This window comes from Anaerotignum sp. (assembly GCF_051877975.1).
Classification (GTDB): domain Bacteria; phylum Bacillota; class Clostridia; order Lachnospirales; family Anaerotignaceae; genus Anaerotignum_A.
Map to the genome: position 1 here is coordinate 1 of NZ_JBJEJK010000038.1, position 56,190 is coordinate 56,190.

The following is a 56,190-nucleotide window of genomic DNA, read 5'->3' on the forward strand; positions in this document are numbered from 1 at the left end:
TAGACCATGTCTATTTTTATGAAATTGAATTTGCGAAACTAATTATACGTTATCCCTTGATCTATTGATGATTGGGCATTCAATCGATTCTTGCTTAAAAAGGACCATGGACTGGAATTTTTGGAAAATCAAAAAACTTTTCCATTGCGTCATGATCCGATGGACTGTTTTACGGCTCATATTCTGAAAAATCTCCTTTGGAAAGGCCTGGTATAACATGTAAGATACCATTATTAGAACAAGACAGTCAAAAATTTTTGCCCTGATAACTTTATATTTATCGGTTCGGCTTAATTTTTTTAATGCACATGGGAAAATTGCATAAAAAGCGTCGAAACGTGATGAATATTATGTGAAATTATGATATTATGAAAAGAAAGTGCAGATATGGGGGGATAGTGATGTATCAAGCACATAGAAACGAGGACACAGGGCAAATTCAATCCGTAAAGGAGCATTGTGAGAATACGGCGGCCTTAGCGGCTGGTATTGCGGCGAAAGAATGCAAGGAAGTGGTTTATGCCATGGGCTTGCTCCACGATGTGGGAAAATATCAGCCTTCCTTCCAGAAAAGGATCTGCGGGGAAAACATCCGGGTGGAGCATTCCACCTGCGGGGCGTTGGCTGCCCGAAAGCATTATACCAATGCTGCCGCATGGATGATGGCCTATTGTATCTCTGGCCACCATACGGGGATCCCTGATGGCATGGCGGGGGGAGATACTGCGGATCTGCCAACCTTGGCAGGCAGGATGAAGCGCAGTTTTGAGGATTTTAGTGCATATGAAAGGGAGCTGGAGCTGCCAAAGCTGGCGGAGAAAGAATTTCAGCAGTTTTTATTGCGGGACTGCAGGAAGAAGGAGCAGGTATACGATAAATTTGCTTTTTTCACCCGCTATTGCTTTTCCTGCCTGGTAGATGCCGATTCTTTGGATACAGCTATTTTTATGGGCGGCAGCAAGAACCGTTCCCTGAAAGCAGATTTTGCTGCCTGTCTGGAAAAGCTGGAAAAAAGATTCGACAGCTTTGTATGTCAAACAGAGCTGCAGAAAGCAAGGGGCCGCTTGCAGGCACAGGCCTTTCAAAATGCGGAAAAGGATGGAGAAATCTACCTGATGCATATGCCCACAGGCAGCGGGAAAACCTTGTGCAGCATGAAGGTGGCGCTGCAAAGAGTGCTGCGGGAAAACAGCGGCAAAAAGCGCATCATCTATATCATTCCCTACAACAGCATCATCGAGCAGACGGCGGAGGTATTCCAGGATTTATTTGGAAAGGATATGGAGATTTTGCGGCATCAGTCTACCTTTTCCTATGACGATGCAGATATGGATGAGGACGAAAGAAAAACCGCCAAGCTGGCCTGTGAAAACTGGGATGCACAGGTCATCATCACCACAGCGGTACAGTTTTTTGAATCCATCTATTCCAACCGCCGCAGCAGGCTGCGGAAGCTGCACAATATGGCAGACAGCATTTTGATTTTTGATGAAGCCCATCTGATGCCCGAGGGATTTTTGCAGCCCTGCTTGGAGGCCATCGTCTATCTGACCAGATATCTGAACAGCGAAGCCATTTTTCTGACAGCCACCATGCCCGATTTTAAAGAGCTGCTGCAAAGATATACCCTGCCTGACAGCACTATAGTAGACCTGATAACAGATACCTCCGCTTTCGGAAAATTTGCAAAATGCAGCTTTGCAGATATCGGTTTTCTTTCGGAGGAGGCTTTGCTGCAAAGGGCTATGGAAGCACCTTCGGCCCTGATTGTGGTGAACGAGAAAAAGACTGCCCGAGAGCTATACGAAAAATGCAGCGGAAGGAAATATCATCTTTCCACCTATATGACGGCTTTCGACAGAAAAGAGGTCATTGCCGAAATCCGAGGGCAGCTTGCGGCCTTGGAGGAGGCATATCCTGATTTGCAGCAGGTGCCGGAGGAAAAACGGATTACAGTCATTTCCACCTCCCTCATTGAAGCGGGTGTCGATTTGGATTTTTCCGCAGTGTATCGGGAACTGGCGGGGCTGGACAGCATTTTGCAGGCCGGGGGCAGGTGCAACCGGGAAGGCAAGCGATCCGATGCTATGGTAAGCATTTTCCGGCTAAAAGAAAAGGAGGACAAGCCCCTGAAACCCAAGGAGCAGTTTGCCCGGGAAAGCATCATGGCCTTTCCCGATATTTCCTCTTTGGAAAGCATCGATTCCTATTATCGGAAGGTCTTTTCCGAAAAGAATGAGGAATTTACAAAATATGCCATGGAAAAATACTGCCGGGGCATCGAGAGCATTGATTTTCAGACCTATGCCGCAGCATTTGCCCTCATTGAACAGAAAAATATCTCTGTGGTGGCTCTGCGGGATGAGGAAAGCAGAGCATTGATCGAAGATTGCAGGAGGGGCTTCCCCAACAGCAGAAGGCTGCAGAAATATACCTTCTCTATCCGTCAAAAGGAATTGGAAGAACTGCAAAAGCAGCACGTTGTGGAAAATTATGATGGAATCTGGTGCCTGACCAGTGAAGATTATTATGACAAACAGCTGGGTGTCCTGTTTTCTGGACAGGACTACATTATATAATAAACATAAGGGGAAAGAAAACAGTTGAAAGAAAAGTCCTGCTTTTGGAAACAGGGCAAAAGGAACGCAATGGAAAGGAGTGAACCACATGGGCTACGGATTTAAGGTAATCATCGAGGGGGATTATGCCTGCTTTACCAACCCGGCCTTGAAGGTGGAGCGGGTCAGCTATGATGTGCCGACGCCGGGGGCATTAGAAGGGCTGCTGAAAAGTATTTATTGGAAGCCAGCTATCAAATATGTTATCGACCGCATTGTGGTGTTCCATAAAATCGACTTCGCCAATATCCGTCGGAACGAGGTAAAGGAAAAGGTGAAATATTCCGCCGTCAAAAGCCAGATGAGCGGAAAAGGCGGCGATCCCTGCATCTATACGGCGGAAAGCAGAAGCCAGCGGGCCGCCATGGTGCTGAAAAATGTGAAGTATGGGGTGGAATTTCACTTTGAATTGACGGGGCTAAAGGCTGATGAGGAAACGGACGGGGAGAAAAAGCATTACAACATCATCAAGCGCAGACTGGAAAAGGGGCAGCAATTCAGAACGCCCTGCCTGGGGTGCAGTGAATTTCCCGTGAAGCGGCTGGAATTGGTGGAGGATTTCGATCTGAGCCAGATTGAAAAAGAAATTGTGGAAATGGGAGACGTGGATCTGGGCTTTATGAGCTATGGCGTCCAATTTGCCGATGGCGGCAAGCCCCTCAACGGGGACTGGGAAAATCCTCTTTTCTCCGATAAAGCCACCACCCTGTATTACAGACCCCACATGGTAGAGGGCATCATCGATGTGGAAAAGCACAGGAGGGAGATAAAATGCTGATCAAAGCACTCTGTGACTATTATGATATTTTGGCGAGAGAGGGAAAGGTGCTGGCGGAAGGCTATTCCAATGTGAAGGTGCATTATAAGGTGGCCTTGACAGAGGACGGTAAAATAAGTGAAATCATCGACCATCAGAAGAAGGAAATCGTTCCGGGGGCAAAGGGGAAAACAAAGGAAAAAACAGTACCAAGGGATGAAATCATGCCCCAGCGAACGGAAAAGCCGGGGATCGATGCAAATATCATCGAACATCGCCCCTTATATCTATTTGGCCTGAATTATGAAAAGGATGGGCTTACGCCGGAGGATAAGACTAACAAGGCAAAAAAATCCCATGAAGCCTTTGTGGAGAAAAATCTGGCATTTCTGGAGGGGATAGACACTCCCTTGGTCAACGCCTTTCGGGCCTTTCTCCAAAACTGGAAGCCGGAGGAGGAAAGGGAAAACCCGAAGCTTTTGGGGCTGGGAAAGGCATACAGCAGTGCCGGTTATGCTTTCTGCCTGTGGAATGATTCTGAGACACTCCTGCATGAGGAGCCTCTTGTAAAGGAAAGATGGGAGAATCTGTTCCAAAGCAAAGGACAGGAGGATGGCGGGCTGACGGGCCAATGTGCCATTACCGGCGAGGAGGCGGAAATTGCCAGAATCCACGGAAAGATCAAAGGGGTTTATGGGGGCCTGGCAACGGGTTCTGTGTTGATCGGCTTCAATAATCCTTCGGAAAATTCCTATGGAAACGAGCAATCCTACAACAGCAGCATTTCCCAGAAGGCCATGCAAAAATATACAGAAGCCCTGAATAAGCTTTTGGCAGATAAAAAACATAGGGTACTGCTGGATGATGTGACGGTGGTATTTTGGGCCATGGATGGCAAGGAAACCTGCGAGGATTTGTTGTCTGCTCTGCTGTTTGATTCTTCCGAAAAGCTGGATGCGGAAAAAACGGAGAAATTTTTGGAAAATTTAACAAAGGAAGCAGCGGAGGGGGCTATCACAGCGGAACGCCTTGCCGCCATCGATGAAATCGACCCGGATGTGGAGTTTTATATGGTGGGCTTGAAGCCCAATTCTTCCCGACTGGCGGTGAAATTCCTTTATCGGCAGAAATTTGGCGATATCCTGCTCCATGTTGCCATGCATCAGAAGGATTTGCAGATGGGCGAAGGACTGCGTCCCATTCCCCTTTGGGGCATCAAAAGGGAACTGATTTCGCCCAAAAGCAAAAATGAATCGGCAGACCCGGCGCTGCTTTCCAAGCTGTTGGAGGCTATCCTATACGGCAGTCCCTATCCCTTTGCCCTTTTGGAAACAGTGGTCAGAAGGGGAAAAATCGACAAGGACATGGACCGCAACCGGGTGCGGGCAGGCATCTTAAAGGCATATATCAATCGGGAATGCAGAAAGAACGGGAAAAAGGAGGAATTACAGGTGGCATTGGACAGAGAAAACAGAAACGAGGCGTATTTGTGCGGCAGGCTCTTTGCAATACTGGAACGGCTGCAGCAGGATGCTTCCGGCAACAGCCTGAACAGAACCATTAAAGATGCGTATTTTGCTTCGGCGGCGGCTATGCCGGCGGTGGTATTTCCTAAGCTGCTGAAGCTGGCGGAAAATCACTTCGGGAAGGCGGCCCATGGGGGCTTTTACAGAAAACAGATCGGTGAAGTGGTAGAATTGATGCCCTGTGAATTTCCCAACACCCTTCCCTTGGTAGAGCAGGGAAAATTCATGCTGGGCTATTATCAGCAGCACCAGAGCTATTTTGCAAAAAAGGACGAACAGACAGAGGAGGCGCAGCAATATGGCGATTGAAAACAGATATGATTTTGTAATGCTTTTTGATGTAGAAAATGGGAACCCCAACGGAGATCCCGACGCAGGCAACTCCCCCAGAATGGATGCGGAAACAGGCCATGGCTATATTACCGATGTCTGCCTGAAACGGAAAATCCGCAATTATGTGGAGCTGTGCAAGGAAGGGGAAGAGGGCTATAACATCCTGATTAAACCGGACAAGGCATTGAACACGAAATTTGCGGAAGCCTATGAAAAGGAAGGCTTGAAGCTGAAGGAAAAAGGAAAAAATACAGAGGATGTGGAGAAAGCCAGAGCATTTATGTGTGAAAATTATTTTGATGTGCGTGCCTTTGGTGCGGTAATGGCAACGGGGGATAATCCCTGCGGTATCGTCAGAGGCCCTGTGCAGATCAATTTTGCAAGAAGCCTTTCCCCCATCAATATTCAGGATGTGACCATTACCCGTCAGGCCCGCACCACAGAGGACAGAGCAGAAACCGGCAGTACAGAAATGGGGAAAAAGAGCGTGATCCCTTATGCTCTGTACCGCGGAGAAGGGTATATCTCCGCGGCATTGGCCCAGAAGGTAACAGGCTTGAGCGAGGAAGATGTGGAGCTGCTCTGGACAGCTATTGTGAATATGTTTGAAAATGACCATAGTGCGGCTCGGGGCAAGATGTGCATGAGAAAGCTGTATGTATTCAAGCATGACAGCCTGCTGGGCAACAGCCCCTCCCATGTGCTGTTCGATAAGATTCAGGTATCCTTGAAGGACGAAACCATGCCCCCTAGAAAATTCACCGATTATGAAATTACGGTGGACAGCGAAATGCCCGATGGTGTCACGCTGATCTCCAAGATATGATAGAACCCACATTGAACATCCGCTCCATACAGCATTATCTCTATTGCCCCCACCGCTGGGGGCTTTTGGAGATTGACCGGGCATGGGCGGAAAATGTATTTGTGACCAAGGCAAACCTGCTCCATAGCCGCGTCCACGACCCGGAACGTTCCTATACGGCCAAGGGGAAAAAGGTGTATACCTCTGTCCCTGTGTATTGCGATGGGGAGGAATACGGTCTGTTTGGCGTGGTGGATTGCTTGGAGGTGCAGCAGGAGAAGCTTGCCATTGTGGAATATAAGCCCACTATGCCCAAGGAGGGCCTGTTTCGCTATGACGACCTGATGCAGGTGTTCGCCCAGAAGCTTTGCGTGGATTCTGTGTTCCACTGCGACTGTGACACTTATTTATATTATGCCGATAAGAAGAAACGGGTGGAGCTGCCCCTGCGGGAAAAGGCGCCGGAATATGACGCCCATTTGAAGGAATTGCTGGGGGAAATGCGGAGTTATCTGGAGCGGGGCATAATCCCTCCGAAGAAAAAGGGACAGAAATGCAGCGGCTGTTCCATGAAGGACTTGTGCATGCCTTCCATAAAAAAGAGCAAAAGAATCCGAAGTATCATAAAGGAGCTGGATGAGCCATGAGGAAGCTTTTGAATACCATCTACATCACCAATGAGCTGGCGTATCTTTGCTTGGATGGAGAAAATCTTGTCTGCAAAATAGAGAACGAAACGAAATTTCGGATTCCTTTCGACAATGTAGAAAATATCGTTTGCTTCAATTATCTGGGCTGTTCGCCGGCGCTGATGGGCAAATGTGTCAGCAAATCTATCCCCATTAATTTTATTTCTCCCCAGGGGCGGTTTTTGGCGAAGGTCTGCGGGGAAACCAAGGGGAATGTATTCCTGCGGGTGGCGCAGATCGATCGCTTTCGGGAGAATGGGGTTTTTCTGACGCAGAATACTATGGCGGCAAAATTCAGCAACACCAAGCAGCTCATCAAGAGAACCCTTCACGATAACCCTTCCCTGCGGGAGGATATAGAGCTGCAGGCCGCATTGGATGCCCTGACAGAGGGCATAGAACGGGTGTATCAGGCAGAAACGGTGGAGGAAATCATCGGTATTGAGGGGAATTGCGCCAAGGTGTATTTTTCTGTTTTTGAGAAATTGCTGACGAATCCCAAAACGCCTTTTACGTTTACCTATCGGACAAAACGTCCGCCCCTGGATCCAGTCAATGCAGTGCTGTCCTTCGTGTATACTCTGTATGTTTCCGAATTTGCCTCTGCGTTGGAAACAGTAGGGCTGGACAGCTATATTGGCTTCTGCCATACCCTGCGCAGCGGGCGCAGTTCCCTTGCCTGTGATCTGGTGGAGGAGACCCGATGTATTGCGGAACGGTTTACCCTGACCCTGTGCAATCTTCAGATTTTGCAGGAGGGGGATTTTGAAAAGCAGATTTCCGGAGCAGTGTATTTGAATGATGAGGGGCGGAAAAAGGTCATCACAAAATGGCAGGAGAAAAAACGGACAGATCTGATGCATCCCTTCTTGAAGCAGAAGATTCCCATGGGGCTGCTGCCCTATGTGCAGAGCAATCTGCTTGCTAAATATGTAAGAGGAGATTTGGAGGAATATCCATGTTTTTTGTTGAAGTAGGTGAAGGATATGATGGTGTTGATCAGTTATGATGTTTCCACGGTGGACGAAGGGGGAAAAACAAGGCTGCGAAAGGTGGCGAAGGAATGCCAGAACCATGCACAGCGAGTGCAGAATTCTGTTTTTGAAGCCAATCTGGATTACTCCGCTTTTTTAAAACTAAAGGATCGGCTGGTTAAGTTGATTGACGTGGAGAAGGACAGTCTGCGGTTTTATTACCTTGGGAATCACTGGGAAAGACGGGTGGAGCATATTGGCGCAAAAGAAACCTATAACCCGGAAGGTGTCATCATCATCTGATGCAGCTTGGCGAAGGTGGGGTGACTGTGGAAAGTGCCAGAGGTTCGCCGGGAAAAGTAGAAAAAATTTGTATTTTTGGGGTAAAAATTAAGATGAAATAGAAAGTCCGCTTCTTTATGTGGGGCGTGGGGCGCAGAAAAATACAAGATGCTGCAGTCGCGCCTCGCAAGAGGCGTGTGAGTAGAAATGCACTTGGCTGGAGCGTGCCTGAGCTGGCAAGGTCGCGCCTCGCAAGAGGCGTGTGAGTAGAAATTTGCAGATGGGGCAGGTGAGTAGATGGAAAGAGAGTCGCGCCTCGCAAGAGGCGTGTGAGTAGAAATATAGGAAATGACCCTCGCACGCTTGGAAAAATTCGTCGCGCCTCGCAAGAGGCGTGTGAGTAGAAATTTGCCGTAGCACAATTTTAAGAAAGGAAAAAACCAGTCGCGCCTCGCAAGAGGCGTGTGAGTAGAAATAGAATCAAAAAAGAAATCGTGGCAGGCAGCGGCAGGTCGCGCCTCGCAAGAGGCGTGTGAGTAGAAATATACTTACCCTTGACGGCTCTTTCGGCGTCAATGTCGCGCCTCGCAAGAGGCGTGTGAGTAGAAATCGCCGAACCCCTGAAGTTTGTTCAGGATTCGGGGGTCGCGCCTCGCAAGAGGCGTGTGAGTAGAAATGAGGTGGACGGTCAGACGGTAAGGGTAATCGCCGGTCGCGCCTCGCAAGAGGCGTGTGAGTAGAAATGACCCACCATGCACAATGAGATTCAAGGCAGTAGTCGCGCCTCGCAAGAGGCGTGTGAGTAGAAATCCTGGTCGTGGTTCCGAAGTATATCCATGACCCTGTCGCGCCTCGCAAGAGGCGTGTGAGTAGAAATCAATAATAACTGCTGCCATGAGATGCGATCTGGGTCGCGCCTCGCAAGAGGCGTGTGAGTAGAAATCAACATCTCCCCATAATTCCTCGAAGGCAACCAAGTCGCGCCTCGCAAGAGGCGTGTGAGTAGAAATCACAGCAGGCGCAAAATACACGGCCGGGCTTGGCCGTCGCGCCTCGCAAGAGGCGTGTGAGTAGAAATCATTTAACTAAACTTAATGGCAATCCATTTGTAGTCGCGCCTCGCAAGAGGCGTGTGAGTAGAAATGCGGAATATCTGCATCATTTTGTCATATCTGATTGTCGCGCCTCGCAAGAGGCGTGTGAGTAGAAATAAGAGCGGCGCCGGCTGGATCTCGCTGGACTACGCGTCGCGCCTCGCAAGAGGCGTGTGAGTAGAAATGCTCGTCGTACAGTATAGCACGAAAGAAGCGCCGTCGCGCCTCGCAAGAGGCGTGTGAGTAGAAATATTTCCAGCCGCAGCAGCGGCGTGGATGCTGTTGGTCGCGCCTCGCAAGAGGCGTGTGAGTAGAAATCATCATGGGGTAGGTCGCCCACATGAACAAAATGGTCGCGCCTCGCAAGAGGCGTGTGAGTAGAAATCTGTGGGACTACTACAACCTGCAAGACCTGAAGAAGTCGCGCCTCGCAAGAGGCGTGTGAGTAGAAATACCTGTTCAGGAAGCGAGCGGGAACGGACACAGCCGTCGCGCCTCGCAAGAGGCGTGTGAGTAGAAATATTAGTATCCGACTGCTGTTACACCATATTCGGCGTCGCGCCTCGCAAGAGGCGTGTGAGTAGAAATCCGAAAATTCCTGTTGCACGCTATATTCCGTTGCGGTCGCGCCTCGCAAGAGGCGTGTGAGTAGAAATTTGTGTTTCCTGCAAAATCAGCTCTGCCTGCCGTGTCGCGCCTCGCAAGAGGCGTGTGAGTAGAAATTTCCGGCACAGCTGCGGACGCCTTGGCGGCGTTGGTCGCGCCTCGCAAGAGGCGTGTGAGTAGAAATGAAATTGGGAAAAAATATAACCTATCTGTCACTGTCGCGCCTCGCAAGAGGCGTGTGAGTAGAAATATCCTCCTGCGTGAGGAAATTGCTGTCATTCGTGTCGCGCCTCGCAAGAGGCGTGTGAGTAGAAATGGCGTCAAGCGACTCGAGGGCGACACGGCCAACGTCGCGCCTCGCAAGAGGCGTGTGAGTAGAAATTCTATCATCAATGCTGCACCGGAAGATATTGCAGTCGCGCCTCGCAAGAGGCGTGTGAGTAGAAATTTTACGAAAAATGCCTTGCAATGCGGAATGTAGGTCGCGCCTCGCAAGAGGCGTGTGAGTAGAAATTTCTGTCTGGAAGGCTTCCGCCTGTTCTTCGACGTCGCGCCTCGCAAGAGGCGTGTGAGTAGAAATTGCGCTCGGCTTCTTCCTTGGCCCTGCGCTCGGCGTCGCGCCTCGCAAGAGGCGTGTGAGTAGAAATGGTGTAGCAGGCGAGGAACTGGCCCTTGCGGTTGTCGCGCCTCGCAAGAGGCGTGTGAGTAGAAATCTGACGGGTCAGGGTGGCGGGATCCTGCTTTTTGGTCGCGCCTCGCAAGAGGCGTGTGAGTAGAAATGGCGCGGTAGAGGATATTGCGGGAGAAGTCCGGCGTCGCGCCTCGCAAGAGGCGTGTGAGTAGAAATGACCTGCAAGCCCGGCAAGGCTAAGATCACGGCCGTCGCGCCTCGCAAGAGGCGTGTGAGTAGAAATAAATTTATCAGCTTGTCCCCGATGCCGCCGCAGCGTCGCGCCTCGCAAGAGGCGTGTGAGTAGAAATCAGAATGTCAAAACCGAAGCTGCACTGGTCAACAGTCGCGCCTCGCAAGAGGCGTGTGAGTAGAAATGAGAACGGCACGTCCTACCTGACGAGCTGCCTCGGTCGCGCCTCGCAAGAGGCGTGTGAGTAGAAATGCCCGTGTCTATGTCCGCAAATACCTCGGCGAGGTCGCGCCTCGCAAGAGGCGTGTGAGTAGAAATGCCCGCGATGGACGGGCCGTTCGTGAAGCCGCCGGTCGCGCCTCGCAAGAGGCGTGTGAGTAGAAATGCTGAGTGCCGTCCATGTTCATTTGGCCGGGGAGTCGCGCCTCGCAAGAGGCGTGTGAGTAGAAATATTTCCAGCCGCAGCAGCGGCGTGGATGCTGTTGTGTCGCGCCTCGCAAGAGGCGTGTGAGTAGAAATGGTTGCGCCTGATGCGCCGCCGGTGCCGGAGGAGTCGCGCCTCGCAAGAGGCGTGTGAGTAGAAATGTTGTTGACGATGGTGTCGGCCACGTCAGGGGAGCGTCGCGCCTCGCAAGAGGCGTGTGAGTAGAAATCTACCAAGGCACACAGGAGCGCTGGTGCCACCGGTCGCGCCTCGCAAGAGGCGTGTGAGTAGAAATTATAAAATCCATCTGGCAATTTAAACATAGACATGTCGCGCCTCGCAAGAGGCGTGTGAGTAGAAATTCATCGGGTTAAATGCGCTCCCACCGCTCGGACGTCGCGCCTCGCAAGAGGCGTGTGAGTAGAAATGATAAATGCCCCAACGGTTTCCGATAAAAGATTTGTCGCGCCTCGCAAGAGGCGTGTGAGTAGAAATTGCAGGGGACGGCTATGCAGTATGCAGACCTACAGTCGCGCCTCGCAAGAGGCGTGTGAGTAGAAATCATCCAGTCTGGCAAGCCTTTTCGGTTCATCAGCGTCGCGCCTCGCAAGAGGCGTGTGAGTAGAAATCGGTATCGTGGAATTGCTTCCCATGATGGCAGATGTCGCGCCTCGCAAGAGGCGTGTGAGTAGAAATTCGTCAGGTTCGGCGTATAGCTCTGGCCGATCAGGTCGCGCCTCGCAAGAGGCGTGTGAGTAGAAATCCACGCATTTTTGATACCCTGAAGAATGCCAGATGTCGCGCCTCGCAAGAGGCGTGTGAGTAGAAATTGGCAGGACGAATAAAGAGGTCTCCTTTCTGCCGTCGCGCCTCGCAAGAGGCGTGTGAGTAGAAATCTACGCCGACGGGCAGACAACCCTTCCGCATTTAGTCGCGCCTCGCAAGAGGCGTGTGAGTAGAAATAGAAAAAAGACAGCAAAAAAACAGTCTTAAACATGTCGCGCCTCGCAAGAGGCGTGTGAGTAGAAATCTACGCCGACGGGCAGACAACCCTTCCGCATTTAGTCGCGCCTCGCAAGAGGCGTGTGAGTAGAAATTCTCCGCTCTCATTGATATAGCCGTTCAAAACAGGTCGCGCCTCGCAAGAGGCGTGTGAGTAGAAATCCAGTACGGGGAAAGTGCAAGCTGGCTATTATATGTCGCGCCTCGCAAGAGGCGTGTGAGTAGAAATTTGTTTCCGGTATTTTCGTTCCCATGGGAAACGGTCGCGCCTCGCAAGAGGCGTGTGAGTAGAAATTGGCATGTTATCAGAAAGATATACGGGTTTGCCGTCGCGCCTCGCAAGAGGCGTGTGAGTAGAAATTTCTATCAAATTGGTGGAAGAAACCAGGAAAACAGTCGCGCCTCGCAAGAGGCGTGTGAGTAGAAATTTGCGGCATCTGGTTACATACCAAAAGAACCATAGTCGCGCCTCGCAAGAGGCGTGTGAGTAGAAATGCCACAGCACTGGCAGAGACACCAACGCATTTGGCGTCGCGCCTCGCAAGAGGCGTGTGAGTAGAAATGCTTTACGCCGTGACGGCTGGCGGCACCATCGGGTCGCGCCTCGCAAGAGGCGTGTGAGTAGAAATTACACTGCCCGGCAGTGCATCATATTCCTTCTGGTCGCGCCTCGCAAGAGGCGTGTGAGTAGAAATTGAAATTTCAAATCCATAGGAATGCCGCCCAAGTTGTCGCGCCTCGCAAGAGGCGTGTGAGTAGAAATACAGAGGACAGGCAGATACTTGTATTTCTTATAAGTCGCGCCTCGCAAGAGGCGTGTGAGTAGAAATTAAATTCGGCATTGATTACAGTTTCTTTATCTTGTCGCGCCTCGCAAGAGGCGTGTGAGTAGAAATCCGTTTTTTGCATTGCGGACATCCAGCAGACCAGTCGCGCCTCGCAAGAGGCGTGTGAGTAGAAATTTGGGTTGTTGTTGATTTCCTTTATCTTGATTAAGTCGCGCCTCGCAAGAGGCGTGTGAGTAGAAATAGCCGTGATGAAATGCGTTTCCAAGCAGCGGCCGGTCGCGCCTCGCAAGAGGCGTGTGAGTAGAAATCAATACCATCCAGCATATCTTCTGTTTTCCAGCCGTCGCGCCTCGCAAGAGGCGTGTGAGTAGAAATCGCAATCTTTTCCAGTTCCGCCAGCAGGGCGGGAGTCGCGCCTCGCAAGAGGCGTGTGAGTAGAAATTTTCCATCAGGACAACTCTATCTTTCATCGGAAGTCGCGCCTCGCAAGAGGCGTGTGAGTAGAAATGGATCTCTCTCAATTCTTCATCGATGACAACATCGTCGCGCCTCGCAAGAGGCGTGTGAGTAGAAATGAACCAAAACGATACACTTTGATGTATCCACAGGTCGCGCCTCGCAAGAGGCGTGTGAGTAGAAATTTTTCAGTTCGTCAATAGAATTGATATTGTTAAAAGTCGCGCCTCGCAAGAGGCGTGTGAGTAGAAATCCGATTCCAGAGATTCATATACATTTTTCAGTTGTCGCGCCTCGCAAGAGGCGTGTGAGTAGAAATTTTATTCATATTATCAATTCCTTTGTGCAAATTGTCGCGCCTCGCAAGAGGCGTGTGAGTAGAAATAGGTGAAATGGAAGAAGTTCTTATTTGCAAATTTGTCGCGCCTCGCAAGAGGCGTGTGAGTAGAAATCTAAAAAGAAGCTGTGGTACTGGCGGAGCGAAAAGTCGCGCCTCGCAAGAGGCGTGTGAGTAGAAATGAAATCGGGTGTTTTGTTTGATTACAGTTTTCGTGTCGCGCCTCGCAAGAGGCGTGTGAGTAGAAATGGCGTAGCGGAAGGCATTGAAGCAGAAACACCATGTCGCGCCTCGCAAGAGGCGTGTGAGTAGAAATAGCCGTGATGAAATGCGTTTCCAAGCAGCGGCCGTCGCGCCTCGCAAGAGGCGTGTGAGTAGAAATTACAGCGAATCATTTCTGTATCTGCCCGGATATTTGTCGCGCCTCGCAAGAGGCGTGTGAGTAGAAATTTTCATCTTCTCGGAAGCCTCTACGGAATAGTCTTGTCGCGCCTCGCAAGAGGCGTGTGAGTAGAAATTCCTTCCAGACTTTTCGACCTGATCTGCTTCAGTGTCGCGCCTCGCAAGAGGCGTGTGAGTAGAAATGTCTGGAATTCAGATGCAATGCTCCGCATCTGTTGTCGCGCCTCGCAAGAGGCGTGTGAGTAGAAATTGTCATGCCCAGAATATCTGTCAGGAATGCTTCTGTCGCGCCTCGCAAGAGGCGTGTGAGTAGAAATGTCCGCATCTATCGGATATTGAAAATCAGGGGTGTCGCGCCTCGCAAGAGGCGTGTGAGTAGAAATTCTGGCCTGCCGGATCATGTTCTGGAATGCAGGACGTCGCGCCTCGCAAGAGGCGTGTGAGTAGAAATCCGTGCAGTATTCCTGGAATTCAACTTCTCTTTCGTCGCGCCTCGCAAGAGGCGTGTGAGTAGAAATTTTGATTTGCAGTTGACCTATGTTCTCGCCTTTCGTCGCGCCTCGCAAGAGGCGTGTGAGTAGAAATCTCTGCCATGGACACCATAAGTGTCTCTGTGCAAGTCGCGCCTCGCAAGAGGCGTGTGAGTAGAAATATAGTGGTAATCCGACAGCATGGTTGCCCACAGGTCGCGCCTCGCAAGAGGCGTGTGAGTAGAAATTGAAATGCGCCTCCGGATGCTGCGGATACATAAGTCGCGCCTCGCAAGAGGCGTGTGAGTAGAAATTGTAATATTCAGCCCGTTTTCGTCCTTCATAGGCTGTCGCGCCTCGCAAGAGGCGTGTGAGTAGAAATGAAATCGGGTGTTTTGTTTGATTACAGTTTTCGGTCGCGCCTCGCAAGAGGCGTGTGAGTAGAAATCCCCGTCAGGTCTGCCGCTGTAATGGCCATAATGGTCGCGCCTCGCAAGAGGCGTGTGAGTAGAAATCAATGGTAGGAGTAGCACCATCCACAGCAATTAGTCGCGCCTCGCAAGAGGCGTGTGAGTAGAAATCACGAAATTTACATCATCTTTCAGGATGCAGTTGTCGCGCCTCGCAAGAGGCGTGTGAGTAGAAATATCGATGGGATAGAATCCATCCGGTGCAGATCCGGTCGCGCCTCGCAAGAGGCGTGTGAGTAGAAATTGCACTATCATCTGTACGGTCGTAGCAGTCCTTGTCGCGCCTCGCAAGAGGCGTGTGAGTAGAAATTGCCACAGAGACAAAGGAGATGCTGGAACAGCAGTCGCGCCTCGCAAGAGGCGTGTGAGTAGAAATCGTAGTGGTGGCGTTTTACTTCGGCACACAGTACGTCGCGCCTCGCAAGAGGCGTGTGAGTAGAAATGGCCGTGAATTGTTTACTGAATGACTACAAAATAGTCGCGCCTCGCAAGAGGCGTGTGAGTAGAAATCATTTCTGCGGTGGTGCGGTTAATCTGACTTTCCGTCGCGCCTCGCAAGAGGCGTGTGAGTAGAAATAACAATTTCATACCTGTGCTGTGAAAGCTCATGGGGCGCACCTTTCCATAGGGGGATCGGAAAATCCCCCTATAACCTTTTGGTGTTATGTTTTGAGAGGGACGAAAAAAATACAAGGAAGCTGTTATTCTTAAAAAATCAGGCGGCAGTCATAAAAGAAAGGGTGTTTTCCTCCCTGCCTAAAATACGGTGCATTTTCTGGAAAGTATGAGAAAGTCAAATATGGATAGCAGAATGGACAGTGAATTTACCGGGATCATAGCGGCATTGACTCAGGGGAAAAGAGCCAATCTCTCTGTCTAAGGGGAAATTCGGCAAGGGAATCTATTTAAAAAAAGCCGGGAGCTGAATTCTGTTCTAAGGCTATGATAATTTCATAAAGATGCCTTTTTAGTAGGCTGCGCTTAAGAAAACATTGATTTTATAATTTGTTGATTTCTTAAGCGGAACTGCTAGCCACATTCCTTAGAAGAAAACGAACATTGAAAAAGCATAAAAGGGATAAATCCTTATATTTTAAGGATGCATCTCTTTTTAATGCGTTCCTCTAAGGACGTGCCATTTTGAACTTCTTTTATCATGTATAATGAAATTCCCTTTTTTAGCAGATTTTTATAATAGTGTCACTTCCCCCCCGTTGATCTCCACAATTTCTTCTTCTTTCATTTTTTTGATTTCCCGCATCATGGCGCTGCGGTCAACGCAGAGATAGTTTGCCAATTTCAAAAGAGACATGGGCAGCCGAAAGGTCAGCTTGCCCTGTTTGGTGCTCTGGATACGGAAATAGCACATAAGCTTGCCGCGAATGGAACGATGGCTGAGGATATCCACTTTTTCTGTCAGATGCACCACCTGTTCGGCCATCAGGCGCATCAGGTTTTCCACTACTTGGGTATGATGCTGGCAGGCTTTGGAACAGCGTTTGGTGAGATGCTGTTTTTCAATGAAGAGAACGGTACAGTCTTTTTCGCAAATGACGATAAAGGCATCCTCTTGATTAGAGAAAGCAAAAGAAACCCCGAAAACGCCGGTGTTTTCCAGATATTCCAGCATATCCAGAGAACCGTCTATACTGATACGGTTGACAGAGACAGTGCCTTCCAGCAGCAGGCCGATAAAATCCCCTGTGGCATCGCAGGTGGTGATGATATCCTTTTCCTTATAGTTTTTTTTCTGGATATCGAAGCAGGACATCATCTGTTCAATACTGTCGGCACAAACATTTTCAAACAGTGGATTTTTTGATATATTTTCCATAAAAACCTCCTATTTGTTGCAATTGCAACAAATTTTTTCTGAAAAGTATGATATCATAAAACCATACAAAAGAAAAGTAAAAAACGAAGAAAACTTGGAGAATAAGCAAGGTTTTTTTAGATAAAATAAGTATGAATGAGTATTGAGAGAGTATTTATATAAGAGAGAAAAAAGGAGGAAGAACCATGAAAGCACCTAGATTTTTTAAATGCAATCACTGTAAAAATATCATTGTTATGGTAGAGGATAAAGGCGTGCCTATCCTGTGCTGCGGCGAAAAAATGCAGGAGATGAAAGCCAATACATCTGACGGGGCATCTGAAAAACATGTACCCGTTGTAGAGGTTAAGGGCAGAGAAGTGAAGGTTGTTGTTGGGGATGTAACACACCCTATGCTGGAAGAACACCATATCGCTTGGATCTATCTGCATACAAATCAGGGCGGTCAGCTGAAATATCTTGACCACACAGGTGCACCGGAAGCAGTTTTTGCACTGGCAGAGGGCGAAGAAGCCATTGCAGCTTACGAATACTGCAATCTGCATGGCCTGTGGAAAAAAGAAATCTAAACAAAAGCATGATAAAAGAAAGAAGATATCTGAAGCGAGGGTGTGGTAATGAGCCACATCCTTTTTTGTTATACAAAAAACAGAGCCTCTGGATGAGAGAGGCTCTGCTGAAATACACAGAAATTATTCGATTTTTTCAAAATCGGCAACGCCATGTTTACACAGCGGGCAGATAAAATCATCGGGCAGGTCTTCGCTTTCGTGGACATATCCGCAGATTTTACATACCCAACCCTTTTTGCCGTCTGTATCCGGTTTGGGTTTCACGTTTTTCTGATAATATGTGTAGGTCATGGTATCCAAATCGGAAAGCACACGAGATTCGGTCACGGAGCAAATGAAGATACCGTGGCTGCCCAAATCAAGGTACTGTTCCACCTTCAGGGAGAAGAAGGCGTTGATATAGCGATGCAGGAAAGCCAGCCCGTTATCGGAACGCAGAGGCGGCATTTTTGCAAACTTATCTACTTCAGCCCCGGTCTGGAAACCGAAGTTTTCAAAAACAGAGAAGGGGGCGTCCACAGACAGACAGTTGACATTCATAATGCCAGTCTTTTTGATGACATCATGGGAGTAATTCTTTTTATTGATGCCCACAGCAATACGATTGGGGTTATCGGTAAGCTGCGTAACAGCATTTACGATACAGCCGTTGTCACGGTTGCCATCGTTGGATGTAACCACATACAGACCATAGCCGATTTTGAACAGAGCCGCCAAATCGCTCTTATTGGCTGTTTCTTCCTGCTGTGCCAGATAGTCGAAGCACAATTCATCGGAAAGTTTTTCAATCTGTTCTCTGCTATCATCGCTCAGAGCAGAAAGGAGACTGACGGTAGTGTCTGTAAAGATAAGGTCTTTGCTCTTGGAAAGCATTTCCTTCATCACTTTTGCGGCCAAAGGAGCCCAGCTGCCGTTTTCCATGAAGGCAACGGTACGCTTCTGGAAGTTACGTTCTGTCAGCCCATGGATGAAATGTTCCATGAAGGGGAAGATACCGGCGTTATAGGTAGTAGTTGCCAGAACCAATTTATTGTAGCGGAAAGCATTTTCTACTGCTTTTGCCATATCTTCGCGGGCAAGATCGCAGGTGATTACTTTTGGACAGCCTTTTTGAGAAAGTTTTTCTGCCAGCAGCTCTACAGCAGCCTTTGTATGTCCATAAACGGAGGTATACGCGATGAAAACCCCTTCGCTTTCTGCTTCATAGGAGGACCAAGACTGATACAGGTCGATATAATGTCCCAAATTTTCATTCAAAATGGGCCCATGCAGAGGACAAATAGTAGCAATATCCAACAAAGCGGCCTTTTTCAAAACCTTCTGTACCTGTGTACCATATTTTCCGACGATACCGAAATAATAGCGGCGTGCTTCGTCTTCCCATTCTTCTTCCGCATCCAGAGCGCCAAATTTGCCGAAGGCATCTGCGGAGAAGAGAACCTTGTCCGTACTGTCATAGGTCATCAGAACTTCGGGCCAGTGCACCATGGGAGCAGACACGAAGGTCAGTTCATGATTGCCCAGAGATAAGGTATCCCCATCGGCAACGACAACCTGATGTTCAGTAAAATCTGTGCCGAAAAATTGCTGCATCATCATAAAAGCTTTGGCGGAAGCTACGATCTTCGCATCAGGATATTTTTTCACAAATGTATCGATATTTGCGGAGTGATCGGGCTCCATATGCTGCACAATCAGATAATCAGGCTTGCGATCACCCAAAACAGCCAGCAGATTATTCAGCCATGTTTTCCCAAAGCGGGCGTCTACCGTGTCCATAACGGCAATTTTTTTGTCAAGGATTACATAAGAATTATATGCCATTCCGTTTTCAACCACATACTGGCTTTCGAATAAATCAATTCTATGGTCATTTACACCAATGTAGCGAATGTCTTTTGAAATTTCCACAAATGATTCCTCCTCTTGTCTCTACTTTTGTTTTTGAACTGGTAATATAAATCGTAATACAATTAGAGAATCTCAGATTCAGCTGCTATGCTGCCAGCACAACAACAACAAGATTGATAAAAACTATTCATTTACTATCCATTTAAAATAAAGTATATCAGTTCTTATTTTTTGTGTCAAGAATTCCGCGGATATCGCCTGAAAATACATTGGAATCCATGGAAGGATTAGGAGAATAATACTTGACTTTTTTTTGTGTGTTGTGTATGATGGAAACAAATGTGGAAGACTTTATTTATGTAATTATTTTATAGACGAAATTTGTAAAGACTTTCAGAAACTTACGATAGCAGATATTATTTAACTCGCATTTGAAGGGGGAACAATGATGGATTACATTGCAATGATTCAGAATAGAAAGTCTGTTCGGGCTTTCCGTACGAAAAAAGTGCCTGCTTCTATTCAGGGAGAAATTAAGGCATATTACGAAAACTGCCCTAAGCTTTTGCCTGAAGTAAAAACACAGTTACTCGTTCTTGATGAGTCTGCGCAGAAGACTTTGGAAGGTACTGCCGGTTATGAAAAGTTTATGATCGGTGCGCCCAACTATCTGGTGCTTTTATCCGAAGAAAATGAAAATGCCGAAATCAATGGTGGTTATATTATGGAAGATCTGATCCTGAAGCTGACAGAGCTGGACATGAGCACATGCTGGATCACATTTGCTGATGCTGCTGAAGTAAAAGAAGCTCTGAAACTGGATACAGCTATGAAGGTTGTTGCGATTTGTGCATTTGGCTATGGCGAAAAGACATCTAAGCTGCTGCGTCTGAATATCAAGAATATGTCTAATGTAGATATCACAGCAAAACGTGGCTATTATTCTCCCAAGAAGGGGATTTATGATATGGTTTCCCTGAACAAATGGGGCAATATTGAAGGTCTGGATGAAATGATGGGCTTCTATGAAGATATGCTGTGGCAGTCTTTCTATGCTGCAACACTTTCTCCCAGCTATCTGAACCGTCAGCCTTATGGTTTTGTTTTGGATAACAATCAGGTTACACTGGTAAGTGAACCCGATTCTTATACAGATAAAGTAAGTGCAGACTTGGGAATTGGTATCGTTATGAGACATTTTGATGCCGCTGCAGGTCAGTGCATGGGGCATGGCAAATGGGCTTTGACACAGGGCGACAATGCGCTGGAACTGCCTGCAGGCCATACCGCTGTTGCAGTATATAAGCTGTAAGCAAGCGTTGAAAAGGTAAAAGAATAAAAATTTGAAAAGAGGTCAAGATATATGGTTTATGTTTGTCCTTGCGGTTATGAGTATAATCCAGCTGTAGGCGATCCTGCCAATGGTATCGCTCCCGGCACAAAATGGGAAGATATCCCTGCTGATTGGGTTTGCCCCGATTGCGGTCTGGGCAAAGATGCTTTTGATGCGAAATAAGAAATAAATAAAAAAGGACAAAGCTGTTTTTGTGGCTTTGTCTTTTTTTGTGGAAAGAACGGAAAAAACTCCCCTGTGAAAACAGGGGAGTTTGTGTTTATCTATTAGTAATTTTTTGCTACCAGCTGGAAGTAGGACTGAGGATGTTCGCAAACGGGGCACATACGGGGCGCCTGTTTGCCTACATGGATATGACCGCAGTTTGCGCACTGCCATACCATATCGCCATCTCTGGAGAATACCAGACCGCCTTCTACATTGGCCAGCAGTTTGCGATAGCGTTCTTCGTGTTCTTTTTCAATTTTGCCCACTGCTTCAAACAGATAAGCGATGTGGTCGAAACCTTCTTCTTTTGCTTCTTTTGCAAAAGTAGCATACATATCTGTCCATTCGTAGTTTTCGCCTTCTGCTGCATCCAGCAGGTTTTCTGCTGTTGTGCCGATTTCGCCGCCGTGGAGCAGTTTGAACCAAATTTTTGCATGTTCTTTTTCATTCTGAGCTGTTTCCAGGAACAGTGCCGCAATCTGTTCAAAGCCATCTTTTTTTGCTTTGCTTGCATAGTATGTGTATTTATTTCTTGCTTCAGATTCGCCAGCGAATGCTGTCATCAGGTTTTTTTCTGTTTTTGTGCCTTTGATTTCGTATGCTTTCATAGTGATCCTCCTTTTTATACTCTTTATCCTCTCTTTTTTTCTAAATAAGAATTATTATTATTTAGTATTTTTTATTCATTATATCTGTAAATTTTTCACTTGTCAAGGGAAAAATTGGATTCCTAATGATTTTTTTTATCATAAAGGCAGAGCTTTCTAGAGGAAAGCTCGTCTTTTCATCGTGCGCTTAAGCACGAATAAAAATGGCTCTCTTGAAATGTACAAGAGAGCCGTTGGATAATACAATACTACTCATAAATATACCTGTGCTAATCATCCCAACATCAGGGAGTTCCCAAAGATCTCTACGATCTGGAAATCTATACCGTCTCAACTGGCAAGGGAGAATAAGAAGTTTATCTATCGGGTTGTCAAAGAGGGCGCGAGAGCCCGTGAATATGAGGATGCTTTGCAGTGGTTGGTGGACGCAAGACTGGTGCATAAAATCTACCGCAGCAGCGCTCCAGGCCTGCCGGTGGCTGCCTACGATGATATGTCTGCATTTAAGATTTATCTGGTAGATGTGGGTTTGCTTCGCCGCCTGAATGCCCAGAGAAGTGTATTTCCCAGTCCTACCGCTCTGATGAAGGCTCTGTATCTGGCAACTTTTGAGGCATCAAAAAATGGACTGCGACTCTTCGAAATTGGGGTCGTGTCTATGGAGAATTGAGCATCATGTACGACGGCAGACTGCCCGAATAACAGAAAACAGGCATGTCAGAAGTCCTGAAAAATCAGGATTTTCTTGACATGCCTGCATTTAGTTACTATAGTGTCTGTAAGGCCGGATAGTTGGAAATACTTCTGTTCAGCCTTTAAATCCTATCATAGAAAGCCTATTTACAGAAAAATTTTCACACCGTCATATCACCAAGATATCTGCCTGGCTCTTTGCCTCTCTCGTATTATCTTTTCCAGTCTTTCTGACGAGGTCTGTATAAACGCTTACTCCCTGTTTCGATTCTTATATGCGATTTTTACCGAATTAACGATCTCAATGGCGAAGTGCAGCTTGTGACCGTCTGCCACACCTGCAGGTGCTTTCCCCGGGCAGAAAAAGGAAGACTTTACATCGAATCCATTCGGCGTCGGTCTGAACATGTGATAGGCGCCCACATGGATCGGCGTTCCATCCCTCTTTAATACCATCTCCCCTGCAACCTTCACAGGATAGCATTCATCCGGTTCAATGGGAAACTCCTCCGGATGCTCAGTAGCGATCCCGGTTACATAAACCGGCTCTCCGAACATGCCGAAGGCTTCCATTCCCCTTTGTCCGGTTTTGATATCTCCAATTACGATATAATGCTCCGGGAATGCTTCTCTCGCCTGCCGCTGATTGGTCGCTCCGCCGATGATCGCCATCGTCTCCTGAATCGTCGCTCCTTGTACGGATACTTCCGTTACACCTACATGTACTTGGGCTGGATCATAATCAACGTTGTATTCCTTCCACCGACGCTCCGCATCCAGTTCCGGCCCTTCGAACAGCTTCAGCATTTCCTCTTCGCTCATGGAATCCCGCAGATCCAGGCAGATCCGTTCCGCATCTTCCGGCTCCAGCCAGTTCAGATCCTCATGAGAAAGTTCTCGATCCCCGTCTTTGATCACCGCCCCCAGCGCCTTCATCTCGTGAAGCACGTGAAGCGTCCGCTGATATTGATACCGTTCCAATTGCTGTAAGGTATAGTTTTCTCCGTCAATGGTGACTTTTATTTTCAATTCGTCCATTTCGCACCTCCAGTTAAACCATTTCCTTATTCCGACACTTTGTTGTATAATTAAAGTACTACAAGACCCACGCATCATCAACAGACAATCAGGGCAATTCTGTCGATTTAAGAGAGGTAATGTTTTATGTCATCGGAATACAAAAACAAAAGAAAAACGCATACAAATAAATACATTACGGAGGCCTTCTGGCAGCTCTATGCGCAGAAAGCCATTGCGCAGATAACCGTGCGCGAACTGACGCAGCGTGCCGGAGTCAACCGCAGCACCTTCTACAGTCACTATCTCGATATGTACGATCTTCTCGCAAAAGCTGAGGATGCCCTTTTGGAAGAACTGGGTCAGCTGCTGGATTATCAAAATCAGGAACAAGATCCGGATTCTCCTCTGGAGACCATCATTGATTATTATAGGCGTAACATAGATAAATTATCAATGCTTTTGGGCCCCACAGGTGATCCAGCCTTTGCATCTAAAGTTATGGAGCGATTCATCCCCGTCATCATGGATCATCTCGGCATCGACCTGAACAATGAAGAGGCTTACTGTCTGCTCTCGTTTCTTGTCAGCGGTGTTCTTACCTACCTGGCCGGATGGTATCACCGGGAGAAATTGTTTCCTCCCCTCGAGAACATACACAGCGTTCGCAGAGCTCTCATTGGAGGATTCGAATCAGCCCTCTCTGAGCACAGCGCAGATACAGAGCGGCTCTTCAGATTCATACATTTCGATGTATGAGTGTCCATATGAAATTCTGTTACTTTTTTCTTTGTAACCAAAAGAGCCAGACCCTGTAGCTTTAAAGAATGGCACAGAGAAAACAATCTAGTTCATCTAATACGACCGACTGATACCGTTGTGTTTGAAAAAGGTAACAAAGTAAGAGCAGAAAACCGGGCAATCAAACGAGATATCATAAAAAGTTCAAAAGCCTACAGCCTCCTTTATCACCTCGTTTGCACAAACAGTTTACCTAGAGTAAAAGGATTATGAGGTCGTACGCAACTATCCTAAAGAAAAAACAATCAAGAGAGTATCTAGCGAGGATGAATGACTTTAATTTGCCGTGATCTGATACATCGAAATTTTTCTAAGAGGAAGGAAGAAAAATTTTTACTATAAGTAGGAAGCTAAAATTGAACAATTCAAATTTAATATGGATAGTTTATAGGCAAAAGCCGCTCTATGATTTAAAGTATCTTGACAAATATATCTGTATGAAGATATAATTTAAACGAACGTTTAAAGAGGTGATTTTATGAAGCATGATTCATCTGTACAGGAGCGAATTTTAGATGCAGCCATTCCCTTATTTGCCATGAAGGGTTATGCGGGGGTCTCTATCCGTATGCTGGCGGAAGCGGCGAATGTAAATATTGCCATGATTTCCTATTACTTTGGCGGCAAGGAAGGTCTATATTCTCATATTTTGTCTACATTATTTGATGATGTGAAAAAAATGATTGCTCATGTTGATGCAGAACCCAAATCGGGTAAGGAAAAAATCTGGGCACTGGCGGAACGCCTGATCGAAATAGACAGGAAAAGTACCTATCTGATCCGCATCGTGCAGAGTGAGATTGTCAATCCCACCAACGAGGATGACCAGACAATGAAGGAATACATTAGTCATCTGAATGGCTTTCTGCGCAAATGGATTCAGGAAGGGAAAAGGGACGGCGATATCCGCGAAGATGTGGATGAAACTATTGCGGCTATCAATATCGTCAGCATGATCGATTTCTACAGCCTGATGCGTCCCTTCAGTGATGCATTCCTGCAAACGGACGGGAAGGGCTATCTGGAAAATACCCTGAAAAATTACTTCAGGGGCATTGGAAAAGAATAAGGAACGGCCCCGGAGGTTTTCGAAAACTCCGGAGGCTTTTCTTTTTACTATATATGAAACAAACGTTTGATTAAATAATGGGAGGGAAAGTTATGAATTTTGAACCGCTGAAAAAGAGACAAAAAATGGTTCAGGATGCAGTGAAACAAAATGTAGATTCTGCCATGCATCAGGGTAAGGAAGGGAAGAGCCGTTTGATCGGTACCGTCGTTGTCTGCCTGGTACTGGTGATTGGCGGCGGTAAACTGATTGCGAAGAAGATCGTGGATATGAATCAACCTGAAATTTTGCCGCCATTGGTGCAGTCTATGGTCATTGGAGAAAATGGCGGTGTATCTGACAGCATTTATCCCGGCGAGGTCTGCTCTCAGTATGAAAACCAACTGGCATTTCAGGTGGCAGGCAAGGTGGAAAAATGTTATGTGGAAGTCGGCGATGAGGTAACTTTGAAAATGTCAGAAGCCATATCAAGACCATTCAGAATGGCCCTCCCAGTGCATATCCTGTGATGCTGCGCATCTCCGGGGATGACATCGATCAGGTGAAAGCCATTGCCGATGACGTCCGCCAGGTCGTTCTGCAGAATCCTGATACATATAACGTAAACTTTGACTGGTATGAAAAAACGAAGACCATGAAAATTGATATCGACCAGAATAAAGCCCGTATCCTGGGTGTGACCAGTCAGCAGATCTCCGGTATTCTGGCTTCCCAGATCTCCGGGCAGACGGTTTCTCAGTTCCGCGAGGATGATAAAAGCATCGATATCGTGCTGAAAGCGGAAAACTACGGGAATACAGAACTTTCCAATATCGAAGGGCTGCAGATTCCTCTGGCGAATGGGGAATATGTCCCTCTGGAACAGATAGCGACCATCCATTATGAAGCGGAAGAAGGTATGATCGGTCGCAGAAATCTGAAACCTACCATTACCGTACAGGCAGAAGTGGTGGATGGTGCCAGTGGTGATGATGTGGCGAAGGATATCTATGCAGAGCTGGAAGAAATGCGGGAAGGCCTTCCCTTTGGCTACAGCATCGACATCGGTGGCTCTCTGGAACGCAGCAACAAGGGTATGGCAGAAGTTATGGAAGTTATGCCAGTGGTGGTACTCATTATTCTGGTGCTGCTGATGCTGCAGATGCAGAATGTAAAGAAACTGGCGATTGCCATTATGACGGCACCCCTTTGCATCATCGGGGTAAACGCGGGCTTGTTGCTCTTTGGATGCTCCTTTGGTTTTGTTGCGAAACTGGGTACACTGGCGCTGTTTGGCATCGTTATCCGTAATAGTGTCGTTATCATTGAGCAGATCGATGAACATATCAAAGCAGGCGAATCCATGCGGGATGCCATCATTGATTCTGCTGTGGAACGTTTCCGTCCTATTCTGGCAACGGCGGCAACGACGATCCTTGGCCTTCTGCCCCTGATCCTCAATGCGTTCTGGGGGCCTATGGCGGTAGCCATGAGCGGCGGCCTGCTGGTGGCAACAGTTCTAACTTTACTGGTTCTGCCTTCTATTTATGCAGTAGTATTTCATATTGAGGAAGAGCCTGCCTAGGTATAAGAGGGGGATCCTTGTGAATGACCTTTTACACATCAACATAGAAGCAGTTGCAACTTCTTTTTTGCAGAAGTATCCCAATCATACGGTTTTTCTTTTCTGTGAATCGGAAGATCTTTCAGAAACGGTTCTTGCCCTGGCAAAGGAATGGAAAAACCTGATGCTCGTCATTCATTATGATAAAACTACACCTGAGATCTGTGAAACATTGAAAGAAAATAAGACAAACGCAGGTTTTTCAGACGATTCCACTGGAAAGAACCCTATGACTGTATTCCATCAAAGGGAGTTCTTTCTTACAATATTTATTTTGACAAACACGGAAACGGAATTGTCCTCAGCTTTCTGTTTGAAATAATGTATCCTTTTTTCCATCCTCTCGCACATAGCATACTATAGTATAAAGTAAAGGTTGTGTGCAGTTGGCGGGCTGTTGATTATGCGTTTACGCATCATGCAAGGAGCAGAGGACTACGCCCGCATAGGAAAAACCCCCGGCTTCGCCGGGGGATATTTTTGCATTTAACAATATGCCAGAAAGGCGCAGAGTCCTAATAAAATTGCGGCAAAAAGGACATTCATAAGGGTAAAATAGGCCAGATAGCGTCCCTTTTTGGCACCGGGCACCTGAGCAAAATATTTATAGGAAATCAGGCTGGCCATGGAGGCAATGAGCGTTCCCAGACCGCCGATATTTACCCCGGTGAGAAGGAGGTCATAGCGGTTGGTAAATTCGGAAAGAAGCACTGTTGCCGGTACGTTGCTGATGAACTGACAGCTGAGGAAGGAAACGAGGACTTCCCTGCCCAGCATCAGGGATTGCAGAGCATTCCGGATAGCTGGGATACGCCCCAGGTTGCCGATGAGAACGAAAAAGAACACGAAGGTCAGCAGCAGGCAGTAATCTACCCGTTTTAAAATGCCCCTTTGCACCAGCAAAAACCAAAGCAGGATGACAAGCAGGATAGCCTGATAGGGAATGATGCGGAACACTGCCAGAATGCAAAGGAAAAACAACACTGACAGCACCAACAGATAGGCTTTTTCCTTTGTATCATAGGGTTTCTCTGCCGTCGGCTTGGGCGGGGCCAGGGGTTTGGAGCCCTGCGCCAGACAAAAGAGGAACAGCAGAAAATAGGAAAACAGCACATAAGGCGTTGTCGCTGCAAAAAAATCGTGTATCTCCATGCCGGAAATGGTGTAGAGATACAGATTTTGAGGATTGCCCACGGGGGTCAGCATACTGCCCAGATTGGCGGCAATGGTCTGCATCACGATATAGGGAATCATTTTTTCTCTTAGGTTTGCCCGTTCCAACAGCATAATGGTGAAGGGGACAAAGGTGATGAGGGCCACATCGTTGGTGACGAACATGGCGGAGAAAAAGCAGAGCATAATCAGGGTCATGGCAAGCTGCCGCTGCTGATGGGCCCTTGCCAGCAGGTGGGAGGCGAAGCGGTCGAATACGCCCAGCTGCTGAACGGCTGCCATCACTGCCATCAGGCAGAAAAGCAGTACCAGCACCTTGGCATCCAGATAGCCGGGATATTGCCCATCCGGCGGGATGATACAGGCGGAAGCCGCCGCAAGAATCCCGGAAACGCAGAGGATGGTTTCTTTTTTCAGGAATGTGAGGATGGTTTCTTTCATTTTTTCTTCCATTTCTTTTTCTTTTTTGTCGAAGTTTTATAGTCCTGACAATTATACGGCGGCGACGGCATGGATGCAAGCAAAAACAAAGTTTTTTGAAGCGTCTGAGAAATTTATGCTATAATAGGAAAACAAGAGAGGAGGAACCCTCATGAATTTGAATGAAATTATAGCAGTGAATTTAAAGCGTCTGCGGACGGAGCGTGGCCTTAGCCTGGGCAAGCTGGCAGAGCTTTCCGGCGTCAGCAAGGTGATGCTGAGCCAGATTGAAAAAGGTGAATCCAGCCCCACCATCAATACCCTCTGGAAAATCGCCTCCGGCCTGCAGGTTTCTTATACGAAGCTCATCGATGAGCAGATGGAAGTGCCCCTGCTCATCCGGAAAGAGGAAAGCGCTTTGGTAGACCATGACGGCTATCGGGTCTATCACTACAGCACCGCCAACCCCGCCCGGGATTTTGAGTTTTTTAACAGTGAATTAGACCCCGGCAGGGAATTTACTTCCGAAGGCCATGGGGTCAATACCCATGAATATGTATTGGTGACAAGGGGAGAAATGATTTTATTTTACGGCGGAGAGGAATATCTCCTGAAAGAGGGGGATTTCATCCATTTCGACTGTACCCAGCCCCACACCTATCGCAACCGGGGGAAAAGCATGACGGAATTTACAAATATCGTTTACTATATCAGATAAGGAGGACCATTTATGTTCTATATTGGCTGTCATCTATCGTCATCAAAGGGCTACCTTGCCATGGGGAAAGAAGCCGTCAAGCTGGGGGCGAATGTGTTCCAGTTTTTCACCAGAAACCCTAGGGGCGGTTCTGTGAAGGCGTTGGATTTGGCGGATATCGAAAAATATAATGCCTTTCATGCAGAACATCACTTCGGTACCCTGGTGGCCCACGCGCCCTATACCATGAACCCCTGTGCCGCTAAAGAGGACTTGCGGGAATTTGCCAGAAATACCATGAAGGAGGATTTGGCGAGATTGGAACTTCTGCCTGATGTGATGTTAAATTTTCACCCCGGCAGCCATGTGAAGCAGGGAACGGAGATCGCCATTCCCCTGATTGCCGATGCTTTGAACGATATCCTTTCCGCCGGCGGCAAAACCACAATTCTGCTGGAGACTATGGCAGGCAAAGGCAGCGAGGTGGGCAGAAGCTTTGAAGAGCTGAGAGCTATCATCGACAGAACGGAGCAGAAGGAACGGCTGGGCGTTTGTCTGGATACCTGCCATGTATACGATGGCGGCTATGATATTTTGAATGATTTGGATGGTGTTTTGCGGGAATTTGATGAAATCATCGGCTTGGAACGCTTGAAAGCCATTCATTTGAACGACAGCAAAAACCCCATGGGCAGCCATAAGGACAGGCATGAAAAGATCGGCGAGGGCACTTTGGGGCTGGCAGGGGCGGCCAATGTCATCAACCACCCGAAGCTGCTGCATCTGCCCTTTTATCTGGAAACCCCCAATGAAGCGGAGGGCTATGCCAGAGAGATTGCCTTGCTGAAAGGGCTGAGAAAGGCGGAATGAGGATGGAAAAGATATTTTTCTATGAAAATACCCCTGTAGGGAAGCTTTGCATTGGGGAAGAGGAGGGCGCCATTACCCGTGTCACATGGAACCAGATCCCCACAGACGCAGTGGAGGAGGAAACGGAGCTCATCAAAACATGCAAAGAGGAATTGGATGAATTTTTCCTTGGGAAAAGAAAAGCCTTCGACCTGCCCCTTGCCCCCAAAGGGACGGCTTTCCAGAAAAGAGTCTGGGATGCTTTGCGGGAAATTCCCTATGGCGAAACAAGAACCTATCGGGATATTGCCATTGCCGTGGATAGCCCCAAGGGCTTTCGGGCGGTGGGAATGGCCAATCACCGAAACCCTATTGCCATTCTGATTCCCTGCCATCGGGTCATTGGTTCTGATGGCAAGCTGGCGGGCTATGCAGCAGGGGTGGAAATCAAGACCTGGCTGCTGGCGTTGGAGCAGAGGAAATCTGCCCGCTAGATGGCAGCAAGCGTGATTGCGGCAGAATAAAAGAAATTTCGGAATGATTTGTTGAAAAAAGAACCCCCGTGGCATACACGGGGGTTTTGCTGTATCCGGGCTCAAGGCTGATTGCAGACCTGGAAAATATAGAATTTCAGATAATAAGATTCATCCGCTGCCCAAAGAATCGGGTGATCTGGTGCCTGATGGCGATATTCCACCTGCCGCAGCCGCTTATGCACATTTTTGGCCGCCTGCCCAATGGTCTGGGTGAACAATTCATAGGTCATAAAATGGGAACAGGAGCAGGTCGCCAGAAAACCGCCGTCCTTCAATAGCTTCATGGCCCGCAGGTTGATTTCTCTGTAACCCTTTACGGCGTTCTTTACGGAATTTCTGGATTTTGTAAAGGCAGGAGGGTCCAAGATGATAACGTCAAATTTTTTGCCCTCTGCTTCCAGACGGGGCAGCAGCTCAAAAACATCCTCGCACTGGAATTTTACCACATCCTGCAAGCCGTTCAGCTTGGCATTTTCCGTGGCCTGATCCACTGCCAGCTGGCTGGCATCAATGCCCAAAACGCTTTTCGCCCCGGCAATACCCGCATTCAGGGCAAAGGAGCCTGTATGGGTGAAGCAGTCCAAAACATCCATCCCCTGACAGATTTTATGGATAGACAGACGGTTATATTTCTGGTCAAGGAAAAAGCCTGTTTTCTGCCCATCCTCTACGTCTACAATGTACTTTACGCCATTTTCCACAATCTGTACCTTGGTGTCAAAGGGCTCGCTCAAAAATCCTTTTACGGGCAGCATGCCCTCCTGCTTCCGCACCTTGGCATCGCTTCTTTCATAGATGCCGCGGATGGAAATGCCGTCCTTTTCCAGTGTTTCCACCAGCAGGCGGAGGATAGTTTCTTTCATGCGGTCGATGCCCATGGCCAAGGACTGTACTACCAGTACATCGGAAAACTTATCTACCACCAAGCCCGGCAGGAAATCTGCTTCGCCGAAAATCACACGGCAGGAGGAGGTATCCACCGTGCGCTTACGGTAGTTCCATGCCGCTTCTACCCTGGCCCGCAGGAAATCCTCGTCAATGACTGTGTCCTTCTGCCGGCTCATCATACGGATGGTGATTTTGGAATGGTTGTTGTAAAAGCCTGTGCCCATGGGATAGCTGTCAAAGTCCTCCACACGAATCAGCTCGCCGTTTATTGCATCCTCGGTGACAGATGCAATCTCGTTGTCAAATATCCAAAGACCGCCGGCTTTTAACATGCGGCCTTCGCCTTTTTTTAATGTCGCAATCGGTAATGCCATTTTATCTTCTCCTTCTAAGATTGCGCCGCAGGCAAAACGGGTCAAGGGGTGAGCCCCTTGCGGGTGCCTTGAGGGCAGAGCCTCAAGGTCTTTTTGCCCGCAGGCGGGTTTTGGGAGGGTCTGGGAACCTTTTCGCAAGAAAAGAAAGGTTCCCAGCCTTCCCTTTTACATAGCCTAAAAAAGGAGTATCTTTCGATACTCCTTTTTATTTTTCCATTTTTGATTTAGGCTGTGCCGTCATTCGTAAACTGCTGTGCAGTTTACTCATTGAGAGCATTCGCTCTATAAATCCCTCGGACTTGCCCGATGTGAGCACATTCCCATCGTTCAAACCCTCACGGATTTGCACAGCTCTTTGTTTATCACATTGCGTAGTTATTAAAATAATTCTGTACCAGAACGATAGGTGTACCCTTATCGCCGCTGCCGCTGGTCAGGTCACACAGGGAACCGATCAGGTCTGTCAGGCGGCGAGGTGTGGTACCTTCGGAAGCCATGCTGCCTTTCAGGTCAGCTTCTTTTGCTTTGATGGCGTCTTTGATGGCATTTGCCAGAGCTTCGCCGCTCAGGTCTGCAAAGTCATTATCTGCCAGATATTTCAGCTTCAATTCGTTGGGCAGACCGATCAGGCCGTCTGTGTAGCCGGCACCAACAACGGGGTCAGCCAGTTCCCAAATCTGACCAACGGGATCTTTGAATGCGCCGTCGCCGTAAATCATAGCTTCTACTTTTACGCCTGTACGAGCGATGATTTCTTTCTGGATATTTTCCGCAACTTCCTGGGCGTTCTTAGGGAACAGCTTTACAGTTGTTTCTGTTGCCTTATTGGAGCCCAGCAGGCCATATTCTGCATTGTAGCCGCTGCCGTTTACGGGTGCGTTCAGGATTTCTGCCAGTGTCAGAACCTTTTCGCCGCCCTTTGCCAGGATACGGCGTTTGGAGCGTTCTCTGTTGTGGATATCGCAGCACAGAACGTTCTTTGTGTATTTTACGATTGCTTCGGGGTGGTTTGCGAATACGATTTCTGCTTCTGCGCCTTCTTCTTCGATCAGGCCTTTGTAGTATTCTACATAGTCAACACCTGTGAAGGGGTGTTTGATGTAGCCGAAAATTTTGCGGTATTCTTCCAGAGAGAGTACGTCTGTATAAGGGTTTACGCCGCTGTCATCCAGTACGTCCATATCAAACAGGTGGTTGCCAACTTCATCGGAAGGATAGCTCAGCATCAGAACGACCTTCTTTGCGCCCTTTGCGATACCTCTCAGGCAGATTGCGAAGCGGTTTCTGCTGAGGATGGGGAATACAACACCGATGGTTTCACCGCCCAATTTTGCTTTTACGTCTGCTGCGATGTCATCTGTGGTTGCATAGTTGCCGTCTGCGCGGGCAACAACGGCTTCTGTTACGCAGATAACGTCTCTTTCCTGCAGCTTGAAACCATCCTGTTCTGCTGCTGCCATTACGGAATCTGCTACGATTTTCACGATATCATCGCCTTCACGGATGATGGGTGCTTTGATACCTCTGGAAATTGTTCCTGCCATAGTGTAAAACCTCCTGAAAAATTCGATTTATGGATTGATTTTCACAGGCTTTTTGCCTGCTTCGATCGAGTGACCAGACTCATTGTTTTCCGAAAACCATTCGTAAAGCTGCGCTTTACTCATCATTTGCTCCGCAAATCATTTTTTCCTTACTGACTGCAGTTGCAAGCAAAGCAGTTTCCCTTCGGATAAAATGTTTTTTCCGTTTTTTGCATAAAAAAATCCCGCAGGTGCGGGGATCGATGGCAAAAATTCTGAGTCATAGCGTGATGAAAGTTCTTTCGATCACCGACGCAATCATTTTACCAAGAAAACAGCCGATTTGTCAATAATAACGCTATTCTATTCTATAAAAATATCTTATATATTTCATAACAGAAACATTTGTACATGCCTTCTTAATAAAAATATAAGACTTTTCTCAGGGGAATCTTAAACAAAAGAGATTACACTAAAAGGAAAGGAGGTCTGTCTATGTTTTTTCTGCGTTCCATGGTTCTGGAAATCTGCAGCTATCTAATGGCGGTGCTCCCCTTGTTGTTGGTTTGGTATTTATTGCCTGCCCATAGGGGGCATTCTGATAAATTCCGCTTTGGCATATTGATTTTCACTGGTTATCTCTGCGGTGTGGCGGCAGTGGTGGGGCTGCCCACCCTGCGCGATGGCCTGCAGTTTGATGCTGCCATTACCCTGATCCCTTTCCATCATTTTTTTGCAAATACGCTGCAGTTTTTGCTGAATATCGTGATGTTCCTTCCTTTGGGGGTTTTGCTCCCCCTCCTTTGGAAACGCTTCAGCAGCTGGAAGAAAACGGCAGGCTTCGGTTTTCTCTTTTCCCTGCTGATCGAGATCAGCCAGCTTTTTTGCTTCCGCATTACCGATCTGAACGATCTGCTCATGAATACCCTTGGGGCGGTCTTGGGCTGGTGCATCTGGAAAAAATGGGGGCGGAGCTGCGGCGAAAGGGGCTGTTCCCCCTGGGGGCTGGTTGCGATGGTCTGGGCGGGGGCTTTGCTGTGGCAGGGGTTTCTCTCCTCATTTTTATGGGATTTATTTTACTAATAAAAAAGGGATGCATCCTTATATTTTAAGGATGCATCCCTTTTTATGTTTTCTCTTAATGTTTTTTCCTAAGGATGGGCCATTTCCGCATTTCTTTCAAGTTGTTATTTTTCTTCCATCTTTACCGCTGTTTCCAGGGCGATTTCCATCATCTGGGTAAAGGTGTTCTGGCGTTCTTCCGCTGTTGTTACTTCCCCTGTTACCAAATGGTCGGAGATGGTAACAATGGCCAAGGCCCGTTTGCCCATCCTTGCTGCTTCCAGATATAAGGCTGTGGATTCCATTTCAACGGCCATGGTGCCCATTTTTGCCCATTCTCTGGTTTCTTCCATGCCGCCTTCGTTATAAAAAGCATCGGAGCAGAGCAGATTGCCTACTTTCATATCGATGCCCATTTCCTTTGCGGCTTCCACTGCGGTGGAAAGCAGGGTATAATCCGCAGTCGGCGCCAATGTGCCGGGCATATGGTATTGGGAAGCATAGTTGGATGTGGTATTGGAGCCAATGCCTGCCACGATATCCCGCAGTTTCAGTTTTTCTGTGATGGCGCCTGCAGAACCTACACGGATGATGTTTTCCACACCATAGAATGCGAAAAGTTCATGGCTGTAGATGCCGATGGAAGGACAGCCCATGCCGCTGGCCATCACGGAGACCCGTTTGCCTTTATAGGTACCGGTATAGCCCAGGATGCCCCGGACGCTGTTTACCTGTACAGGGTTTTCCAAAAAGTTCTCTGCAATGAACTTTGCGCGGAGGGGATCGCCGGGCATCAGAACAGTTTTTGCGAAATCGTTGTCTTTTGCGTTGATATGAGGGGTTGCCATATTGTGTTACCTCCTTTATAAAAAGAAAAATAATTGCCATAGATTTCATACTATCACTATACCAATTTTTTTCCCATTTGAAAAGAAAAAACACCGCCATTCCCCGGGGATATTAGATTACCTTTTTCAGCTGAGGCACATAACTTGCCAGCAGACGGATGACAATGACCTCTACAATGCCCATCCCTACGGCCTGCATTACACGGGCGGGCAGCAGGGCAAGAAAAGGTGTACCGTAAAGGATAGAGATCCAAAGGGTATTCAGCAGGATAGACCCGATGATTTCGGAAAACAGAACCGCAGCCAGAATATGGGGCAGATCCTGTTTTTTCTGCAGGAAGAAGCCATAGCCAAAGGCAGTCAGGAATGCGGTGAAGGTGAAACCGGGGAAAAATGCACCGGTGGGGAACAGGGTAGCCCCGATGATATCTGCTACGGCTCCTGTCAGCCCTGCGCCCACAGGCCCCAGCAGAATCCCTGCCATTACGATGGGCACGAAGGAAAAGCCGATCCTTAAATTCCAAAGATTGATGGAAAGGATACGGGACAGAACGATTTGGGCTGCCACCAACATGGCCATGAGGACAAGCTTGTGGGTGGTGCTGATTTGTTTTTCAGACATGAAAAAACCTCCTTTTTTGGGGGAGTGCGGCTGGGGGAGAGTTTGCTTTTTTACGAAAAGATTCCCCAATGACACTGCCCATGGAAACGGGAGGGCATTTTTGCAAAACAAAAACCCCTCTATTATCAATGACAACGCAAATACGCCTGTACGAAACAGGTTTGGCTGTAAGGATAACAAAGAGGTAAGTTCTTCTTCATTATGAAACAGCGGGATGCGGGTTCTGCACCGCAAGCAGATGCCAAAACGGCATCGGCTTTTCGTTCCTGTGGCAACTCCCCGTCCACAAGACACTTAACGCACAAAGCCCTACTCTGTGTATTTGCACAGGAGCGGATTGCTCCTGCACAATGATTCTAACATTGTTTTATCGTTTTGTCGATTCGTAAAGAGAAATTTTTATTTTTGGGGAATAAAGGTACGCAGGAATTGATATTTGGAATCGAAAGAGCCTGCTAAGAGGATTTTATCCGCACCTACGCCGTATTCCTTTGTCAGCTTGCCAAAAAGGCGGTCGCTTTCCATAAAGCCCCCTTCCAGAAAGCAGAAGCAGGCCGCAAAGGCGCCTTCGCCAATTTTATGAAAATCCTTTTCCTCAAAGGAACGGATGGTATATTCGGGACCGGGATTCAGCTTATGCACCAGCTCTGCCAGGTCGAAATCCAGATGCAGGAAGCCCTGAGAGCAGTAATACATAGCACGGATGAAATCTACCAGATCATCTTCTGTGGCAAAGTGCAGAGAATATTCCGCAGGGCGTTCTGCATCGCCGATATAGCAGGAGAACCAGGGAGCCTGGGGGGCCAGGAAGGAAGGCAGATAGAGTTTTTTTGTCAGCACTTCTGCAGTATTGACCGCAAAAACTAGGGTATTCGTTGTAGATGTTTTGATGAGGGGCAGTTTGTGCTTTTTCAGCGCCGCCACCAAGGTATCGGATGCGCCGAACAGCCGGATGCCGTCAGCATGGAAACCAAGCATAGTGTTTTTCTCCTTTCTCAAAAAATTTGAAAATCTCTCATAACTTTACCATATTGGTGAAATCCTTTCAAGGGAAAGCCTTTCTTTTCCTTGAGAAATCAGGAAGGAATCGGTAAAAACATTGACAGTTTATAGCAATCGTTGTTATAATTTAGGGTAGCGTTTTAGGGCTTTTGTTCGGAACGTTTTGAGAGAGAGAAATAATTTCGAAACGAAATGTTTCATAAATAGGAGGAATCATAATATGCTGGAACTGAAGAATATCTGTTTTTCCGCAGAAGGAAAAGAGATTCTCAAGAATATCAACCTGACCATTGATGACGCCAAATTCATCGTCATCACAGGCCCCAACGGCAGCGGGAAATCCACACTGGCAAAGATCATTGCCGGTATCATCACCCCCGACAGCGGGCAGATCCTTCTGGATGGGCAGGATATCACAGGGCTAGGCATCACAGAGCGGGCCAATGCAGGCATCAGCTTTGCCTTCCAGCAGCCTGTACGCTTCAAAGGCGTAACAGTCAAAGACCTGATCACCCTTGCCAGCGGGCAGGAACTGAGCACAGCAGACGCTTGTCAGTATCTGGCGGAGGTGGGCATGTGCGCCAAGGATTATATCGACCGTGAGGTAAACGGCAGCCTTTCCGGCGGCGAACTGAAGCGTATCGAGATCGCTACGGTTATGGCAAGAAAAACAAAGCTGACTTTGTTCGATGAACCCGAAGCCGGTATCGACCTGTGGAGCTTCCAGAACCTGATCAATGTATTCGAAAAGATGCACGAAGAGATTCAGGGCTCCATCATGATCATTTCCCATCAGGAAAGAATCTTGGATATCGCTGACCAGGTGGTGCTGCTGAGCGGCGGCGAAGTAAAACAGATCGGCACAAAGGAAGAAGTCCTGCCCGGTCTTTTTGGCATGGAAACAGGCTGCAGATATTTTATGGGAGGTAAGGAATAATGCTGAATGATATTGTAAAAAACCTTCTTCAGGAAGTTTCCGGTATGATGGATATTCCTACAATGGGTGCCTTCAACATCCGTAACAACGGCAAGAGCGAAGGCAGACATTCTACAGAAAATATCGATATCGTACCCAAGGAAAATGGTACAGGGCTGGATATTTATGTAAAACCCTTTACAAAAAATGAAAATGTACACATTCCCGCTTTGATCACACAGGATGGTGTGAAAGAAGTGGTATACAATGATTTTCACATTGGCGAAGGTGCTGAAATTGAAATCATTGCCGGCTGCGGTATCCATAACTGCGGCTGTGATGATTCTGTCCACGAAGGCATCCATCGTTTCTTTGTCGGCAAAAACGCAAAGATCACATATATCGAAAAACACATTGGGGAAGGCGACGGCAACGGCAAACGCATCATCAACCCCCAGACGCATGTCGAAGCGGAAGAAAACGCTTATATTGAGATGGATACTGTACAGCTGAAGGGGGTCGACTCCACAAAGCGTATTTCCAGTGCGAAGCTGAAGGATGGTGCCACCATCGTCATCAAAGAAAAGATCATGACCCACGGGGAACAGTATGCGGAAACCTCCTTCGATGTGGAGCTGGACGGCACAGGCTCCAGCGCAAAGCTGATCTCCCGTTCCGTAGCCAGAGATCATTCCAGACAGCTGTTCCGTTCCAAAATCAACGGCAACGCGGAATGCTATGGCCATTCTGAATGTGACGCTATCATCATGGATAACGGCGTTGTAGCGGCAGAGCCTGAAATCACAGCCAATCATGTGGATGCTTCTCTGATCCACGAAGCGGCCATCGGCAAGATCGCCGGCGATCAGCTGATTAAGCTGATGACACTGGGGCTGACTGAAAAAGAAGCGGAAGCGCAGATCATCAACGGCTTCCTGAAATAAGCCAAAGGAGATGGGCGGATGAGCAGTACAGTGAAAAAAGAGGTCATCAGCTGGGTCAAGACCATCCTTTTGGCGGCGATTCTGGCGGGGGCGGTCAACTCCTTCCTCATCGTCAATGCGGAAGTGCCCACAGGCTCCATGGAAAATACCATCATGGCGGGGGATCGTATCCTTGCCCTGAGAACCTCCTATTGGTTTGAGGAACCCCAGCGGGGCGATATCACCGTATTCCATTACCCCGATGACCCTACCGGCAAGACCCTTTATGTAAAACGTATCATCGGCGAGCCGGGGGATACGGTTTGGGTAGAAGGCGGTAAGGTTTTTGTCAATGGGGAAGCCTTGGAGGAGGATTATATCGCAGAGATTACCCAAGGGGATTTTGGCCCTTATCTGGTGCCGGAAGGCTGCTATTTTATGATGGGGGATAACCGCAATCATTCGCTGGATTCCCGTTTTTGGGAAAATAAATTCGTAGAAGAGGATGCAATTCTCGGGAAAGTGGTATTACGGTATTATAAAGGCTTCAAATGGATTTCCTGACAGGAGGGATTCGACATGGAATTGAAAGCAAGAGATAAAGTCATCGCTGCGGTTCTGGTGATATTGGCCATTGTGGTATTCGTCGGCGGGCGCTACCATGATAATCATACGAATTTCACTACAGAAAAATGGGTAAATTCCGTAGGGAATGACCGGCAGAAAGTTTTGCAGAACCTGAGAGACCGTACCCAGTTTGTGGGCATGACCACAGAAGAAGTCAAAGAACTTTTGGGCGAACCGGAAGAAGAAACAGAAGCGTTTCTGAATTATCCTGTAGGCATTCCCCAGGGGCTTTTTGGCACAAAGGCGGATGCGGAAACAGAATATTTCGTGATTTATCTGGAAGATGGAAAAGTGACAGAAACAGAAGTTTGCATTGCGGGGCTCCTGCCAAAGGAAAGCATCTATAGAACCATTGGCGAAGCAACAGAAGATGCGGTGCTTTACCCGGAAGGCACAAAAGAATAAAAGGAGGAACGAAATATGAAATGTCCTTTTTGCGGCAATGAAATGTCCGAAGGCACACTGACCTCCGGCAGATATATCCAGTGGAAAGCAGTGGACGGGGAAACAGGCAAAAAGCAGGAATACCTGCTGGCGAAAAGCTATATGGGCGGCGCCAAGATGGAAGGCTGGCTGTGTCCTTATTGCAGAAAGCTGGTTTTGGATATTCCTGAACTGTAATTGATAAAAATGGAAACAGACTGATGCGGAAAAATAGCATACAGTCTGTTTTTTTGTGCAGAAAATTTGAAAAAAGGAAATTGCCGAAAAATGCGGTAATCTCCAAAAGGTTTCCTTTCGGAAACCGTCCATGGGTATCCTTTTGGTAACTATGGCACAAAAAAGTGCGTACTTTTTCTTTCAAACAAAAGGGAATATGATAAGTACAAACAAGAAAGGAAGTGTTTCAAATGAAGGAAGTAGTAACATTTTTGCAGGAAAATCCTGTGCAGTATTTAGCGACGGTAGGCAGAGACGGAAAGGCAAAATGCCGCCCCTTTATGTTTTCCATGGAAAAGGACGGAAAGCTTTGGTTTTGTACCAACAATCAGAAGGAGGTCTATAAGGATATGCAGGAAAATCCCTATGTAGAACTCTCTGTATCCAGCCCCAGCTATGCATGGATTCGCCTGCATGGCAGAGCCGTTTTTGAAAACAACATGGAAGTGAAGGAGGGCTGTCTGGCAAACCCCATCGTGAAGGGACAATACCAGACGGCGGATAACCCTATTTTTGAAGTGTTCTATTTGGCAGATGCCGAAGCGGTCATCGCAGATTTTTCCGGAGAACCGCCTAAAATCTATTCCTGCTGAAAAAACAGCCGTGTGTACACACGGCTGTTTTTCATATCAAATATGGGTTTCTTTATAGGCCATGCCCCATGTGGACATAGCCATAAGAATAGGCCGTAGGCTCTCGCCTGTTTCCGTCAGGCTGTATTCCACCCGTGGCGGCACTTCGGGATAGACTTTCCGGGTCAAAAGTCCATCATTTTCCATGGCCCGCAGGTTTGCAGTCAGCACCTTCTGGGTGATGCCGGTGACAGAGCGCATCAGTTCGTTAAAGCGTTTTGTACCTTCCATCAAATCTCGCAGGATAAGGACCTTCCATTTATTGCCGATGAGCTGCAATGTGGTTTCCACAGGACAGGCGGGCAGAAGTTTAGACATAGATGCACCTCTTTTCCAAGCAATAGTATCTTTTTGGCTGTATAGATCATAGTATACTATTCAGTGGATGAAATCGCAAGCAAAAGTATTTTTTTGACGTCAGCAGAGCTGTTTTTTGATTTCAGCCACATCTGTCTGAAAGGCTTTGGCAAGCACTGTGGCATCTAGGCTATAGGCCACAGCATCGTAGCCCTGCCGGAAACGTTCTGCCACGGCGGCGGGGCTGCCGGCGAAAATCATGCAGAATTTTCCGGCATCTTTGCAGGCCTTCTGCACCCGTTCCAACGCGGCGAGAAAATCGGGATGGTCAAATTGGCCGGGAATCCCCATGGAAATGGAAAGGTCGAAGGGGCCGATAAAAATGCCGTCCACACCTTCCAGAGCGGCAATCTCCTCGATCTGTTCCAAAGCGCCCACAGTCTCACACTGAGGGATAACAAGGGTCTGTTCATTCCAGTAGGCCATCTGCTCTGGAACGGACTGCTGTGCCATTGTATCAAAGCCCCAGCCATCCTTGCGGGAAGGGCAGAAGCCCCGTTTGCCTACGGGAAAATATTTTGCGTATGCTACGATTTGCTGTACCTGATCCACCGTATGCACATCGGGCACGATGAGCCCCTGTATGCCTACATCCAGCAGCTTTAAAACGGCGGGGCGGCTCACTTCGCGGACACGGGCCAGGGCCGTCAGCCCCACATTTTCTGCCGCCCGGGCAAAATCACGGCTGCTTTCTGCTTCAAAGGGGCCGTGTTCGTTATCTAAAATGATGAAATCCAGACCAGTTCTGCCAAGGGCTTCCACAACGCTGGGGCTGCCCAGCTCAAAGAAGGTGCCGATAGGTTTTGTGCCTTTTGCCAGTTTTTCTTTTAATATATTTTTCATGGGGTCATCTCCTTTTGTCAGTCAAGCTGTTTGTGTTCAGTATAGCATCCTTTGCGGAGAAATGCCAATCTAGTTGTAAAATTCATTCTGTTTTGGTATAATATCATCAAAAATGATTTTAATATAAATAAAAGGAGGAATTTTCCGTGAAAGTAACAAAGGATATGACAATTGGCGAACTGCTGATGATGGACAGAGGCGCAGGTATGATTTTGATGCAGAACGGAATGCATTGTGTAGGCTGCCCTTCCGCCGCAGGTGAAACACTGGAAGAAGCATCTCTGGTTCATGGTATGAACTGCGATAAGCTGGTAACAGAAATCAACGCATATCTGGAATCTAAATAAGGAAAAGAAACTGATGACGGCACTTTGTGCCGTCCTTTTCATAAGAGAAAAAGAGAGACAGGGGGAGAAAAAATGAAGGTACTTTTGATCAACGGCAGCCCCAATGGACATGGCTGCACTTATACTGCCCTGAAGGAGGTCGAAAAGACCCTGCGGACAGAGGGCATCGAAACAGAAATGTTCTATCTGGGCAATAAGCCCATCGGCGGCTGCCTGGGCTGCGGCTACTGTAAGAAAAACGGCAAATGCGTGCAGGATGATGTGGTGAATAAAATCCTGCCGAAGGCATTGGAGGCAGATGGCATCATCCTTGGTGCGCCTGTACACTATGCTTCCGCAGCAGGGCAGGCATCCTCTGCCTTCGATCGGCTGTTCGTAATGTCCAATGGCGGTTTCGCCAATAAGCTGGGGGCAGCTGTGGTTTCCTGCCGCAGAGGCGGTGCATCCGCTACCTTCGACCAGCTGAATAAATATTTTACCATCAGCAATATGCCTATCGTTTCCGGCACCTACTGGAATCAGGTTCATGGCAATACACCGGAAGAAGTAAAGCAGGATTTGGAAGGGATGCAGAATATGCGTGCCATCGGCAGAAATATGGCTTGGCTCCTGAAATGTATCGAGGCAGGCAAGAACGCCGGTGTGGCTCTGCCGGAGCAGGAAGAAAAGATCAAAACAAATTTCATTCGGTGAGAAAGAGTTGTCGAATAGAGTCAGATATGATACTATAAAGTGGAATTGCCGTTTGGCGGTTGGTCACTTCCTTTGAAAGGAGGTGACGCTTATGGTTACATACGAAGGGTTGTTTCCCTTTTGTTTGGTAATGATAGGTGTGATTTCCTTGTTGCAAGGCAAGCGGAAATAAAAAAGCGACCGTCTAACCTGCGAAGTTAGACGGTCTTTTCAACTCATTTGGACTGACCGCTTTGCGAGAAACGGCAATCCTTCTTAACTTGATTATAACACCTGCCTTTGACAGTGTCAACGGTGGGTGTTTTTACATATTCAGTTCTTCCCACTGTTCATACAGTTCTTCCAGTTTTTCCTCCAGCTTGGTCTTTTCTGCAAAGATTTCGTTGGCCTTGCTGTAATCGGTACCGCAGGCAGCCATATCCTCATCGGCCTTGGCAATAGCGGCTTCTGTTTCCTCAATTTCCTTTTCCAGCTTAGCAATCTGATTCGCCAGCTTTCGCTCAGCTGCCTGCTGCTCTTTCTGTTTCAGCCAGTCGTTCTTTGTATCGCTCATAGGCTGGGCAGGGGCGGAAGTCGTTTTCTGGGGATTCTGCAGGGCCTTTTCCGCTTCGTTGCGGGCCCGTTCAGCCTTTTTCTCCAAATAATAATCATAATTGCCATTATAGAGAATGACACCATCGGGGGTCAATTCCAGAATCTTCTCAGCGGTTTTATTGATGAAATAACGGTCGTGGGAAATATAGATGACCGTCCCCTCATAGCGGTTCAATGCACTTTCCAGCACCTCTTTGGAAAACATATCCAGATGGTTGGTCGGTTCGTCCAGCATCAGCAGATTTGCCTTGGAAAGCATGATCTTCGCCAGGGAAACACGCCCCTTTTCCCCGCCGGAAAGGGCGGAAATGGGCTTAAATACATCATCCCCTGTGAAAACAAAGGCCGCCAGCATATTGCGAATCTGCCCTTGGGTCAGGGTGGGATAGGCATCGGAAATTTCTTCGAAAATCGTCTTTGTTTCGTCTAATTTTGCTTGTTCCTGGTCATAATAACCAACGAATACATTGGTGCCGAAGCGGATGAGCCCGCTGTCAGAGGAAACCTCTTTCAACAGCATCCGGAACAGGGTGGATTTGCCCACGCCGTTGGGCCCGATGATGGCAACCTTATCGCTTCTTTTCACATCAAAGGACACATTCTGGAAAACCTTCTGCCCCCCGTAGGACTTGGAAAGATTCTCCGCATGGAGCACATCATTGCCGCTGGTGAGGAAAGGGGTCAGGGTCAGGCGCATCTGGTCGGGCAGGGCATCGGGTCTGTCGATGCGTTCCATTTTATCCAGAGCCTTTTCCCGGCTTTCTGCCCGCTTGATGGATTTTTCCCGGTTGAAGGAGCGGAGGGTGCGGATGACATCCTCCTGATGTTTGATTTCCTTTTGCTGCATATCATAAGCCTTCTGCTGGATTTCCCGGTTGATCTCTTTTTGCTGCCAGTAGAAGGAATAGTTGCCGTTATAGACGGTAGATTTTTTATTTTCGATTTCGATGACCTTCGTCACGATACGGTCAAGAAAATAACGGTCATGGGAGATGATGAGGACAGAACCGGGGTATGTCCGCAGGAAATCTTCCAGCCATTCGATGGATGCGATATCCAGATGGTTGGTTGGTTCGTCCAACAGCAGCACATCGGGCTTGGAAAGCAGCAGCTTTGCCAGATGGACACGGGTCTTTTGCCCGCCGGAAAGCTGATTCATGGGGCGGTTAAAATCGTTATCGGCAAAGCCCAGCCCCTTCAGCACGCCCTTCAGCCGGCTTTGATAGCTATAGCCGTCATTTTGCTCAAAATAATGTTGTAGAGCGGCATATTCCTCCATCTTGTCTGCTAAGGCTTGTCCGCTTAAGCGGCCCATTTCGTTTTCTAATTCACGAAGATTTGCTTCAGTCTGAATAATTTTTTCAAAAACCGATAGCATTTCTTCATAGATCGTACGGTCGCTATCTATTTGTATATTCTGGGCGAGATAGCCCAAAGATGCATCTTTTTTGAGATAAAATTCACCGCCGTCGGCAGCGATCTCTCCCGTCAGCACCTTGAAGAGGGTGGTCTTACCAGCGCCGTTTACCCCGACAATAGCGGCTTTTTCCTGCTCTTCGATGTGGAAGGTGATTTTTTCCAGGATCACATCGATGCCGTATGCTTTGTGTAATTGTCTGCATGCAAGTATCATTTATACAACCTCCGTTTGCAGTGCATTGTCAGCTTTTATGATAACAGAAAATCCGCTGGATTAAAAGAGTTATTGTTGACAATAAAATAACAGGAGTGCTATACTAAATTAATCTGAAAATGAAAGAAAATGGAATTTGCGTTTTCTTTTGTTCTACTCTATGATGAGAGGATTTGGAATTTATGGACAGCGAAAAAAAGATCTCCCCGGCAGTAATCAACAGATTACCCAGATACTATCGCTATTTGGGCGACTTGCTGGAAAGTGATATCACTCGCATTTCCTCAAAAGAGCTCAGCGCAAAAATGAATATCACCGCTTCTCAGATCCGTCAGGATCTCAATAATTTCGGCGGTTTTGGCCAGCAGGGCTATGGGTATAACGTGGAATATCTCTACAATGAAATCAAAAAGATTTTAGGTTTGGATAGATTGTACAATATGATTGTTATCGGCGGCGGCAATATCGGTCAGGCGTTGGTAAATTATACCAATTTTGAGAAACGCGGGTTTGTGATCAAAGCCGTATTCGATATCAACCCCCGGCTGATCGGGATGACGATCCGCGGCGTGGAAGTGTATGATATCGACCAGATGGAAGCCTATGTAAAGAATAACCCTGTGGATGTTGCCATCCTGACTCTTCCCCGTTCTCAGGCGGTGAAGGTTGCTAATGATCTGGCAAAATGGGGTGTCAAAGGCATGTGGAATTTCAGCCATGTGGATCTGCAGGTTCCTGATGATGTTCTGGTGGAAAATGTTCACCTGACAGACAGCCTCATGACATTGCTTTACAAGATCAACGAAATGTATTACAGCGGCGAAGATATGCATGAGCATCAGCTGAAGGATGGTCTGCCAGTGAAGCCACTGAAAGAAACCGAGGAAGAATAAGAAGAAATCAGCCACTTGAAAAAGTGGCTTTTTTTCTATAGATAAGGAGGCTTGTATGCTCAATTGGTTTGCATTTCTTTCCTATATTATCATTTCCTGTATCACGCCGGGGCCCAATAACCTGATGTGTATGGCCAACGGTACTAATTTTGGGTTCAAAAAAAGCCTGAAATTCTGTTTTGGGGTGACTACGGGGTTTGCTTTGATTTTACTGTGTGCCATTGCCTGCAATTTTTTCATCTATGCCTATATTCCTGTGATCTTAAAAGTGATGACGCCGGTGGGCGCCTTGTATATCCTTTGGCTGGCGTGGACGATCTGGCGGGATAAGCCTAAGGAAAAGAAGGAAAGCCGGCTGCATCTGGATACCACGGCCTTTCATGTGGGGATGATTTTGCAGTTTGTCAATCCCAAAGGGCTGCTTTATGGGATGACGCTGATCACCAATTTCGTCTTTCCTTATGACCATTCCTTCGGTATGTTTGCCCTGACGATTATCATTAACTGGTTTGTGGTGCTGTTTTCCAATATCTGCTGGCTGTTGTTTGGTTCCATGTTCCAGAAATTTTTTGAGGAGTATAAAAAGATTCTCAATGTGGTGATGGCGTTGCTGCTGGTCTATTGCGCAGTTTCTTTGTTTCTGTAATATCCAATTACATAAAAATTGACAAAAGAGAGTCGGAGAAGGACTCTCTTTTCTTTTGAAATGCCGATTGCATTTTACATTTTTCGGGTCTATCATGTTTTGTAGCTTTAAGAAGAGAAAGGAGAACGAGTATGGAAGCAGTGAAGATGGAGGAAAAATCGTATTATTTTTCCAATCATGACTTGAAACGATTGATCGTGCCGATGATCATTGAGCAGTTTTTGGCGGTTCTGGTGGGCATGTCCGATTCCATCATGGTAGCCAATGTGGGGGAACATGCCGTTTCTGGCGTTTCTCTGGTAGATACCATCTTTATCCTGCTGATATATCTGTTTGCGGCTATGGCTACCGGGGGCGCAGTCATTGCGGGGCAGTATATCGGGCAGAATAACCGGGAAAAGGCGAATAAGGCCGTCAATCAGCTGATTTTATTTACGGCTGTGGCTTCTGTCATTGTTATGGCAGGGATTTATTTGACACGCAATCTGATTTTACATAATGTTTTTGGGGATATCGAAGAAAATGTTATGGAGGCGGCAAAGACCTATCTGATGATCGTTACAGCCTCTATCCCTTTTATTGCCCTGTATAACGCCGGTGCGGCGGTATTCCGTACCCAGGGCAATGCCAAGGTGCCTATGTATCTTTCTGTGATTATGAATACCATCAATGTCTGCGGCAATGCCATCCTGATCTTTGGGTTCAAAATGGGCGTTGCCGGCGCGGCAACAGCCACATTGGCTTCCCGTATGTTTGCGGGCATCGGCATTACATGGCTGCTGCGCAGCCCCTCTTTGCATCTGCATCTGGAGAAGCCCTTTTCCTTCCGTCTGGATGGGGAAATGCTGAAAAAGATTGCCTTTATCGGCGTGCCTAATGGCCTGGAAAACGGCATGTTTCAGCTGGGGAAAATCATGGTGCTGAGTATGGTGGCAACTTTCGGTACAGCGTCCATCGCGGCCAATGCCGTTTCCAATATTTTAGCGACCTTTCAGGTTTTGCCCGGCATGAGCGTAGGGATGGCGGTCATCACCGTTTGTTCCCGCTGTGTGGGTGCGGGGGATTATGATATGGCAAGATTTTATACCCGCAAGATCGTGAAGCTGGTTCATGTGCTGACATTAGTATTTACGGCAGTGATTTTGGCTGCGCTGCCTGCGGTCATGTATTTGTATAACCTCTCTCCCGAAGCCATGGAATATACCCGAAAGATTCTTTGGTGGCATGGGCTCATAGCCATTGTCATCTGGCCGGAGGCCTTTACTTTGGCGAATACCCTCCGGGCTGCCAGCGATGTGAAATATTGTATGGTGCTGTCCATCGTTTCCATGTGGGTGTTCCGTATCGGCTTCAGCTATATCATTGGCGTAAAGATGGGGCTGGGTGTATTTGGCGTTTGGGTGGCAATGACCATCGACTGGGTGGTGCGCGCCGCATTTTTTATCGCCCGTTATAAGGGGCACAAATGGGAGCACAGCAGTATCGCGTAAATAAAAAAAGAACTTCTTCCGAAGTTCTTTTTACTGTGTTCCTTTGCTGTAATCATGTCTGGGGCAGCCATCGCTTCCCATTGCTTCAAAAAGACAGATGATTTTTTCGATTTTGTGATAGCATTCCGCATCATCCAGAGTCATATCATCTAAAATATCCCGAATGGATTTTAATGCTTTGTAGCATTCTGTTTCAATGATTTCTTTCGGATTGAAGTCCCAGTTTTTGGATGGACATTCGGTGTTTTTTTGATCGATGATAGAACATAAGATATTAGACCACAACTCCATAAAATATTCTCCTTTAATACGTTTATGTAAGAAATTATACGCTTCAGGAAATGTGAAAGTCAAGTATAATACGCAATATTCCTGAAAGAACCGCTGAAAAAAGGAGATTGTATGCAGGGGAAAAACAGAAACCGTGAAAGAGATGCGGGATTTTCCCAAAGGCTCATATAAAAGGCCGTTGGAACAAAGAAAAAGGACTTCGTCAGAAGTCCTTTTTCTTTGCTTTTTTCGGAGAATCCTATTTTTTTGTGAAGGTTCCCCTAGGACGCAGAAATCAGCCTGTTTATTTTGTTTTCCCCAGATAAGCCTGCTTGATTTCTTCATTTGCCAGCAGTTCTGCGCCGGTGCCTTCCATGGTGATGGTGCCCGTTTCAATGACATAAGCCTTATGGGCCACCTTCAGGGCCATATTGGCGTTCTGTTCGATCAGCAGAACGGTGATGCCCTGGGCGTTGATGGTCTGGATGATTTTGAAAATATCCTTTACCACCAGGGGAGCCAGCCCCAGGGAGGGTTCATCCATCATGATGACCTTGGGTCTGCTCATGAGGGCACGGCCTACGGCCAGCATCTGCTGTTCGCCGCCGGAAAGGGTGCCTGCCATCTGCCATTCCCTTTCCTTCAGGCGGGGGAAGAGGGAATAGATATATTCTAAATCCTCTTTCAGGCTGTCTTTTCTGAGATATGCGCCGATCTTCAGGTTTTCCAGAACTGTCAGGTTGGGGAACACCCGCCTGCCTTCCGGCACCAGTGTGATGCCCTGGGAAACGATATAGTCGGGGGCTTTGCCGACGATCTCCTGCCCTTGATAGAGGATGGAGGCCTGCTTGGGCTTTACCAGACCGGAGATGGATTTCAGTGTTGTGGATTTGCCTGCGCCGTTGGCGCCGATCAGGGTCACGATCTGCCCTTCCGGCACGGTGATATCAATGCCCTTGACAGCTTCGATGCCGCCATAGGAAACCACTAGATTTTTAATCTCAAGAATATTACTCATCATCAGCCACCCCCAAATATGCGTCGATTACGTGCTGGTTATTCTGGATTTCCGCCGGGGTGCCGCTGGCGATCTGTTTCCCAAAATCGATCACATAGATTCTGTCGGAAATATCCATAACCAGATTCATATGGTGTTCAATCATGAATACGGTCAGGTGGAATTTGTCACGGATATTTTTGATGAAATCCGTCAGTTCATCTGTTTCCTGAGGGTTCAGCCCTGCGGCAGGTTCATCCAGCAGCAGCAGAGAGGGCTCTGTCGCCAATGCCCGGGCAATTTCCAGGTGCCTTTGTTTCCCATAGGGCAGAGCGGAGGCGATTTCGTCCTTCACATCATATAAGTCCAGAATACGCAGCAGTTCCAGAGAATCCTCCTTCATCTGCCGTTCTTCCTTGTGGTTCAGGCGGAAGGTATCGGCAAAGATATTGCCTTTCATCCGCATGTGCTTGGCGATCAGCACGTTTTCCAAAACCGTCAGTTCCTTGAACAGGCGGATATTCTGGAAGGTGCGGGCAATGCCCAACTTTGTGATCTTATCAGGAGTGGGTTCCAGGGTTTTGGTATATTTTCCTCTGTTTTCCCCGGCATAGAGCTTCGCCATTTTGCCCTTGGGGAAGTTGGAAATGATGGCCTTGCCGTGGAAATCCACCGCGCCGTTGGTGGGGGCATATACCCCGGTGATGACGTTAAAGGCAGTGGTTTTGCCGGCGCCGTTGGGGCCGATGAGGGAAACGATCTCCCCTTCATAGACCTCCAGAGAAAGGTTGTTGACAGCAACGACACCGCCAAACTGCATGGTTACGTCCTTTACGGAAAGTACGGGTGTTTTATTCATTGCTGTCACCTCCTGCAGTTTCTTTTTTGCCCATTCGTTTCAGAATGAAATTCCAGCTGAATTCCCTGGTGCCCATGATGCCCTTGCGGAAGAACAGGACCACGATCATCAGTATGATAGAGAATACTACCATACGGAAGCCTGTTTTGAACAGGGGGATCTGTACCCCGGCGATAAAGAGGGGCTGATCCAGAAAGCGGAGCCACCATTCCCTTGCGGCAATGACCAGAAAAGAGGAAATGACGCTGCCTGTCAGGGAACCCATGCCGCCGATGACAACGATCAGCAGGATATTGTATGTCAGCGTGATGTTGAATGTGGTGGATGTGATGGCACCCATATACATGGCCATCAGCGCGCCGCCAATACCGGCAAAGAAAGAGCTGATGATAAAGGACATCTGTTTATGCTTTGCCAGATTGATCCCCATGGCTTCTGCGGCGATCTCATCTTCCCGGATGGCTTTGAAGGCTCTGCCATAGGAAGAATTGATGAGCAGCCAAATGATGAAGATACAGATGCCGACAACCACAAAGGGAAAATAGAAATTAGGGAATTTGGGGATCAGTTTCAGCCCCAGCGACCCGTTGGTGATGCGGTTCATGGGGGAGCTGCCCACGATGATACGGACGATTTCCGCAAAGCCTAGGGTGGCAATGGCGAAATAGTCACTTTTCAGCCGCAGCACGGGGGCACCGATGAGGGCCGCCATGATGGCGCAGACGATACCCGCAAGGATAAGGGCTGCAACGATGGGCAGCTGGAGATGGGAAAGCCAATCCGCTACGCCGTAAAGATAATAAACCCCTGCCCGCTGGTTCACAGGAATGGTGAAGATGGCGAAGGTATAGGCACCCAAGGCCATAAAACCTGCCTGCCCCAGGGAGAACAGCCCGGTGAAGCCATTCAGAAGGTTCATGGAGATGGCCACAAGGGCATAGATGGAACCCAGCTGCAGCACGGTGCGCAGCATATAGGAAGGGGAGGTGAATGTATTGACACCCACCAGAGCGGCTGCCAAAACAACAATGGCGATTACGGAAAAGAGAATTGATAGTTTCTGTTTTTTCTGTTCTGTCATATCGCTCACCTGCCCTTACACTTTTTCTGTGATCTTTTCGCCGAACAGACCCGTAGGCTTGAACAGCAGCACAACGATCAGCAGGATGAATGTGAATACATCACTGAATTCGGAATAGCCCGCCGCCTTGATAAAGGTTTCGGAAAGGCCAATGACAAAGCCGCCCAGCATGGCGCCGGGGATAGAACCGATACCGCCGAATACTGCGGCGATGAAGCATTTCAGCCCGGGCAGAGAGCCTACCAGAGGGTAGACAGAGGGGCGGGGTGTGAAATACAGGATAGAGCCTACCCCTGCCAGGAAACAGCCGATGACAAAGGTAAAGCTGATGACACGGTTGATTTTGATGCCCATCAGCTGAGAAGTTTCGAAATCCTTGGAAACTGCCCGCATGGCCATACCGATTTTTGTATGGTTGATGAGCTGCAGCAGCCCGAATACGAATACCAGTGTCAGGATAGGGGTGATGAAGGTTACCACGGAAGTGGAAATGCTGCCCAGTGTGATGGTTTTGGTCAGAAATCCGATGGAAGGATAGCCTTTGGGAAGGGCGGAGAACAGGTATGTAGCCAGATTCTGCAGCAGGTAGGAAACGCCGATGGCAGAAATCATAATGGACATACGAGGCGCGCTTCTTAAAGGTTTATAAGCTGCTTTTTCAATGACTACGCCAAGGATGATGGTCGCAGCCAAAACGATGATGATGGCCAGATACCAGGGCAGAGCAAAGTCTACCATGGCGAAGATCATAAAATAGGCCGCCATCATGAAGATGTCGCCGTGGGCAAAGTTGATCAGGCGCAGGATGCCGTAAACCATGGTATAACCAATGGCGATGAGGGCATAGATGCCGCCGATGGAAATGCCCGTCAGGCAGTATTGCAAGAATGCTGTTGCTGTCATAAGATACCTCCTGACATTGTAAAAAATTGATGATACGCCGATTTCGGAAGGTTTATAAAGACTGCGGTGCAATCTCCATAAACCATCCGAAACCATACGGTTCTTCTTTTCCTTTTGGAAAGCCTGTGAATGAAAAAGCGGCGGAATTTGCTATCCCGCCGCAAAAATTTTTTTTGTACGTTGTGGGGATATCCCCTGAGAAAAAAACTTATTTTGTTTCGTCCAGCTGTTTCTTTACGAATACGAATTTGCCGCCTTCTACCTTTTTCAGGTAAGCAGCGTCTTTGTTGGCGTCGCCGTTTTCATCGAAGGTGATGTTGCCTGTTACGCCGTCAAAGTTTACAGTTACCAGAGCATCGCGAACATTTACGCTGGTCAGGTCGCCTTCTGTGCCGTCCAGAGCTGCCAGAGCGTTATACATTGCCATGTAAGCATCATAGCCCAGAGCGGATACTGCTGCAACACCGTCTGTGCCGCCGTTCAGTGTGATGCGCTGTGCGTCTTCGTTCAAATATGCCTTGAAGCCGTTAACGAAATCCTTTGCCAGAGGGGTGGATTCATCGTTTTCATCGAAGAATGTGGAGAATACAACGCCTTCTGCCGCATCGCCCGCAGCCATAACGATGGATTCATTTTCCCATGTATCGCTGGCAATGATCTGCGCCGTTACGCCGTTTGCCTGAGCCTGAGGCAGGATCAGTGTTGCTGTTGCGATGGAGCAGGGGATGAATACAACTTCAGCATTGGACTGTTTTACAGTTGTCAGGATGGCATTGAAATCGGATTCATTTGTCTGATAGGTTTCATCTGCAACGATGGTGCCGCCCAGGGATTCAAAGGCCTGTTTGAAATATGCTGCCAAGCCTGTGGAATAGTCATCACCGTTCTGGCTGATGATGGCTGCTGTTTGGTAGCCCTGATCCACAGCTGCATAGGAAGCCATTACAGTACCCTGGAAAGGATCCAGGAAGCATGTTCTGAAATAGAAATCGTTGCCTGCGGTTACCTGAGGGTTCGTGCAGGAGCAGCCAATGGCGGGAACGCCTGCTTCTGCGAAGGTCTGGCCTGCTGCGATGGAAACGCCGGAACCATAGGAGCCCAGAACGCCGACAACGCCGGAAGAAATCAGGGACTGAGCTGCGGTAACAGCAGCTGTTTTGTCGGACTGGTTATCCACTTCTACCAGTTCGATGTTATAGGTTGTGCCGTTGATATCAACGGTAGGGGCAATGGAGTTGGCATAACGGATCCCCAAAACTTCCTGCATACCGCCGCCGCCATTTTCACCTGTGGTAGGTTCGAAAACGCCGATTTTGATGGTGTCGCCGCTGATGGCTGTGCCGGCAACATCGCTGGCGGGCGCTTCAGAGCCGCCGCAGGCTGCCAGGGACAGTGTCATGACAGAGGCCAGAGCCAGAGCAATAAATTTTTTCATAATTTACAACCTCCCATAAATGAATTTCCGGAAAGCATCCATCCGGAAAAGTGTCTTTTTCCTTGTGGCTATGTATTCATTGCGAGTGTCCGCAAGAGGAAAACAGATGCTTTTGCCATTATCCAAAATATACCATAAAATCAAGGAGGGCGCAACAAGGGGACAACTCTTTTTGGGGCTGAAAACTGGCATTTTGGCCCATGTATCGAAAAAAGAACAGCAAAAACAGCCCGATAAGGAGAGGGTTCCATGGGAATACAATCTTCCTGTATGAATATGGGGATAGCAAAAAAGGGGAATTTTGAGTATAATAAATATATTATTGACAAATTACTGAATTTTTCGGAAAAGTCAGGGGAATACAGAGATGAAGGAGGAATGGATTTGAGCAGAGCGGATGAAATATTCAAAGCAAATTGCAAGCAGATCTTGGAGAGTGGGTTTTCTACGGAAAATGAAAAGGTACGCCCCGTTTGGGAAGATGGTACCCCTGCATATACTATCAAGACTTTTGGTGTGGTGAATCGCTATAACCTGCAGGAGGAATTTCCTTTGATGACCCTGCGTTACACCAACTGGAAGGCCGCCATTGATGAGATTTTATGGATCTGGCAGAAAAAGTCCAATAATGTAAATGACCTGAACAGTAAGATTTGGGATGCCTGGGCCGATGAAACAGGCTCTATCGGCAAGGCCTATGGTTATCAGCTGGGGGTGAAGTATAAATTTAAGCATGGGGAAATGGACCAGGTGGATAACGTGCTGTGGCAGCTGAAAAATACCCCTGCTTCCAGACGGATCATGACCAATATCTATAACTTTGCAGACCTGATGGAAATGGGGTTGGAACCTTGTGCTTACAGCATGACTTTTAATGTGACAGGAAATAAACTAAATGGCATCCTCAATCAGCGTTCTCAGGATACGCTGACAGCAAATAACTGGAACGTGGTGCAGTATTCTGCCCTGCTGATGATGTTCGCCCAAGTAAGCGGTTTGGAGCCGGGAGAATTTGTGCATGTGATTTCTGATATGCATATTTATGACAGACATATCGATATGGTGAAACAGATGCTGGAAAGAGAACCCCTGCCTGCGCCGAAGGTGAGACTGAATCCGGAAGTGAAGGATTTCTATGATTTCACTGTGGATGATTTTATCGTAGAGGAGTATCAGTATCATAAATCTTTGGGCAAAGTGCCTGTAGCCATCTGATAAGCTGCGGCTTATGGCCAGCTTGTCATGAGCAGATTTGCAGAGCAAACCTGCCAACGGTATGGATAGGAGGAAAATTTTATGGATATCATCGTAGCAGTGGATGAAAAATGGGGCATCGGCAAGGATGGAGACCTGCTGCAGCGCATTTCGGCGGATATGAAGTATTTTCGCAGCAAGACTACGGGGAATGTACTGGTCATGGGCAGAAAGACCCTGGAATCCTTCCCCAATCACAAACCTTTGCCCAATCGGGTGAATATCGTGCTGACCACCAATCGGGCTTATGAAGCCGAGGGCGTTGTGCTGTGCCACGATTTGGCAGACCTGCCGAAGGTGCTGGAACCTTACGCAGGAAAACAGGTTTTTGTTGCCGGTGGCGGCAGTATTTATGCACAGCTTTTGCCTCAGTGCGAAAAGGCGTATGTCACGAAAATTTATCATACCTATCCTGCGGATACGGTATTTCCTGATCTGGATAAAAACCCCGATTGGCAATTGGCGGAAAAGGGAAAAATACAAGAGGAAAATGGTATCCAATTTTCTTTTGATGTTTACAAAAAAATCAAATAAGACATACAAAAAGGAGGCATATATGCCTCCTTTTTGTATGATTTTTATGTCCCCGACGGGATTCGAACCCACGGCCTACCGCTTAGGAGTAGACCCGATACGATGAAACCAAGTGCAACACAGTGCAAGAAAATCCTTGGAAATACAAGGTTTTTCACTGTTTCAAATCCTATCTGGTATTACGCTTCATAAGCATTTTCATAGGGATTTTACACCGTCCAATTGGCTCGAAATTAGCAAGGCTTTCGATTTTCGGTGGACGTTGCAAGTGCAAGCAAATTCCTCTATGTAACTTCTCGTGATACGAAATGATAGGAAATCCTATTCATTCTCGTGCGGAGGCGCTGATGTCTTTAGACACCATCTTAGTCTGTTTAATATATCATTTCAAAATAGATTTTTCAACCAGCATTATTAAGAATTTCAAAGGTTTTTTCAGACTCAATGATTCTATGTAATTTAGACCCGCCGAAGCAGGTCTTTTTTTATTTCAGCATAATCTCTCTATCCTCAGCGCCGAGCATATAAGCACCCTTGGCAAAAGCATCCCTTGCCAGAAGCTCTGCTACATCAACCCTATCGAACAGCATCCATATTTCTTTCTCTTTCGGAGTCAGTTCATGGCTATGGTCAAACAAATGCTCAAGTCCCAATCCTTCAAGCAATGCCGACTTTGCTGCTTTGTATTCCTCAGCTCTGCCAACATATTCGTCGTTCCTTTCCTTGGAAAATGCCTCGATATTGTCAGCTCTCAGATGCTCGTAATACTCGTCCATAAAGATTCTATCCATACTCGTTGACCTCCATAACAAAAAAATAAGGGCAGACCCTTTTACAGCTATTGTAGCTATGTAAAAGGATCTGCCCTTGCAGTTACTATAATGTTTTTGCCAGCGACTTCAGGAGTGCTGCCATTTCCGGATTTTGCAGAAGCTTCAGAAGAAGTTCTTTATCATCAGCGGAGCTTTCCGTTGCGGCTGGTTGAACCGACTCAGGCGTTGCCTGTCTGCCTGAGTAGAACGCAGCTTCCATTCTTTCAGCGTTCAGTCTGCGGTCATCGTCGATGATATGGGAGTAAACATCCGCTACCATCTTGACCTGTGC

At 47.7% G+C, this 56,190-nt stretch carries 51 protein-coding genes, 2 pseudogenes, 1 CRISPR repeat array and 1 riboswitch; of the genes and pseudogenes, 32 read left to right on the top strand and 21 right to left on the bottom strand.

Annotated features, from left to right (window positions below):
• Positions 1-401 precede the first annotated feature (401 nt).
• From cas3 to cas2, 7 genes are all read left to right on the top strand, one after another.
• On the top strand, positions 402-2,579 hold the full coding sequence (cas3, locus tag ACI39P_RS06255) for a CRISPR-associated helicase Cas3' (RefSeq protein WP_439719814.1): 2,178 nt from the start codon (positions 402-404) through the stop codon (positions 2,577-2,579).
• Positions 2,580-2,667: 88 nt separating this feature from the next.
• The gene (gene cas5c / locus ACI39P_RS06260) at positions 2,668-3,396 is read left to right on the top strand and encodes a type I-C CRISPR-associated protein Cas5c (RefSeq protein WP_439719815.1); all 729 of its coding nucleotides are present in this window, start codon (positions 2,668-2,670) and stop codon (positions 3,394-3,396) included.
• Positions 3,390-5,210 carry a type I-C CRISPR-associated protein Cas8c/Csd1 gene (gene cas8c, locus ACI39P_RS06265; RefSeq protein WP_439719816.1) on the top strand — a complete coding sequence of 607 codons (1,821 nt, stop codon included), beginning with the start codon at positions 3,390-3,392 and terminating at the stop codon, positions 5,208-5,210. Before cas5c ends, cas8c begins: the two co-directional genes overlap by 7 nt.
• Positions 5,200-6,060, top strand: a complete 861-nt coding sequence (gene cas7c, locus ACI39P_RS06270; protein ID WP_439719817.1) for a type I-C CRISPR-associated protein Cas7/Csd2 — start codon at positions 5,200-5,202, stop codon at positions 6,058-6,060. The genes cas8c and cas7c overlap by 11 nt, the downstream gene beginning before the upstream one ends.
• A complete protein-coding gene (gene cas4 / locus ACI39P_RS06275; protein WP_439719818.1) occupies positions 6,057-6,686 on the top strand; it encodes a CRISPR-associated protein Cas4 in 630 nt (209 codons plus the stop codon). The genes cas7c and cas4 overlap by 4 nt, the downstream gene beginning before the upstream one ends.
• Positions 6,683-7,705: a type I-C CRISPR-associated endonuclease Cas1c gene (gene cas1c, locus ACI39P_RS06280; protein ID WP_439719819.1), complete on the top strand. Its 1,023-nt coding sequence runs from the start codon at positions 6,683-6,685 to the stop codon at positions 7,703-7,705. Before cas4 ends, cas1c begins: the two co-directional genes overlap by 4 nt.
• A 9-nt stretch (positions 7,706-7,714) precedes the next feature.
• Complete coding sequence (gene cas2, locus ACI39P_RS06285) at positions 7,715-8,005, top strand: CRISPR-associated endonuclease Cas2 (protein WP_439719820.1); 291 nt, start codon at positions 7,715-7,717, stop codon at positions 8,003-8,005.
• 155 nt (positions 8,006-8,160) lie between these two features.
• Positions 8,161-15,473: a CRISPR direct-repeat array (repeat unit 33 nt; unit sequence GTCGCGCCTCGCAAGAGGCGTGTGAGTAGAAAT).
• A 612-nt stretch (positions 15,474-16,085) separates the two neighbouring features.
• On the opposite strand, the gene ACI39P_RS06290 is transcribed toward cas2, so the two are convergent.
• A complete protein-coding gene (locus ACI39P_RS06290) occupies positions 16,086-16,730 on the bottom strand; it encodes a cyclic nucleotide-binding domain-containing protein (protein WP_439719821.1) in 645 nt (214 codons plus the stop codon).
• Between the two features lie 185 nt (positions 16,731-16,915).
• On the opposite strand from ACI39P_RS06290, the gene ACI39P_RS06295 reads away from it, so the two are divergent.
• Entirely contained in the window at positions 16,916-17,299 is a 384-nt protein-coding gene (locus ACI39P_RS06295; protein ID WP_439719822.1) for a desulfoferrodoxin family protein, read from the top strand.
• Positions 17,300-17,422: 123 nt separating this feature from the next.
• Here the strand turns inward: ACI39P_RS06295 and ACI39P_RS06300 are convergent, their stop codons facing one another.
• Positions 17,423-19,213: a flavin reductase gene (locus ACI39P_RS06300; protein WP_439719823.1), complete on the bottom strand. Its 1,791-nt coding sequence runs from the start codon at positions 19,211-19,213 to the stop codon at positions 17,423-17,425.
• A gap of 388 nt (positions 19,214-19,601) precedes the next feature.
• Here ACI39P_RS06300 and ACI39P_RS06305 point away from each other — a divergent pair, with 388 nt between their 5' ends.
• The gene (locus ACI39P_RS06305) at positions 19,602-20,465 is read left to right on the top strand and encodes a nitroreductase family protein (RefSeq protein ID WP_439719824.1); all 864 of its coding nucleotides are present in this window, start codon (positions 19,602-19,604) and stop codon (positions 20,463-20,465) included.
• A 51-nt stretch (positions 20,466-20,516) separates the two neighbouring features.
• The gene (locus ACI39P_RS06310) at positions 20,517-20,669 is read left to right on the top strand and encodes a rubredoxin (protein ID WP_439719825.1); all 153 of its coding nucleotides are present in this window, start codon (positions 20,517-20,519) and stop codon (positions 20,667-20,669) included.
• Positions 20,670-20,773: 104 nt separating this feature from the next.
• Here ACI39P_RS06310 and rbr read toward each other — a convergent pair whose 3' ends face one another.
• Positions 20,774-21,322 (bottom strand): rubrerythrin, encoded by a 549-nt coding sequence (rbr, locus tag ACI39P_RS06315; protein ID WP_439719826.1) that lies wholly within the window; start codon positions 21,320-21,322, stop codon positions 20,774-20,776.
• A 310-nt stretch (positions 21,323-21,632) separates the two neighbouring features.
• On the opposite strand from rbr, the pseudogene ACI39P_RS06320 reads away from it, so the two are divergent.
• A pseudogene (locus ACI39P_RS06320) lies at positions 21,633-22,024 on the top strand (DUF4143 domain-containing protein); the annotation flags it as partial.
• 243 nt (positions 22,025-22,267) lie between these two features.
• Here ACI39P_RS06320 and ACI39P_RS06325 read toward each other — a convergent pair.
• Positions 22,268-23,053: a hypothetical protein gene (locus ACI39P_RS06325; protein ID WP_439719827.1), complete on the bottom strand. Its 786-nt coding sequence runs from the start codon at positions 23,051-23,053 to the stop codon at positions 22,268-22,270.
• A 126-nt stretch (positions 23,054-23,179) separates the two neighbouring features.
• Between ACI39P_RS06325 and ACI39P_RS06330 the strand changes: the two genes are divergently transcribed.
• From ACI39P_RS06330 to ACI39P_RS06345, 4 genes are all read left to right on the top strand, one after another.
• The gene (locus tag ACI39P_RS06330) at positions 23,180-23,791 is read left to right on the top strand and encodes a TetR family transcriptional regulator (protein WP_439719828.1); all 612 of its coding nucleotides are present in this window, start codon (positions 23,180-23,182) and stop codon (positions 23,789-23,791) included.
• A 520-nt stretch (positions 23,792-24,311) separates the two neighbouring features.
• Positions 24,312-24,902: a TetR family transcriptional regulator gene (locus ACI39P_RS06335; protein ID WP_439719829.1), complete on the top strand. Its 591-nt coding sequence runs from the start codon at positions 24,312-24,314 to the stop codon at positions 24,900-24,902.
• Positions 24,903-24,994: 92 nt separating this feature from the next.
• The gene (locus ACI39P_RS06340) at positions 24,995-25,411 is read left to right on the top strand and encodes a hypothetical protein (protein ID WP_439719830.1); all 417 of its coding nucleotides are present in this window, start codon (positions 24,995-24,997) and stop codon (positions 25,409-25,411) included.
• A complete protein-coding gene (locus tag ACI39P_RS06345) occupies positions 25,411-26,466 on the top strand; it encodes an efflux RND transporter permease subunit (RefSeq protein WP_439719863.1) in 1,056 nt (351 codons plus the stop codon). The genes ACI39P_RS06340 and ACI39P_RS06345 overlap by 1 nt, the downstream gene beginning before the upstream one ends.
• Before the next feature lie 525 nt (positions 26,467-26,991).
• Here the strand turns inward: ACI39P_RS06345 and ACI39P_RS06350 are convergent.
• Positions 26,992-28,131: an SLC13 family permease gene (locus tag ACI39P_RS06350; protein ID WP_439719831.1), complete on the bottom strand. Its 1,140-nt coding sequence runs from the start codon at positions 28,129-28,131 to the stop codon at positions 26,992-26,994.
• Between the two features lie 139 nt (positions 28,132-28,270).
• On the opposite strand from ACI39P_RS06350, the gene ACI39P_RS06355 reads away from it, so the two are divergent.
• The 3 genes from ACI39P_RS06355 to ACI39P_RS06365 are packed head-to-tail and all read left to right on the top strand — an operon-like array spanning position 28,271 to position 30,138.
• Complete coding sequence (locus ACI39P_RS06355; protein WP_439719832.1) at positions 28,271-28,816, top strand: helix-turn-helix domain-containing protein; 546 nt, start codon at positions 28,271-28,273, stop codon at positions 28,814-28,816.
• Positions 28,817-28,828: 12 nt separating this feature from the next.
• Complete coding sequence (locus tag ACI39P_RS06360) at positions 28,829-29,665, top strand: deoxyribonuclease IV (RefSeq protein WP_439719833.1); 837 nt, start codon at positions 28,829-28,831, stop codon at positions 29,663-29,665.
• A 2-nt stretch (positions 29,666-29,667) separates the two neighbouring features.
• Positions 29,668-30,138, top strand: coding sequence for a methylated-DNA--[protein]-cysteine S-methyltransferase (locus tag ACI39P_RS06365; RefSeq protein WP_439719834.1), 471 nt, complete (start codon positions 29,668-29,670; stop codon positions 30,136-30,138).
• Positions 30,139-30,239: 101 nt separating this feature from the next.
• Here the strand turns inward: ACI39P_RS06365 and ACI39P_RS06370 are convergent, their stop codons facing one another.
• Both ACI39P_RS06370 and ACI39P_RS06375 read right to left on the bottom strand, forming a co-directional pair.
• Positions 30,240-31,442, bottom strand: coding sequence for a class I SAM-dependent methyltransferase (locus ACI39P_RS06370; RefSeq protein WP_439719835.1), 1,203 nt, complete (start codon positions 31,440-31,442; stop codon positions 30,240-30,242).
• 362 nt (positions 31,443-31,804) lie between these two features.
• The gene (locus ACI39P_RS06375) at positions 31,805-32,986 is read right to left on the bottom strand and encodes a coenzyme F420-0:L-glutamate ligase (protein WP_439719836.1); all 1,182 of its coding nucleotides are present in this window, start codon (positions 32,984-32,986) and stop codon (positions 31,805-31,807) included.
• A gap of 474 nt (positions 32,987-33,460) precedes the next feature.
• Here ACI39P_RS06375 and ACI39P_RS06380 point away from each other — a divergent pair, with 474 nt between their 5' ends.
• Positions 33,461-34,048 (top strand): VanZ family protein, encoded by a 588-nt coding sequence (locus ACI39P_RS06380; protein ID WP_439719837.1) that lies wholly within the window; start codon positions 33,461-33,463, stop codon positions 34,046-34,048.
• Positions 34,049-34,152: 104 nt separating this feature from the next.
• Here ACI39P_RS06380 and deoD read toward each other — a convergent pair whose 3' ends face one another.
• The 3 genes from deoD to ACI39P_RS06395 form a co-directional block, all read right to left on the bottom strand.
• Positions 34,153-34,875 carry a purine-nucleoside phosphorylase gene (deoD, locus tag ACI39P_RS06385; protein WP_439719838.1) on the bottom strand — a complete coding sequence of 241 codons (723 nt, stop codon included), beginning with the start codon at positions 34,873-34,875 and terminating at the stop codon, positions 34,153-34,155.
• 112 nt (positions 34,876-34,987) lie between these two features.
• Positions 34,988-35,497 (bottom strand): folate family ECF transporter S component, encoded by a 510-nt coding sequence (locus tag ACI39P_RS06390; protein WP_439719839.1) that lies wholly within the window; start codon positions 35,495-35,497, stop codon positions 34,988-34,990.
• Between the two features lie 205 nt (positions 35,498-35,702).
• A riboswitch (THF riboswitch) is annotated at positions 35,703-35,816 on the bottom strand.
• An 80-nt stretch (positions 35,817-35,896) separates the two neighbouring features.
• Entirely contained in the window at positions 35,897-36,475 is a 579-nt protein-coding gene (locus ACI39P_RS06395) for a hypothetical protein (protein ID WP_439719840.1), read from the bottom strand.
• A 244-nt stretch (positions 36,476-36,719) separates the two neighbouring features.
• Between ACI39P_RS06395 and ACI39P_RS06400 the strand changes: the two genes are divergently transcribed.
• The 6 genes from ACI39P_RS06400 (at position 36,720) to ACI39P_RS06425 (ending at position 40,218) form a co-directional block, all read left to right on the top strand.
• Positions 36,720-37,436 (top strand): ABC transporter ATP-binding protein, encoded by a 717-nt coding sequence (locus ACI39P_RS06400; protein WP_439719841.1) that lies wholly within the window; start codon positions 36,720-36,722, stop codon positions 37,434-37,436.
• A complete protein-coding gene (locus ACI39P_RS06405; protein WP_439719842.1) occupies positions 37,436-38,359 on the top strand; it encodes a SufD family Fe-S cluster assembly protein in 924 nt (307 codons plus the stop codon). The genes ACI39P_RS06400 and ACI39P_RS06405 overlap by 1 nt, the downstream gene beginning before the upstream one ends.
• Positions 38,360-38,377: 18 nt before the next feature.
• A complete protein-coding gene (gene lepB, locus ACI39P_RS06410; RefSeq protein ID WP_439719843.1) occupies positions 38,378-38,902 on the top strand; it encodes a signal peptidase I in 525 nt (174 codons plus the stop codon).
• Positions 38,903-38,917: 15 nt separating this feature from the next.
• On the top strand, positions 38,918-39,370 hold the full coding sequence (locus tag ACI39P_RS06415; RefSeq protein WP_439719844.1) for a hypothetical protein: 453 nt from the start codon (positions 38,918-38,920) through the stop codon (positions 39,368-39,370).
• Positions 39,371-39,385: 15 nt separating this feature from the next.
• Positions 39,386-39,586, top strand: a complete 201-nt coding sequence (locus tag ACI39P_RS06420; protein ID WP_439719845.1) for a PF20097 family protein — start codon at positions 39,386-39,388, stop codon at positions 39,584-39,586.
• Positions 39,587-39,816: 230 nt separating this feature from the next.
• Positions 39,817-40,218: a pyridoxamine 5'-phosphate oxidase family protein gene (locus ACI39P_RS06425; protein WP_439719846.1), complete on the top strand. Its 402-nt coding sequence runs from the start codon at positions 39,817-39,819 to the stop codon at positions 40,216-40,218.
• A gap of 36 nt (positions 40,219-40,254) precedes the next feature.
• On the opposite strand, the gene ACI39P_RS06430 is transcribed toward ACI39P_RS06425, so the two are convergent.
• Both ACI39P_RS06430 and ACI39P_RS06435 read right to left on the bottom strand, forming a co-directional pair.
• Positions 40,255-40,575 carry a winged helix-turn-helix transcriptional regulator gene (locus ACI39P_RS06430; protein ID WP_439719847.1) on the bottom strand — a complete coding sequence of 107 codons (321 nt, stop codon included), beginning with the start codon at positions 40,573-40,575 and terminating at the stop codon, positions 40,255-40,257.
• A 99-nt stretch (positions 40,576-40,674) separates the two neighbouring features.
• A complete protein-coding gene (locus tag ACI39P_RS06435) occupies positions 40,675-41,457 on the bottom strand; it encodes an aldolase/citrate lyase family protein (protein WP_439719848.1) in 783 nt (260 codons plus the stop codon).
• 146 nt (positions 41,458-41,603) lie between these two features.
• Between ACI39P_RS06435 and ACI39P_RS06440 the strand changes: the two genes are divergently transcribed.
• On the top strand, positions 41,604-41,804 hold the full coding sequence (locus ACI39P_RS06440) for a DUF1858 domain-containing protein (protein ID WP_439719849.1): 201 nt from the start codon (positions 41,604-41,606) through the stop codon (positions 41,802-41,804).
• Positions 41,805-41,876: 72 nt separating this feature from the next.
• The gene (locus ACI39P_RS06445) at positions 41,877-42,497 is read left to right on the top strand and encodes an NAD(P)H-dependent oxidoreductase (protein ID WP_439719850.1); all 621 of its coding nucleotides are present in this window, start codon (positions 41,877-41,879) and stop codon (positions 42,495-42,497) included.
• A gap of 304 nt (positions 42,498-42,801) precedes the next feature.
• Here ACI39P_RS06445 and ACI39P_RS06450 read toward each other — a convergent pair whose 3' ends face one another.
• Complete coding sequence (locus ACI39P_RS06450) at positions 42,802-44,724, bottom strand: ATP-binding cassette domain-containing protein (protein ID WP_439719851.1); 1,923 nt, start codon at positions 44,722-44,724, stop codon at positions 42,802-42,804.
• Positions 44,725-44,906: 182 nt separating this feature from the next.
• Here ACI39P_RS06450 and ACI39P_RS06455 point away from each other — a divergent pair, with 182 nt between their 5' ends.
• The 3 genes from ACI39P_RS06455 to ACI39P_RS06465 all read left to right on the top strand — a co-directional run bounded on the left by ACI39P_RS06455 (position 44,907) and on the right by ACI39P_RS06465 (position 47,753).
• On the top strand, positions 44,907-45,617 hold the full coding sequence (locus tag ACI39P_RS06455; RefSeq protein ID WP_439719852.1) for a redox-sensing transcriptional repressor Rex: 711 nt from the start codon (positions 44,907-44,909) through the stop codon (positions 45,615-45,617).
• Positions 45,618-45,672: 55 nt separating this feature from the next.
• Positions 45,673-46,263 (top strand): LysE family transporter, encoded by a 591-nt coding sequence (locus tag ACI39P_RS06460; RefSeq protein WP_439719853.1) that lies wholly within the window; start codon positions 45,673-45,675, stop codon positions 46,261-46,263.
• Positions 46,264-46,394: 131 nt separating this feature from the next.
• The gene (locus ACI39P_RS06465) at positions 46,395-47,753 is read left to right on the top strand and encodes an MATE family efflux transporter (RefSeq protein WP_439719854.1); all 1,359 of its coding nucleotides are present in this window, start codon (positions 46,395-46,397) and stop codon (positions 47,751-47,753) included.
• A gap of 30 nt (positions 47,754-47,783) precedes the next feature.
• Here the strand turns inward: ACI39P_RS06465 and ACI39P_RS06470 are convergent, their stop codons facing one another.
• The 6 genes from ACI39P_RS06470 to ACI39P_RS06495 form a co-directional block, all read right to left on the bottom strand.
• Positions 47,784-48,044: a hypothetical protein gene (locus ACI39P_RS06470; protein ID WP_439719855.1), complete on the bottom strand. Its 261-nt coding sequence runs from the start codon at positions 48,042-48,044 to the stop codon at positions 47,784-47,786.
• A gap of 283 nt (positions 48,045-48,327) precedes the next feature.
• On the bottom strand, positions 48,328-49,041 hold the full coding sequence (locus ACI39P_RS06475) for an ATP-binding cassette domain-containing protein (protein WP_439719856.1): 714 nt from the start codon (positions 49,039-49,041) through the stop codon (positions 48,328-48,330).
• Complete coding sequence (locus ACI39P_RS06480; RefSeq protein ID WP_439719857.1) at positions 49,034-49,879, bottom strand: ATP-binding cassette domain-containing protein; 846 nt, start codon at positions 49,877-49,879, stop codon at positions 49,034-49,036. Before ACI39P_RS06480 ends, ACI39P_RS06475 begins: the two co-directional genes overlap by 8 nt.
• Complete coding sequence (locus tag ACI39P_RS06485) at positions 49,872-50,960, bottom strand: ABC transporter permease subunit (protein ID WP_439719858.1); 1,089 nt, start codon at positions 50,958-50,960, stop codon at positions 49,872-49,874. The genes ACI39P_RS06480 and ACI39P_RS06485 overlap by 8 nt, the downstream gene beginning before the upstream one ends.
• A 15-nt stretch (positions 50,961-50,975) precedes the next feature.
• Positions 50,976-51,863 carry an ABC transporter permease subunit gene (locus ACI39P_RS06490; protein ID WP_439719859.1) on the bottom strand — a complete coding sequence of 296 codons (888 nt, stop codon included), beginning with the start codon at positions 51,861-51,863 and terminating at the stop codon, positions 50,976-50,978.
• Between the two features lie 208 nt (positions 51,864-52,071).
• Positions 52,072-53,298 carry an ABC transporter substrate-binding protein gene (locus ACI39P_RS06495; RefSeq protein WP_439719860.1) on the bottom strand — a complete coding sequence of 409 codons (1,227 nt, stop codon included), beginning with the start codon at positions 53,296-53,298 and terminating at the stop codon, positions 52,072-52,074.
• A gap of 384 nt (positions 53,299-53,682) precedes the next feature.
• On the opposite strand from ACI39P_RS06495, the gene thyA reads away from it, so the two are divergent.
• Complete coding sequence (gene thyA / locus ACI39P_RS06500) at positions 53,683-54,513, top strand: thymidylate synthase (protein WP_439719861.1); 831 nt, start codon at positions 53,683-53,685, stop codon at positions 54,511-54,513.
• 81 nt (positions 54,514-54,594) lie between these two features.
• Positions 54,595-55,086 carry a dihydrofolate reductase gene (locus ACI39P_RS06505; RefSeq protein WP_439719862.1) on the top strand — a complete coding sequence of 164 codons (492 nt, stop codon included), beginning with the start codon at positions 54,595-54,597 and terminating at the stop codon, positions 55,084-55,086.
• Between the two features lie 485 nt (positions 55,087-55,571).
• Here the strand turns inward: ACI39P_RS06505 and ACI39P_RS06510 are convergent, their stop codons facing one another.
• Together ACI39P_RS06510 and ACI39P_RS06515 are read right to left on the bottom strand one after the other, a co-directional pair.
• Positions 55,572-55,877, bottom strand: coding sequence for a hypothetical protein (locus ACI39P_RS06510; RefSeq protein WP_002304425.1), 306 nt, complete (start codon positions 55,875-55,877; stop codon positions 55,572-55,574).
• Between the two features lie 85 nt (positions 55,878-55,962).
• Positions 55,963-56,190, bottom strand: a pseudogene (locus ACI39P_RS06515) (site-specific integrase); the annotation flags it as partial.

Coding starts and splice junctions, on each gene's coding strand:
- cas3 (WP_439719814.1), top strand. CDS start 402: ATGTATCAAGCACATAGAAACGAGGACACAGGGCAAATTCAATCCGTA.
- cas5c (WP_439719815.1), top strand. CDS start 2,668: ATGGGCTACGGATTTAAGGTAATCATCGAGGGGGATTATGCCTGCTTT.
- cas8c (WP_439719816.1), top strand. CDS start 3,390: ATGCTGATCAAAGCACTCTGTGACTATTATGATATTTTGGCGAGAGAG.
- cas7c (WP_439719817.1), top strand. CDS start 5,200: ATGGCGATTGAAAACAGATATGATTTTGTAATGCTTTTTGATGTAGAA.
- cas4 (WP_439719818.1), top strand. CDS start 6,057: ATGATAGAACCCACATTGAACATCCGCTCCATACAGCATTATCTCTAT.
- cas1c (WP_439719819.1), top strand. CDS start 6,683: ATGAGGAAGCTTTTGAATACCATCTACATCACCAATGAGCTGGCGTAT.
- cas2 (WP_439719820.1), top strand. CDS start 7,715: ATGATGGTGTTGATCAGTTATGATGTTTCCACGGTGGACGAAGGGGGA.
- ACI39P_RS06290 (WP_439719821.1), bottom strand. CDS start 16,730: ATGGAAAATATATCAAAAAATCCACTGTTTGAAAATGTTTGTGCCGAC.
- ACI39P_RS06295 (WP_439719822.1), top strand. CDS start 16,916: ATGAAAGCACCTAGATTTTTTAAATGCAATCACTGTAAAAATATCATT.
- ACI39P_RS06305 (WP_439719824.1), top strand. CDS start 19,602: ATGGATTACATTGCAATGATTCAGAATAGAAAGTCTGTTCGGGCTTTC.
- ACI39P_RS06310 (WP_439719825.1), top strand. CDS start 20,517: ATGGTTTATGTTTGTCCTTGCGGTTATGAGTATAATCCAGCTGTAGGC.
- rbr (WP_439719826.1), bottom strand. CDS start 21,322: ATGAAAGCATACGAAATCAAAGGCACAAAAACAGAAAAAAACCTGATG.
- ACI39P_RS06325 (WP_439719827.1), bottom strand. CDS start 23,053: ATGGACGAATTGAAAATAAAAGTCACCATTGACGGAGAAAACTATACC.
- ACI39P_RS06330 (WP_439719828.1), top strand. CDS start 23,180: ATGTCATCGGAATACAAAAACAAAAGAAAAACGCATACAAATAAATAC.
- ACI39P_RS06335 (WP_439719829.1), top strand. CDS start 24,312: ATGAAGCATGATTCATCTGTACAGGAGCGAATTTTAGATGCAGCCATT.
- ACI39P_RS06340 (WP_439719830.1), top strand. CDS start 24,995: ATGAATTTTGAACCGCTGAAAAAGAGACAAAAAATGGTTCAGGATGCA.
- ACI39P_RS06345 (WP_439719863.1), top strand. CDS start 25,411: ATGCTGCGCATCTCCGGGGATGACATCGATCAGGTGAAAGCCATTGCC.
- ACI39P_RS06350 (WP_439719831.1), bottom strand. CDS start 28,131: ATGGAAGAAAAAATGAAAGAAACCATCCTCACATTCCTGAAAAAAGAA.
- ACI39P_RS06355 (WP_439719832.1), top strand. CDS start 28,271: ATGAATTTGAATGAAATTATAGCAGTGAATTTAAAGCGTCTGCGGACG.
- ACI39P_RS06360 (WP_439719833.1), top strand. CDS start 28,829: ATGTTCTATATTGGCTGTCATCTATCGTCATCAAAGGGCTACCTTGCC.
- ACI39P_RS06365 (WP_439719834.1), top strand. CDS start 29,668: ATGGAAAAGATATTTTTCTATGAAAATACCCCTGTAGGGAAGCTTTGC.
- ACI39P_RS06370 (WP_439719835.1), bottom strand. CDS start 31,442: ATGGCATTACCGATTGCGACATTAAAAAAAGGCGAAGGCCGCATGTTA.
- ACI39P_RS06375 (WP_439719836.1), bottom strand. CDS start 32,986: ATGGCAGGAACAATTTCCAGAGGTATCAAAGCACCCATCATCCGTGAA.
- ACI39P_RS06380 (WP_439719837.1), top strand. CDS start 33,461: ATGTTTTTTCTGCGTTCCATGGTTCTGGAAATCTGCAGCTATCTAATG.
- deoD (WP_439719838.1), bottom strand. CDS start 34,875: ATGGCAACCCCTCATATCAACGCAAAAGACAACGATTTCGCAAAAACT.
- ACI39P_RS06390 (WP_439719839.1), bottom strand. CDS start 35,497: ATGTCTGAAAAACAAATCAGCACCACCCACAAGCTTGTCCTCATGGCC.
- ACI39P_RS06395 (WP_439719840.1), bottom strand. CDS start 36,475: ATGCTTGGTTTCCATGCTGACGGCATCCGGCTGTTCGGCGCATCCGAT.
- ACI39P_RS06400 (WP_439719841.1), top strand. CDS start 36,720: ATGCTGGAACTGAAGAATATCTGTTTTTCCGCAGAAGGAAAAGAGATT.
- ACI39P_RS06405 (WP_439719842.1), top strand. CDS start 37,436: ATGCTGAATGATATTGTAAAAAACCTTCTTCAGGAAGTTTCCGGTATG.
- lepB (WP_439719843.1), top strand. CDS start 38,378: ATGAGCAGTACAGTGAAAAAAGAGGTCATCAGCTGGGTCAAGACCATC.
- ACI39P_RS06415 (WP_439719844.1), top strand. CDS start 38,918: ATGGAATTGAAAGCAAGAGATAAAGTCATCGCTGCGGTTCTGGTGATA.
- ACI39P_RS06420 (WP_439719845.1), top strand. CDS start 39,386: ATGAAATGTCCTTTTTGCGGCAATGAAATGTCCGAAGGCACACTGACC.
- ACI39P_RS06425 (WP_439719846.1), top strand. CDS start 39,817: ATGAAGGAAGTAGTAACATTTTTGCAGGAAAATCCTGTGCAGTATTTA.
- ACI39P_RS06430 (WP_439719847.1), bottom strand. CDS start 40,575: ATGTCTAAACTTCTGCCCGCCTGTCCTGTGGAAACCACATTGCAGCTC.
- ACI39P_RS06435 (WP_439719848.1), bottom strand. CDS start 41,457: ATGAAAAATATATTAAAAGAAAAACTGGCAAAAGGCACAAAACCTATC.
- ACI39P_RS06445 (WP_439719850.1), top strand. CDS start 41,877: ATGAAGGTACTTTTGATCAACGGCAGCCCCAATGGACATGGCTGCACT.
- ACI39P_RS06450 (WP_439719851.1), bottom strand. CDS start 44,724: ATGATACTTGCATGCAGACAATTACACAAAGCATACGGCATCGATGTG.
- ACI39P_RS06455 (WP_439719852.1), top strand. CDS start 44,907: ATGGACAGCGAAAAAAAGATCTCCCCGGCAGTAATCAACAGATTACCC.
- ACI39P_RS06460 (WP_439719853.1), top strand. CDS start 45,673: ATGCTCAATTGGTTTGCATTTCTTTCCTATATTATCATTTCCTGTATC.
- ACI39P_RS06465 (WP_439719854.1), top strand. CDS start 46,395: ATGGAAGCAGTGAAGATGGAGGAAAAATCGTATTATTTTTCCAATCAT.
- ACI39P_RS06470 (WP_439719855.1), bottom strand. CDS start 48,044: ATGGAGTTGTGGTCTAATATCTTATGTTCTATCATCGATCAAAAAAAC.
- ACI39P_RS06475 (WP_439719856.1), bottom strand. CDS start 49,041: ATGAGTAATATTCTTGAGATTAAAAATCTAGTGGTTTCCTATGGCGGC.
- ACI39P_RS06480 (WP_439719857.1), bottom strand. CDS start 49,879: ATGAATAAAACACCCGTACTTTCCGTAAAGGACGTAACCATGCAGTTT.
- ACI39P_RS06485 (WP_439719858.1), bottom strand. CDS start 50,960: ATGACAGAACAGAAAAAACAGAAACTATCAATTCTCTTTTCCGTAATC.
- ACI39P_RS06490 (WP_439719859.1), bottom strand. CDS start 51,863: ATGACAGCAACAGCATTCTTGCAATACTGCCTGACGGGCATTTCCATC.
- ACI39P_RS06495 (WP_439719860.1), bottom strand. CDS start 53,298: ATGAAAAAATTTATTGCTCTGGCTCTGGCCTCTGTCATGACACTGTCC.
- ACI39P_RS06505 (WP_439719862.1), top strand. CDS start 54,595: ATGGATATCATCGTAGCAGTGGATGAAAAATGGGGCATCGGCAAGGAT.
- ACI39P_RS06510 (WP_002304425.1), bottom strand. CDS start 55,877: ATGGATAGAATCTTTATGGACGAGTATTACGAGCATCTGAGAGCTGAC.